Source organism: Paractinoplanes aksuensis (assembly GCF_024137025.1).
Classification (GTDB): Bacteria; Actinomycetota; Actinomycetes; order Mycobacteriales; family Micromonosporaceae; genus Actinoplanes; species Actinoplanes aksuensis.
This window is the reverse complement of record NZ_JAMYJR010000059.1, coordinates 1-57,671: the sequence shown is the minus strand read 5'-3', so window position 1 is coordinate 57,671 and position 57,671 is coordinate 1. Positions and strand designations below refer to the sequence as shown.

General features: G+C 70.8%; 36 protein-coding genes and 2 pseudogenes (1 of these 38 running past the window's edge). 10 read left to right on the top strand and 28 right to left on the bottom strand.

Translation table 11 applies throughout. The features are described from left to right. From M1L60_RS43685 to M1L60_RS43660, 6 genes are all read right to left on the bottom strand, one after another. On the bottom strand, positions 1–941 hold the 5' portion of the coding sequence (locus tag M1L60_RS43685; protein WP_253243516.1) for a toll/interleukin-1 receptor domain-containing protein. The gene continues 415 nt to the left of window position 1, outside the view; only the first 941 of its 1,356 coding nucleotides appear in the window; the start codon lies at positions 939–941; its stop codon lies beyond the left edge, outside the window. 2 nt (positions 942–943) lie between these two features. Further along, positions 944–1,210: a hypothetical protein gene (locus M1L60_RS43680; RefSeq protein ID WP_253243515.1), complete on the bottom strand. Its 267-nt coding sequence runs from the start codon at positions 1,208–1,210 to the stop codon at positions 944–946. A 79-nt stretch (positions 1,211–1,289) separates the two neighbouring features. Next, entirely contained in the window at positions 1,290–2,579 is a 1,290-nt protein-coding gene (locus M1L60_RS43675; RefSeq protein ID WP_253243514.1) for an FAD-binding oxidoreductase, read from the bottom strand. After that, a complete protein-coding gene (locus M1L60_RS43670; RefSeq protein WP_253243513.1) occupies positions 2,576–3,061 on the bottom strand; it encodes an RrF2 family transcriptional regulator in 486 nt (161 codons plus the stop codon). The genes M1L60_RS43675 and M1L60_RS43670 overlap by 4 nt, the downstream gene beginning before the upstream one ends. Before the next feature lie 135 nt (positions 3,062–3,196). Further along, on the bottom strand, positions 3,197–4,789 hold the full coding sequence (locus tag M1L60_RS43665; protein ID WP_253243512.1) for a serine/threonine-protein kinase: 1,593 nt from the start codon (positions 4,787–4,789) through the stop codon (positions 3,197–3,199). A 242-nt stretch (positions 4,790–5,031) separates the two neighbouring features. Beyond that, positions 5,032–5,313, bottom strand: coding sequence for a pyrophosphorylase (locus M1L60_RS43660; RefSeq protein ID WP_253243511.1), 282 nt, complete (start codon positions 5,311–5,313; stop codon positions 5,032–5,034). A gap of 168 nt (positions 5,314–5,481) precedes the next feature. Here M1L60_RS43660 and M1L60_RS43655 point away from each other — a divergent pair, with 168 nt between their 5' ends. Beyond that, entirely contained in the window at positions 5,482–5,979 is a 498-nt protein-coding gene (locus tag M1L60_RS43655; protein ID WP_253243510.1) for a hypothetical protein, read from the top strand. After that, complete coding sequence (locus tag M1L60_RS43650; protein ID WP_253243509.1) at positions 5,969–10,753, top strand: DUF6531 domain-containing protein; 4,785 nt, start codon at positions 5,969–5,971, stop codon at positions 10,751–10,753. The genes M1L60_RS43655 and M1L60_RS43650 overlap by 11 nt, the downstream gene beginning before the upstream one ends. Here M1L60_RS43650 and M1L60_RS43645 read toward each other — a convergent pair. Next, a complete protein-coding gene (locus M1L60_RS43645; protein WP_253243508.1) occupies positions 10,693–14,895 on the bottom strand; it encodes an FtsK/SpoIIIE domain-containing protein in 4,203 nt (1,400 codons plus the stop codon). The genes M1L60_RS43650 and M1L60_RS43645 overlap by 61 nt on opposite strands. Before the next feature lie 317 nt (positions 14,896–15,212). Between M1L60_RS43645 and M1L60_RS43640 the strand changes: the two genes are divergently transcribed. Together M1L60_RS43640 and M1L60_RS43635 are read left to right on the top strand one after the other, a co-directional pair. Beyond that, entirely contained in the window at positions 15,213–17,024 is a 1,812-nt protein-coding gene (locus M1L60_RS43640) for a serine/threonine-protein kinase (protein WP_253243507.1), read from the top strand. Positions 17,025–17,305: 281 nt separating this feature from the next. Further along, entirely contained in the window at positions 17,306–18,844 is a 1,539-nt protein-coding gene (locus M1L60_RS43635; RefSeq protein WP_253243506.1) for an FG-GAP repeat domain-containing protein, read from the top strand. 224 nt (positions 18,845–19,068) lie between these two features. Here M1L60_RS43635 and M1L60_RS43630 read toward each other — a convergent pair whose 3' ends face one another. From M1L60_RS43630 to M1L60_RS48140, 5 genes are all read right to left on the bottom strand, one after another. Further along, positions 19,069–20,175, bottom strand: coding sequence for a hypothetical protein (locus M1L60_RS43630; RefSeq protein ID WP_253243505.1), 1,107 nt, complete (start codon positions 20,173–20,175; stop codon positions 19,069–19,071). A gap of 133 nt (positions 20,176–20,308) precedes the next feature. Further along, the gene (locus M1L60_RS43625; RefSeq protein ID WP_253243504.1) at positions 20,309–22,993 is read right to left on the bottom strand and encodes an alpha/beta hydrolase; all 2,685 of its coding nucleotides are present in this window, start codon (positions 22,991–22,993) and stop codon (positions 20,309–20,311) included. A gap of 66 nt (positions 22,994–23,059) precedes the next feature. After that, positions 23,060–23,458: a hypothetical protein gene (locus tag M1L60_RS43620; RefSeq protein WP_253243503.1), complete on the bottom strand. Its 399-nt coding sequence runs from the start codon at positions 23,456–23,458 to the stop codon at positions 23,060–23,062. Positions 23,459–23,476: 18 nt separating this feature from the next. Beyond that, positions 23,477–29,752: an RHS repeat domain-containing protein gene (locus tag M1L60_RS43615; protein WP_253243502.1), complete on the bottom strand. Its 6,276-nt coding sequence runs from the start codon at positions 29,750–29,752 to the stop codon at positions 23,477–23,479. A 29-nt stretch (positions 29,753–29,781) separates the two neighbouring features. After that, positions 29,782–33,402, bottom strand: a complete 3,621-nt coding sequence (locus M1L60_RS48140; protein ID WP_253243501.1) for a LamG domain-containing protein — start codon at positions 33,400–33,402, stop codon at positions 29,782–29,784. A gap of 310 nt (positions 33,403–33,712) precedes the next feature. On the opposite strand from M1L60_RS48140, the gene M1L60_RS43605 reads away from it, so the two are divergent. Further along, on the top strand, positions 33,713–37,090 hold the full coding sequence (locus M1L60_RS43605; RefSeq protein WP_253243500.1) for an AMP-binding protein: 3,378 nt from the start codon (positions 33,713–33,715) through the stop codon (positions 37,088–37,090). Here M1L60_RS43605 and M1L60_RS43600 read toward each other — a convergent pair. Further along, positions 37,078–37,554, bottom strand: coding sequence for a hypothetical protein (locus M1L60_RS43600; RefSeq protein WP_253243499.1), 477 nt, complete (start codon positions 37,552–37,554; stop codon positions 37,078–37,080). The genes M1L60_RS43605 and M1L60_RS43600 overlap by 13 nt on opposite strands. A 253-nt stretch (positions 37,555–37,807) precedes the next feature. After that, complete coding sequence (locus tag M1L60_RS43595; protein WP_253243498.1) at positions 37,808–39,091, bottom strand: cation:proton antiporter; 1,284 nt, start codon at positions 39,089–39,091, stop codon at positions 37,808–37,810. A gap of 305 nt (positions 39,092–39,396) precedes the next feature. Here M1L60_RS43595 and M1L60_RS43590 point away from each other — a divergent pair, with 305 nt between their 5' ends. Next, positions 39,397–39,681, top strand: coding sequence for a hypothetical protein (locus M1L60_RS43590; protein WP_253243497.1), 285 nt, complete (start codon positions 39,397–39,399; stop codon positions 39,679–39,681). Positions 39,682–39,715: 34 nt separating this feature from the next. Here M1L60_RS43590 and M1L60_RS43585 read toward each other — a convergent pair whose 3' ends face one another. From M1L60_RS43585 to M1L60_RS43555, 7 genes are all read right to left on the bottom strand, one after another. Continuing rightward, complete coding sequence (locus tag M1L60_RS43585) at positions 39,716–40,393, bottom strand: response regulator (RefSeq protein ID WP_253243496.1); 678 nt, start codon at positions 40,391–40,393, stop codon at positions 39,716–39,718. After that, positions 40,390–42,873, bottom strand: a complete 2,484-nt coding sequence (locus tag M1L60_RS43580; RefSeq protein WP_253243495.1) for a DUF4118 domain-containing protein — start codon at positions 42,871–42,873, stop codon at positions 40,390–40,392. The genes M1L60_RS43585 and M1L60_RS43580 overlap by 4 nt, the downstream gene beginning before the upstream one ends. Positions 42,874–43,046: 173 nt before the next feature. Continuing rightward, positions 43,047–43,910: a potassium-transporting ATPase subunit C gene (locus tag M1L60_RS43575; protein WP_253243494.1), complete on the bottom strand. Its 864-nt coding sequence runs from the start codon at positions 43,908–43,910 to the stop codon at positions 43,047–43,049. Between the two features lies 1 nt (position 43,911). Then, complete coding sequence (gene kdpB, locus M1L60_RS43570; RefSeq protein WP_253243493.1) at positions 43,912–46,011, bottom strand: potassium-transporting ATPase subunit KdpB; 2,100 nt, start codon at positions 46,009–46,011, stop codon at positions 43,912–43,914. After that, positions 46,008–47,654, bottom strand: coding sequence for a potassium-transporting ATPase subunit KdpA (gene kdpA, locus M1L60_RS43565; protein ID WP_253243492.1), 1,647 nt, complete (start codon positions 47,652–47,654; stop codon positions 46,008–46,010). Before kdpA ends, kdpB begins: the two co-directional genes overlap by 4 nt. Continuing rightward, positions 47,654–47,743: a K(+)-transporting ATPase subunit F gene (gene kdpF, locus M1L60_RS48135; protein ID WP_244876026.1), complete on the bottom strand. Its 90-nt coding sequence runs from the start codon at positions 47,741–47,743 to the stop codon at positions 47,654–47,656. Before kdpF ends, kdpA begins: the two co-directional genes overlap by 1 nt. Further along, positions 47,740–47,889 (bottom strand): hypothetical protein, encoded by a 150-nt coding sequence (locus M1L60_RS43555; protein WP_253243491.1) that lies wholly within the window; start codon positions 47,887–47,889, stop codon positions 47,740–47,742. Before M1L60_RS43555 ends, kdpF begins: the two co-directional genes overlap by 4 nt. A gap of 204 nt (positions 47,890–48,093) precedes the next feature. On the opposite strand from M1L60_RS43555, the gene nhaA reads away from it, so the two are divergent. Beyond that, positions 48,094–49,374, top strand: a complete 1,281-nt coding sequence (nhaA, locus tag M1L60_RS43550; protein ID WP_253243490.1) for a Na+/H+ antiporter NhaA — start codon at positions 48,094–48,096, stop codon at positions 49,372–49,374. Between the two features lie 10 nt (positions 49,375–49,384). Here the strand turns inward: nhaA and M1L60_RS43545 are convergent, their stop codons facing one another. Beyond that, positions 49,385–49,825, bottom strand: coding sequence for a DUF1048 domain-containing protein (locus M1L60_RS43545; RefSeq protein WP_253243489.1), 441 nt, complete (start codon positions 49,823–49,825; stop codon positions 49,385–49,387). Between the two features lie 55 nt (positions 49,826–49,880). After that, positions 49,881–50,012 (bottom strand): annotated as a pseudogene (locus tag M1L60_RS48430) (hypothetical protein); the annotation flags it as partial. Positions 50,013–50,675: 663 nt separating this feature from the next. Here M1L60_RS48430 and M1L60_RS43540 point away from each other — a divergent pair. Then, on the top strand, positions 50,676–51,257 hold the full coding sequence (locus tag M1L60_RS43540) for a toll/interleukin-1 receptor domain-containing protein (RefSeq protein WP_253243488.1): 582 nt from the start codon (positions 50,676–50,678) through the stop codon (positions 51,255–51,257). Continuing rightward, complete coding sequence (locus M1L60_RS43535) at positions 51,250–51,846, top strand: hypothetical protein (RefSeq protein ID WP_253243487.1); 597 nt, start codon at positions 51,250–51,252, stop codon at positions 51,844–51,846. Before M1L60_RS43540 ends, M1L60_RS43535 begins: the two co-directional genes overlap by 8 nt. 11 nt (positions 51,847–51,857) lie before the next feature. Here the strand turns inward: M1L60_RS43535 and M1L60_RS43530 are convergent, their stop codons facing one another. Then, the gene (locus M1L60_RS43530; RefSeq protein WP_253243486.1) at positions 51,858–53,123 is read right to left on the bottom strand and encodes a cation:proton antiporter; all 1,266 of its coding nucleotides are present in this window, start codon (positions 53,121–53,123) and stop codon (positions 51,858–51,860) included. Positions 53,124–53,194: 71 nt separating this feature from the next. After that, entirely contained in the window at positions 53,195–53,611 is a 417-nt protein-coding gene (locus M1L60_RS43525) for a PRC-barrel domain-containing protein (RefSeq protein ID WP_253243485.1), read from the bottom strand. Positions 53,612–53,939: 328 nt separating this feature from the next. Here M1L60_RS43525 and M1L60_RS43520 point away from each other — a divergent pair, with 328 nt between their 5' ends. Then, positions 53,940–55,349 carry an NADP-dependent succinic semialdehyde dehydrogenase gene (locus M1L60_RS43520; protein WP_253243484.1) on the top strand — a complete coding sequence of 470 codons (1,410 nt, stop codon included), beginning with the start codon at positions 53,940–53,942 and terminating at the stop codon, positions 55,347–55,349. A gap of 300 nt (positions 55,350–55,649) precedes the next feature. Here M1L60_RS43520 and M1L60_RS43515 read toward each other — a convergent pair whose 3' ends face one another. The 3 genes and pseudogenes from M1L60_RS43515 to M1L60_RS43505 form a co-directional block, all read right to left on the bottom strand. Further along, positions 55,650–56,066 (bottom strand): PRC-barrel domain-containing protein, encoded by a 417-nt coding sequence (locus M1L60_RS43515; RefSeq protein WP_253243483.1) that lies wholly within the window; start codon positions 56,064–56,066, stop codon positions 55,650–55,652. A gap of 221 nt (positions 56,067–56,287) precedes the next feature. After that, positions 56,288–57,139, bottom strand: coding sequence for a hypothetical protein (locus M1L60_RS43510; protein WP_253243482.1), 852 nt, complete (start codon positions 57,137–57,139; stop codon positions 56,288–56,290). Positions 57,140–57,430: 291 nt separating this feature from the next. Next, a pseudogene (locus tag M1L60_RS43505) lies at positions 57,431–57,671 on the bottom strand (SPFH domain-containing protein); the annotation flags it as partial.

The window sequence follows — 57,671 nt, the reverse complement described above, 5'->3', positions numbered from 1 at the left end:
ATGCCGTGGTCGCGCAGCGCGGTGGCGAGGCGGTCGACGACGGCGGTGTCCTCACGCAGGTACGAGATGAAGACGTGCGGCGGGGGCATGGGCGGCGGCTCCTGATCGGTACGGGGCGGAAAGGCGATGCCGATCAGCGCCAGCGTCGAGCGGAACAGGTTGGGTTCTTCGGCGAGGGCGGGGCTGTGGACGAGCGCCGCCCGCGGCGGTTCGCCGACACGTCGTACCGCAATGTCTTCGGTCGCGGCCGGCAAGAGGTACGGCCGGCCGGCCGAGTTCTTCCAGCCTTCCGGTGTCGGGTAGGCGATCCGCAGCATCGGGTCCCCGGTGGCCCGGGCGATCATCGCCTCCAGATCGCCCGGGTCCATGTGCCGGGCCCGAGGCAGCACGTCGCCGAACGCGGCGAAGGCGAGCCACTGCCGGGCCAGCCCGGCCACGAAGAACAGGGGCAGGGCGCCGACCATGGCCGCGCCGATCAGCAGACTCAGCGTGGCGTCCCCCTCGGCCGGACGGCCGTCGTCCCGGTAGGCCGCCAGCAGGTTGATCACCGAACCGGACAGCAGGCAGACCGTCGCCCCGGCCACGACCGTCGTCACGGACGAACGGCGCCGTTCGCGTGGGCTGCTGATCGTCCGCCGGACCAGCAGGACCAGGCCGCAGAAGGCCAGACCGAGCATGATCACCAGCGCCGTCCCGCGCAGCCGCAGGTAGAGCGCCGCGTCATCGACCACCCGCACCGGACTGGGACCGCACCAGTCCGCGCACAGCGGGACCGGCGTCTTGGTGAACAGCAGCACGACCGACGCCGCGGCGGCGCCGGCGGCCATGACGGCCACCAGACGCCGCTCGCCGGAACGGCCGATCCGACCGGTGGGATAGGACAGGACCAGGTGGACGACGAGCGGCAGCTGCAACCAGAAAGCGGGCACGCCGATCAGCACGGTCAGTTCCCGGCCGGCATCGTGGCCGGCAGCTGCAGGCCGGTATTGATGTCGGACGCGACCGTGGCCAGACTCATGGCCGACAGACCGAGACCGATACGACTCTGCGGCCGGAGGAGTCGGGCCAGCGCGCCGGACACCGCGAAGAGCGTCCCGATGGCCAGCCACACGAAGGCCCGCGCATCAGGCATCCGGCCGTAGGACAGACCCAGCCACAACTCGACGCACTCGGCCGCGATGCAGACGGACAGCACGGCTAGGGTCCGCACCGAAGCAGCTTCGCACGACGCACGACGCGTCGAAAACGTGAAACCCGTTCGAGGGACTAACCCTGTCTCGCCCCTGCTATCAAGCGCGGACCGGGAAGTTCGACCGGAACACGCCGTACGGGTCGTGGTTCTGTTTGATGTTCCGCAGCCGGGTGACGACCTCGGGGGTGAAGGCGTCGGCCACGGATTCGGCCGGGCCGAGGAAGGTGTACGGCTTGCGGCCGCTCACCGGCAGCGCGGCGGCCAAGGCGGCCTGCCGGTCGGCGACGGCGCCGGCGGTGGCCGGGTCGAACGGGACGCCGAACAGGGACAGCGCGTGCGGCTCGGTGAGCGGGCCGTGCGGGCTGTCGGACGGCTGGGCGAACGCGCCACCGAGGTGGCGCAACTGCACGCTGATCAGCGGCGCGATCGGCTCGGCGAGCAGCGTTGCCGCCACGGTGTCGTCGAGGGTGGTGAGCAGTTCGCCGCGGGACAGGCCGGGGCTGGGGTCGGTCGGTTCGCCGGTGATGCCGCCGAGTTCGGCCACGGTCATGACGCGGCGGCTGTCGGACAGTGGCTGCGGCAGCCGGTCCAGCGGGGCCAGCAGGTCACGGGCCTCGGCCTCGCCGCCGAGGTGCGTGGCGTCGATCGCCACCACCGGTGCGCCGCCGGGGAAGTGCAGCAGGTCGAACCACACGGTCAGCTCGTCCGGCGCGGTGGCGGTGATTTCCCGATACGCCTCAAGCACCACGGCCGCGTGCTCCCCTGTCCACAAGACCCGCCCGCCGAACAGTTGCGGCGCCGGCGCCAAGGCGAGTTCGACAGCGGTGACGATGGCGTAGTCGCCGCCCCCGCCGCGCAGGGCCCAGAACAGGTCGCCGCCGGTGACGTGCTGCGAGGTGCCCTCGGCGTCCACGATGTCGAAGGCGGTGACGCGGTCGGAGACCCAGCCGTGGGCGCGGCCGAACCAGCTCAGCCCGCCACCGAGCGCGACACCGGTGACGCTGACGACCGGTGAGCTGCCGGGCAGGCCGGTCAGTCCGTGCTCGGCCGCCGCGGCCTGCAGGCGGCCGGACGCCACCCCGGCGCCGACCCGGGCCCGGCCGGCCGCCGGGTCGATCTCGATCGTGTCGAGCCGGCCGGTGCGCAACAGGATCGTGCCGCCGGTGTGCCCGGAGGCGCCGTGCCCGTTGGGCTGGGTGGTGATCGTCAGGCCTTCGGCCCGGGCGTACCGGACCAGAGCGGCGACGTCGTCGGCGTCGGCCGCCTCGACCACGGCGTCGACCGGCTGGTCGACCGCCCGGTTCCAGGGCTGCCGGGCGTCGTCGAAGGCGGCGTCGCCGGGCAGCAGGACCTGACCGCGTACGGCGGCGGTGAGTTTGCCGGTCATCGCTTTCCCTCCAGGAATCTGTTCGCCACGAGGGCCGGGGCGTCCGGGTGGGCGCGCTCCACATCGGCCTTCAGGGCGGCTAGAGTGCGGGCGGCCAGTTCGCGCCGCCACGCCAGGTCGGCCTGGCGCATCGACTGCGAGACCAGGCACGAATGGCGGTAGTCGGTGGCCGGGTCGGCGCCCGGCCCCCGCTGGAGCAGCTGCTCGCAGCGAAACGCCTCGTCCGGCCCCTCGATCGCCACGACCACGTCGAGCAGGGTGATCGACTCAGGATCGCGGGCCAGCCGGAAACCGCCGCGCGGCCCGGAAACGGACGACAGGATGCCCGCGCGGGACAGGGCCTGCAGCTGCTTGTTCAGGTACGCCGCGGGCAGCCCGTAGAACGCGGCCAGCCGGGCCGTCGAGATCGCCTCCCCACCGGGCAGCCAGGTCATGTTCAGGCAGGTGTGCACCGCCCACTCGACGCCCTCGCTCATCCGCATTCCTGGACACTACATATCCAGGATTAGCTCCGCAAGGATCCCCTGGTGAGGAACGGGACTCAGGAGGACTCTTGTCTCGGGCGTCGCCACCTGCGCTGACAAACCGAAACCGTACGCACAGAAACGCCGCCTCCGTCAGAAGCCGCTGCCGCTGTCGACGTCGACCTCGGTGACGGTCAAGGCTTCCCCGTCCACGCTCGCGGTCAGACCGTCAGCTTCCAGCGACGGCGCGGGCTGCGGCTGGTCGCCGACGGACAGCACACCGACCCGGCTGCCGTCGGGAAGGACGATCCAGCCGCCCTTGACCTCGGCGTTGCGTACCTTGCCGGCCGCCTTGTAGAGCCCGGAGGGCTTGTAGACCCGCGGGATGGTGAAGTCGGTCGAGATCCCCTTGGCGTCGACCGAACCGGTAGCCTCGTCGTCGGTGAAGCGGCCGGCCAGCGTGCCGCCCTTCTTGCCGGTCAAGTCGAACGTGCCGGCCGAAACAGTGCCGCTGAACCAGGCCTCGACCCGGTTCCCGTCGCACAGGTACGCGGTCGCGACGCCGTCGCGCAGGGCGAGATAGAGCGTGCCCTTCCCGCCGGGCAGGTGCGCGGCGAAGGTGACCCGCGTGGTGTCGCGGGCCTCGGTCGCCACCAGCTCGGTCGGCGTGACCGGGCCGGGGGCGGTGGTCGTCCCGGTGACCGCGGCCGCCGGGGTCGTGGTGGTGACACCGGGCGCCGGCGCGCCGTTGTGCTCGCCGGCCGCCGCGCTGACGGCGATGCCGGTGACGACCGCGGCGACCACGGCGAGCCCGCCCGCACCGGCGCCGATGGCGATACGGCGCCGGCGACGGTGGTGGTCGCGCCCGGAACCGACGGTGGCGAGAGGGGCGTCGGCCGGGTGGGCGTTCGAGCGGAGCCGGGTGTCGCCGGCCCAGGTGCCGCCCGGGTCGGCCCCGTACGGGAAGCCGGTCGGCGTTGGACGCTGCGCCGTGGCATCGGCGCCGGCGGATCGCAACGTGGCGGCCACGCTGCGGGCCGACGGCCTGTCCCGCGGGTCGGTGGCCAGGCAGCTGAGGACCAGCGCCCGGAGGCCGTCGGGAAGGGCAGCGGCCCGGCCACGGGAGCCGGTGGCCAATTCGGTCAGCAGCACGCCCAGCGCGTAGACGTCCGCGGCGGCGGTCGCCGCCCCGCCGCGGGCGATCTCCGGCGCGATGTAGCCGGGCGTGCCGCCGGCGGCTGCCGGATTCGCCTCGAACAGCAGGGCAGAGACGCCGAAGTCGCTGATCTTGACGCGTACGGGATCGGTGCCATGGGCCACCAGCACGTTCTCGGGCTTGAGGTCCAGGTGGACGACGCCCTGGGCGTGCGCCGCGGCGAGGCCCGCCGCCACCTGAGCGCCGATGCCGCTCACTTCGGCGGCGGGCAGCGCGCCGCCGCGTCCGGCCAGGTAGCCGCCCAGGTTCGGCCCGTCCACCAGCTCGGTCAGCAGCGCGATCCGGCTGTTCTCGACCACCAGGTCGCGCAGGCCCACGATGGACTCGTGGTGCAGGTCGCGCAGCGCGGCCTCCTCGCGCAGCAGGAGGTCGCGCACGCGCCGGTTCCCGGCGAACTGGGGACGCAGCAGCTTCGCCGCGACGTCCGGCCCGCCCGACCGGCGGCCGGCCCGCCGGACGATCGCGGAGGCGCCCCGGCCGATCTCCTCCCGCAGGAGGTATTCGCGCCCCAGCGGCTCCTCACCGGTCATGCCACTACTCCTACTCGATCCACCTACGGTCCGGACAAATTCGACTCGAAAGTACAGACCTTTTCCATACCCGAAAACGGGTGAACGGCGCACCACCGTCTGACTGAAAGGCCAGGGCAAGGGGCCGACGGGTGGTCGGAACGCCATCGACCGGCGCTCGCCGGACAGCGCCGGACAACCGAACGGATGAACCCGTCAGAATGACTGATTCACCCCTTCGGAAATACGATGTCGGTCGGCGTTCAGGCGCCGCCCGCGGCCATGATGTTCTGGGCGATGCTCTGCAGCTTCTGTTGCAGCTCGTCGAGCTCCTGCCGGGCCTTGTCCAGCGCGGCCTTCGTGGACGGCCAGATGTCACCCCGGAACTGCTCGGCCAGCGGCCCGTCCCACACCTCGGGCTGAGACAGCTTGGTTCCCTCATTGTTGAGCTGGGTGATCTGATCGGCCAGTCCAGTGTTGACAATGGACTGGATCCGTTGGATGGAGGCCTTCGCCTCGTCGGTCGAAAGTACCCGTCCCGGCATCTGTTCACGCTCCTTCGTGTCGACGTCCAAGCTCCATTCCCGAACGCATATCGCCCATCGGTCGGACGTATGAATTCGAAAGGCTGCCCGGTGTATTACCACCCCCACGCCGGATCCCTACGGTGACCGGTAAGTGGCACTCACCGATCTCCAACGAGAGGGCGGATCTTGGCTCGCACGCACGCGAACACCGACCCGGTCCGGTTCGACTTCGTAGCCGCTCAGCGGCTCATCGCGGAGTTGCTGAACGCGGCCGAGTCGCTCCGCGCCACCCAGGCGGCCCGGCGCACCCTGGCCAACCAGGCCCGCGAGGAGTGGCGGGGGGTCTTCGCGAAGCAGTTCATCGCCGATCTCGAGACGGGCGACGCCGACGCCCGGCGCCTGGCCGCATCCTTCGAGGAGGCGGCCGACGGAGTCCGGAAGCTGGTGCGCTCGGCCGAGCGTGAGCAGGAGCGGCGCGCTCGAGCCGCGAAATACGAGGAGCAGCAGGAACGGCGCAGCAACCTGGCCAAGGCGGGCGACTTCGTGCTGGACCAGCTCGGCCTGGGCGGCGACGATCTGCCCCCGCCACCACCGCCGGAGGACGAGCCGGAGTTTTACAGCGGGCCGGTACGGATCAACCCGGCCGTGCTGCACGCCGAAAGGGTGAACCTTCATGTCGACTAGCTCCGCCCGACCCGACGACCTGCGGAAATTCGCTGACGGAGTGGCGCCGTTGGACGGCGAGCTGACCGACCGCCAGCGCCGGCTGTCCGCCGCCCATACGGACTTCGTGAGCGGCCTCGGCTGGGGCCGCTTCGACGCGACGGGCGCGGTCCGGGCCCTGGACGACTTCGTGCGGAGCAACGAGCGCCAGGGTCAGCAGGTCGGCCTCATCGGCGCCCTGTTCGAGCGGGCCGGCGGACGCTCCTCGGTGAAGAAGCTGGACAACAGCGTGATCCAGGAGTACCTGGACGCGACACGGCTGGGCGGGCCACGCCAGCACGTCACCTACGACGAGCCCACGGCGTACGGTTTCCCACCGACCAGCGGCTACACGAACGACCCGGTCAACGCGGCGAGCGGGAACTTCGTCCACGCCGAGACCGACCTGGAGGCAGGCGGCCTGGTCCTGCGCCGCGTCTACAACAGCCGCTCGACCGCGGGCGGAGGACACGGCACCGGCTGGTCGTCGTGGGCCACGACCCGGCTGAGGGCCAGGGATGACGGCGCCCACTACGCCGGACCGGACGGGCAACGGGTCGTCTTCGGCCGTCAGGGGCCGGGTTACGGCCGCGCGACGGGGATCGACGCCCTCGTCGAGCCGACCGACACCGGACTCGAACTGCGCTGGTTCGACGGGCGGACCTGGGCTTTCGACCAGTCCGGCCGGCTCGTGACCACAGCCGCGGGACCGGGCACCCTGATCACACTGAGCTATGACGACGCCGGTCGCCTCGCCCGGTTGACCGATGAGAACGGCCGGTCGATCGAGCTGGCCTGGTCGGGCGAACGGATCGCGGCAGCCGCTCTGAGCACCGGCCGTACGGTCGCCTACCGGTACGACGGAGCAGACCGTCTCGTCGGCGCGGGAGCCGTGCGCTACGAGGTGGACGACGACGACCGGGTGAGCGCGATCGTCGACGCGGACGGTGTGGCCGAGGTGGTCAACACCTACGACGACGACGGCCGGGTGCTCACTCAGAAGACGCCGTTCGGCCGCGAGGTGCGCATCGCCTACCTACCCGGGGGCGTCACAGTGGTGACCGACGAAGCGGACGGACCCGCCAACGCCTTCGTGCACGACTCCCACGGCCGTCTGCTGAGCGTGATCGACGGCCACGGCGCTCGGCTGAGCCGCGCCTACGACCAATGGGGCAACCCGGTGTCCGTGACCGATCGCAACGGCGCGGTAACCACCATGGAGTGGGACGATCGCTCGCGACTGATCGCGGCCACCCGGCCCGGCGGGGTCACGCTGCGTTATCGGTACGACGATCGTGACCGTCTGGTCGAGGCGGCCGCCGGCGCCACCATCGTCGTCCGCTACGAGTACAGCGGCGCCGAACGTCAACCGAGCCTGGTCGTCAACCCCGATGGCGGCGTCACCTCGGCCGAGGTCGAGGGCGGCCGGGTGCGCCGAGTGACCGACCCGGACGGTGTCACGTTGTCCTTCGGCTACGACCAGCACGGTGATCTTGTCTCGGTGACCGACGCCGCCGGGGCGACCACCACCCTCGAACGCGACGAGGCGGGCCGGGTGACGGCGACCGTCACTCCGCTCGGCCGGCGCAGCGAGTTCGCCTACGACGGCGCCGATCGGCTCACGGGATGGAGTGATCCGGTCGGCGCGGGCTGGCAGTTCGCCTATACCGCAGCCGGACGCCTCAGCACTGTGAGCGATCCGCTCGGTGCTCGGCGGAACCTCACCTACGGCCCGCACGGCGGACTCGAGACGACCACCGACGCGTTGGGCCATTCCACCGGTCGCTACTACGACCTTATGGGCAACGTCGTTCGCCGGACAGAACCGGACGGCGCCAAGTGGGACTTCGGGTACGACGCCCTGTGCCGGTTGACCAGCACGACGGATCCGGCCGGTGCGACCTGGCTGCGCGAGTACGACGCGGTCGGCGACGTGGTGGCGACCGTCGACCCGGTGGGCGTCAGACGAACGATGTCGAGGGATGAGGCCGGCCGCGTCGTCGCCCGGAACGACGGTCTGGGCACCGCCGCGGTCGAATACGACTCGCTCGGCCGCGTCATCGCCGTGCGGCGAGCCGACGGCAGCGAGCTGCTCACGACGTACGACCGCTGTGGTCGCACGGTGTCGGTGACGGACGGCACGGGTGCTGTCACTCGGGCCGAGTACACCCTGGGGGGCCGGGTCTCGAAGGTGATCAGCCCCGAGGGCCGCGTCACGACCTTCACGTACGACACCTGTGGGCGACCGGCGAGCCGGGCCGACAACGCGGGACGCACCGTGGAGTACCGCTACGACGCCGACGGCGCGGTCATCGAGGCCGTCCAGCCGGACGGGCTGGTCGCGACCTATGCCTACGACGGCGCGGGACGTCTCGCAAAAGCCGAGGTGCCGGGGCTGGGCGCGGTCCGGTACCGCTGGGACAAGGTCGGGCGGCCGACCGAGGTCACCGACTCCGCGTACGGCACTCGTCGATTCCGATTCGATGCCGCGGGCCGGATGATCGAGGCGGTGGATCCGCTCGGGCACGCGACGGCCTACCAGTACGACCGACGAGGCTGGCTCGTCGCGGTCACCGATCCGCTGGGCGGCCGGTCCGTCCGCCGTCTCGACGAGGTCGGCCGGCTGACGGCGGTGACCGACCCGCTCGGCCGGACCGAATCGATGTCGTACGACCCCGCGGGCCGGCTCATCGAGCGGAGGGACGGCTCGGGCCGCAGCACCCGATGGGCCTACGACGCCGCCGGGCGGACGCGAGCGGTAGCCGCCGGCGACGTCGAGATCACCATCACGCGGGATGCCCTCGGGCGAGTGGTGGCGGTCGACGAAGCCGGCTCTGTCCGGCACGAGTTGTCCTGGGACGCGGCCGACCGCCTGGTCGCCCGCAGCCGCGACGGCAAGGTCGTGCGGTGGCGGTACACGGCGGACGGCAACCGGGCGGCGATGGCCTGTCCCGACGGCGCCGAAACCACCTACCGCTATGACGCCGCCGGGCTGATCGAGCGCATCAGCCAGCCCGGGCTCGGTGAGCTGCGCCTGCGCCGGGACGCGGCCGGACGAGTCGTCGTCGCCGAGGGCGAGGGCGTCCGGGCGGCCTGGCGATATGTGAACGGGTTGCTGATCGGCTACGACTACTCCGGAGCCGGGACGAGTTCCGCCACGCTGACCCGGAACGAGGCGGGCCAGATCACTGCCGCGACCGTGGACGGCGCCACGACGGTCAAGAGCTACGACGCCGCGGGTCAGCTGGTAGGCGACGGTGACCGCGCGTGGGAGTACGACGCGGGTGGGCGGCTCGTGCGGGACGGCGACATCCGGTACACGTACGACGCCGCGGGTCAGCTGCTCTCCGCCGGTGACACCGCCTTCGAGTACGACGCGGCCGGACGCCGCGTCGCCGAACGGCGCGCCGGTGGCGAACGCCGGTACGCATGGGACGCCTTCGGCCGGCTCAGCGGGGTGGAGGATGACGGTCAGCGGCTGACCGTCGTGGTGGACGCGCTCGGCGAGCTCGCCGCGGTCGGTAGGACCGACGTGGTCTGGGACACCGCCTCGGCACCGTCGGCTCCTCTGATGATCGGCGCGAGCGTGCTGGCCGGCTGGGGCGTTCCGTGGGCCTCCGTCACCGGTGGCACTGCTGACCGGCTGACGCCGGACTGGCGCGGCACACCGGGTGGCGGCCGAGACGCTTGGGGCGCACCCGCCGCGAGCTCGCCCGGGATCGGATTCCGCGGAGAGGTGGAGTTCGCCGGGCTGGTCTGGCTGCGCGACCGCGTCTACGACCCGCGCTCGCGCGGCTTCCTCTCCGTTGATCCGCTGGCGGCGGTGCCCGGCAGCGGCTGGGCCACGAATCCCTATCATTTCGCGGGCAACGACCCGTTCGGAAGAGTGGACCCACTGGGGCAACGGCCGATCTCCGACGCCGAGCTCCGCCGGATGCGCGACAACGCATGGGACCGGCTCGGAGCGTCGATCCGGGGAAAGGTCAGCGACGGCCTCGACAGTGTCAGTGACACGGTCGGTGACGCGTTCGGCGCGCTCAAGGACCTAGGCGGCGACGTGTTCGACTGGTTCGGTGACCACTGGGAATACCTGCTCGCCATCGGCGTCGGCGCCGCCGGTCTCGTTCTCATGTCGACCGGAGTGGGCAGCCCGCTGGGCGCCGCACTGCTGTACACCGCGGGATCGGGTCTGTTCAGCGCGGGAGTGAGCATCGGCGTGCAGGAGGCCGTCGACGGCGGGGTGAACCGGGACAAGGTCTTCCTCGACGGCGCGTTCGGCGCGGCCGGTGGTCTGGCCGGTCGCGGCGCGGGCGTGCTGGTCAACCGGGCCGCCTCCAACGCGGCGGGCCGGTTCGGCACCGAGTCGGCCGGGCGAGCGTCGGCATTCTTCGCCGGACCAGCCGGCGACGTACGCCGTCGCGTCGTGTCCTACCTCGCCGACTCGACCACAGAAGGAGTGGTCAACCGGACCAGTGAACTGGTCCAGAAGGACAAGCGCGTCGACATAGGCGGCGGCGCCGAGTGGCAGGATCTCGCCAAGATCGCGAATCCCATGAACATAGCGACCGACAGTCTCGGCGTCCCCGGTGTGAAGCACAGGTTCGGCATCGGTGTTGCGGAACATTCCTCCTTTTGGGCGACGTTCGGTGACAACACAGCGCTCAAGGCGGTTGAGAACGCCCCGAAGCTCGGTAATCACCTGGTGGACGAATTCGCGACCTGGACGATGTCCCAGTCGCCGTTGTGGACCAGGTAGCCGCGGCCGACGCCGAGGGTGACCGGGGAGCGGCGGGGCAGGGTGATGCCGACCAGGTCGCCGTCCAGGTCGATGCTGGGGCGTAGCAGGAGGCCCGTCTTCGAGCGGCGGATGGCCTGCGTCCAGTGGCCGTAAAGGCCGCGCAGTGTGTCGGCCCGCCCGGCGATGATGACGTGCAGGTCGGGCCGGGCGGCGGCGAGCAGGCCGGCCAGCGCGCCGTCGGCGTCGTCGAAGGTCTCGGCGTCGTCGACGAACAGCACGGTGCGGCCTGGCTGGGTGCGCAGCTGGACCAGCATCGCCGTCGCGGCACCGCCCGCGGCGGCGAAGAGATCCAGGTCGGGGCTGTCCTTGAGCGGTGACCGGCGGCTGCCGGTGGCGACCAGCCGCGTGTCGCCGGCTCGGCGCAGCACAGCCGCCAAGGTCAGCAGCGTCGTGCTCTTGCCGCTGCGGGCCGGGCCCGCCACCAGCGCGTGCTCGCCCTCGTAGAGGCTGAAGCCGGTCACGTCGAGATCGGACTCGCGCACGCCGAGCGGAATGTGCCACGGCTCGTCCGACAGGTCAGCCGGCCGCGCCAGCTCGTCGACCGTGACCGCGGCCGGCAGCACGCCGATGGGGCTGGCCCAGCGGGCCGCCCCGGGATGACGGGCCGCCACCGCCTCGGCGACCGCACCGGCGCTGGGCAGCGGCAGGCCGACCTGGGCCTGCAGTCCGTCCGGGGTCACCACCATCCGCCCGGGCACCGGCGCCGGGACGTCCTTGCGGTTCAGGCCGGCCTGAACGTAGTCGTAGGGGTCGGGCAGCCGGAACAGCCAGCGTTGGGTGGTGACCGCGACCCACGGCCCGGGCACGCCGGTCAGCCGGTCGGCCGACACCGCGAACGAGATGCCGGCCGCGGGGCCGTCGGCATAGAGTCTCGTCAGCACGTCCAGCACCGCGGTGCCCTCGGCGTCGTCGAACTCGGCCCGCAACGCCCCCAGATTGTCGATCAGCACCACGATCCGCCGGGCCGACCGGGCGCCGCGGCGCCGATCGAGCTCGGATCGCAGGTGGCGGATCAGTCGTACCTGGCGCTCCCGGTCGTCGGCGGCCACGACCGCGCCGGTGTGCGGCAGTGCCTCGAGCACACCGAGACCGCCGGTGCCGTGGTCCAGCGCGTACAGCTCGAGCTCCTCGGGACCATGGGTGGCGGCCAGGCTCAGCGCGATCGCCTGCAGGGTCGTCGTCGTGCCACTGCCGGGGATGCCGAACAGCAGCACGTTCCCGTCCGCGGGGTCCCACGCGTACGGGAACTGGATCTGTCGCGTCGGGTCGTCGGCCAGCGCGACCGCGGCCCGCCCGTCGACCGCCGGCAGTCGCGTGAGATCGACGCGGTCGCCCAGGGGCTCCGGCCAGGGGCGTCGCGGCGCGGGCAGGCCGGCCTCGCGGTACGCGTCGGCGATGGCGCCGACCAGCCGGGCCAGATCGGTCCGGGCCTCGTCGTCGCGCTCCGCCGGGGACGCGTCGTCCGCGGGATCGTGCCCGAACACGAACGGCCGTACGTCGACTGGGGCGTCCTGCTCGGCCGGGGTGACACAGGTGACCAGCGCGGTCTGGATCGGCACGACCTCGCCCGGGCCGAGCCGCACATACGCGCGGCCGGGGAGACGCCGGTTGATCTGCGCGGCGTCGGCCACGCCGAGCACGTCGGTCGAGTCGGCCTGGTCCTGCACCCGCAGGGCGATCCGCAGGTTCGTGTTGGTGCGGATGTTGTCGTTGACCGCGCCCGACGGCCGCTGCGTGGCCAGGATGAGGTGGACGCCGAGGGTGCGGCCGCGCTGGGCGATGCCGACCAGAGCGGACAGGAAGTCGGGCAGCTCGGCCGCCATTGTCGCGAACTCGTCGATCACCACGACGAGGCGGGGCATCGGCTCGGCGGGCCGCTGCCTGACGTACTCCACCAGGTTGTCCGCGCCCGCCGCGCGCAGCTGGCGCTCGCGGTGCCGCAGCTCGGCCTCCAGCGCGCGCAGGGCCCGCTCCCCCAGCTGCTCGTCCAGGTCGGTGACCATGCCGACGGTGTGGGGAAGCCGGGCGCACTCGTCGAACGCCGCGCCGCCCTTGTAGTCCATGAGCACGAAGGTCAGCTGCGTCGGGTCGTGCTGGGCCGCGAGCGCGGCCACGAGGCTGCGCAGCAGCTCGCTCTTGCCGGAGCCGGTGGTGCCGCCGATCAGGCCGTGCGGCCCGTCCTGCACGAGGTCGAGGCCGAAGACACCACGCTCGGTGACACCCAGCGGCGCCGCCGCCGACGCCGGCTCGGACCGTCTCCACCGGTCGAGGATCGACGCGGCGTCCACCTTGGCCAGGCCGAGCATCGGCAGCAGACGTACGCCGTCGGGCAGCCCGGCCCCGGCCAGCCGCAGCTCCGGGTCGTCGAAGCGGGCCAGGTCGCGGGCGCATCGCCGCGCGGTGCCCATCGACAAACCGCCCAGCAGCACGTCGTCGACCGCCGTGCCCAGGCCGGGCCGGCGCACGGTCGCGTCACCGTCGGCGCCGACGGCCTCGATGACCGTGTCACAGGCGGCCGGCAGCCGGTCGGCGGTGGCGGCCAGCACGATGCCGGCCACCGGCACTTGCGGGCTGGTGGACAGATAGTCCGGCCGGGCCGCGACGCGGGCCGCGTTGAGCAGGTCGCGGGCCGGTGAACGGTTGCCGTCGGTGAGCACGTCCGAGTCGAGCACCACCAGCACCGTGCCGTTCGCGGCGCCCTTGGCCAGCTGTTGCAGCATGGCTTCACTGCGTTCCCGGTACGCGGCGAGCCACTGCCCGGCGCCATCGGGCCGGCGGGTGTGCGGCAGCCACTTGCACCAGTCCCATTCCGGCTCGCGTCCGGGGTCGGCGAAGACGCCGACGGTGAGGTCGGCCGGTCCGTGCAGCACCGCGGCCTGGCAGATCAGCCCGCGTGCGACGGCCAGGGCGGCCCGGCGGTCGCCGACGACGCCGACCACACCTCCGTTGCTCAGGTCGACCTCGACGGGGGCGGCGATCAGCCGGGCCCGGGCCACCCGCTCCCGGACGACGGCCGGCAACCGGCCCTGCTCGGAACGCACCGGGGGCGTCCACGAGCAGTCGGCCAGACCGGCGTTCAGGGCGAGAAAGTCGGTGTGGCCGGGACGGCGTTCCCACAGCCGGGTGCTGGGCAGTTCAGCCCGGCGCAGCACTTCGGCCAGATCGGGCAGCCGCTCCCGCAGCCGGCGTCGCTCGACCTCACCGGACGCCACCAGCTTGTCGCTGAAATCCTCCAGCTCGGCTTCGTACTTGCGCCCGCCGGTGGCTTTCTCCTTGCGGGTACGCCGGCGTGACTCCACGTACGTGCCGATGCCGATCAGCGGCGAGAGCAGGGCGAACAGGGCAAACGTCAGGTTCTTGGTGACCACGACCAGCACCACGGCCAGGACCAGCGGGCCCACGGTGGACACGATGCTGAAGTGTGGCTTCGACGGTTCAGCCGGCTCGGCCGGGACGGTCACTTCGTCGGGCGGCGGCAGCGGGGCCGGGCGGGGCGGCCGGTTGAACGACACCGTGCCGTCCGCACCGGCGTGCCGCCGCAGGTCAAGGCTGCGCGGCCGGTCGGCCCGCCGGGCCGGCCGCACCTGCAGGGCCAGCGCGCCCACGGTGATCACGTCGTCGGCGTCGACGGTCCGCGGCAACCGAGCCTCGATCGCCTTTCCGTTGACGGCGACGCCGTTGGCCGCGCCGAGGTCGGTGACGGCGATGACATCGTCCTCCACCGTGACCGCTGCGTGCCGCCGCGACACGGTCGCGTGCCGCAGCGGCACGTCGGTGAGCTGATCGCGTCCGATCACCGCACGGGGGCCGGCCAGCGGAAACGTCCGGCCCGAGTCCAGACCGGCGAGCACGGCGATCTGGCGGTCCGGCTCACCGGCAGGGACCGGGTCCCGGCCGGAGAGGACGAGCCGGGATCCCTCGCGCAGGCCGGAATCCTCGATCGGGGCCGAGGAGTCGACCGGCCGCCCGTCGATCAGCACGGACACCGGGACGGGCCGGTCGTCGACCGCCCGGAGCAGATCGGCCAGCCGCGCGTCCCGGCTGCGCAACCGGACCTCGAGTTCTCGCTCGTCCCCGGCCGCCGAGAAGATGATGTGCACGCCTACCCCGCATCGTCGACCACGCTCAGGTTAACCATTGCCACGCTGTGCGGTTAAACGACCAGGACGTCGAGCCGGGCACAAGCCACCGAACGGCGCGGAGTCACCGGCGACCGGACCACGGCCGAACACCCCCGCCGATCGGACCGAACGACCGACCCTGCGCGAGACCGGGCCGACGTTATGGTCGCCCGGCGGCACGTACCGTCGGAGGTGACCGCTTCATCCGGTTTCTCGAAACGTCGGTCATCGATGGCCGGCGAGCCCCGTCGAGCCGGACCCGACCCGCACATCCCGCGCTGTCAGGAGATCGCTGCATGCTTCCGCTCATCCCGGCCGATCCGGACACCGTAGGCGGCTTCGAACTGCTCGCGCGGCTCGGTGCGGGCGGAATGGGCCAGGTCTACCTCGGCCGGCGACCCGACGGCACGGCCGCCGCCATCAAACTGATCCGGCCCGAGCTGGCGCATCAAACCGACTTCCGCGCGCGGTTCCGCCGGGAGATCGCCGTCGTCCGGCGGGCCGACAGCCCGTACACCGCCCGGGTGATCGACGCCGGCCCGGACGACACCCCACCCTGGTTCGCCGCGGAGTACGTTCCCGGCCCCTCGCTGGCCGAGCTCGTCGGTGAACACGGAAAGCTCCCGGAACAGTCCGCCCGCGTCCTGATGGCCCAGCTGTGCGCCGGCCTGGCCCACGTACACGATCTCGGTCTGGTCCATCGCGACCTCAAGCCGGCCAACGTCCTGGTCACCGGGGCGGGGCCGCGCATCGTCGACTTCGGCGTGTCCCGGGTGCTCGACTCGAGCACCATCACGCTGACCGGGCAGGTGCTCGGCAGTCCCGGCTTCATGTCGCCCGAGCAGGCGCTCGGCACCGGCTCGGCCGGCGCGGCGACGGACGTCTTCTCGCTCGGCGCGCTGATGACCTTCGTGCTGACCGGCGCCTCACCGTTCGGCGCCGGCCAGACCGCGGCAATCGTGTACCGCGTCGTGCACGAGCCGCCCAACCTCGACGGCGTACCGGACTCGTTGCGCGCCCTGCTCGCCGACTGCCTGGTCAAGGACCCGGCCGATCGGCCCACCGCCGCCGAGCTGCTCGACCAGCTCTCACCCGGCCCCACGCCGGACGGCTGGCTGCCGGAGCCTGTCATGGCCGACATCAGCCGGCGCGTCGCCGAACTCGACGCGCTCGAAACGCCCCGGCGCTCGGAGCCCGACGAAACTGTCCTGCGGCCCAAGCGCCCGGCGGAGCCGGCGCCTCCTCTCGCGCCGGCGCCGGCCCGGGCGAGCTCGCGGGGCCGCGTCCTGGTCCTCACCGGGGCCGGCGTCGCCGCCGCGCTGCTGGCGGCCGGGGGCACAGCATTTGCCGTACGCGGTGATTCGCCCGACAAGGCGGCCGTGCTCGGTGAGACCAGGCGCGAGGTCGTCGCACAACACGATCCGCCCAGCACGCCGGCCAGCACCCGGCCCGCGGTGTCGTCCTCCCCGGCCACTGCACCCCCGCCGGCCTCATCTCCCACCGCTGTGCTTCCGGTGGTGACCGCTCCAGCGGCGCCCCCGCACCTCGATGACCCCGCACCGAGCACTTCGAAGCCGACCGGCGCCCGGCCGCCCACACCGGACGCTCCCGCCCGGACCCCCACCGAACGAGCGGCTCAGCGGCCGGTCCCGATCGAGAAAAATGTCCAGCCGACCCCGGCCGGTTGTGTCCGGGTCACCATCCGGAACCCCGGTCCGAGCGGTTCCGTGCCGGAACAGATGCTGGAGGTGAGCGCGTCGAGCGGCCAGCTGCTGCCGAGAATGCGGAGCGAGGTCGTGGGCGCCGCCCGGCAGGTCTGGTTCGCCTGTGGCTCGGGAAACGTCACCACCATCCGGTCCGCAGCGATCAAGGAGGGCTACTGCCTGACGGAGCTCGGCGGCTCGTCCGTCGGAGTCCGTCCCTGCGCCGGCAGCGCCGGCCAATCGTGGAACCACCGCTACCACGGCAAGGATCAGCACGACCGAGACCATTGGACGATGGTCAGTTCGGCTAGCTCACGCGCCCTGGAGTTCAACGCCGGAACGGTGCGCGTCGCCCCCGAGGCGAACCTCTCGTACCGCCAGCTGTTCTGGTACTGGCAAGCCTAGGCCTGATCCTGCTCAGCTCGAACAGCAACAACGAGGCGGCGTCATGGAGGAACCTGGGACAAAGCCAGGACCACCGCATCGGAGGAACGCCCGCATGCTGGTCCGGCTCATCCGTGCGAGTCGGACCAGGCACCTTCTCAGGTAGCTGACAGCTGAGCAGACCTTCCCGCGAGGTGCGCTGTCTGGCAAGTTCATAGACGGGCCGGTGGGCATAGCAATGGTTCAATGCTCGCCCCCGAGTCCAAGATGGTGGCAGTGGCACGAGCGGCGGGGGCCCGGGTATGAGACTTGCACGGCCGTCCTCGGTCATCATGACCGTCGCCCTCGGGGTCGGGGTGCTGATGGCCCCGGGGTCAGCCGGTTCAGCAGCCCTGGCCCGGGCCTCGGCGGTGATTCCGTCGGCGCCGTGTCAGCCTGACGGTGTGTCGGCCGCTGATGACACGGTCGCCCGGCAGCTGCGGCCGGTGTTGAACGGGCGTCGGCTCGGCGACTCGGTGTCCGGTTACTCCATCTCGTGCGCCCGGGCCATCATCGCGAGCGTCCGGGCCCGTGGCCTGAACGAGCGGGCGGCGGTGATCTCGGTGACCGGCGCGATCGCCGAGAGCTCCCTGCGCAACTACACCGTCGCCGTCGACCACGACAGTCTCGGGCTCTTCCAGCAACGGCCCTCACAAGGCTGGGGACAGCAGGGCCAGCTCACCGATCCCCGGTTCGCCACGCACGCCTTCCTCAACAAGATGTTGCGCAAACACCCGGCCGGCAGCTGGCAGTCCGGCGATGTCGGTCAGATCTGTCAGCGCGTGCAAGGCTCGGCGCTGCCGCTGGCGTACGCGCCCGAGGAGCACGACGCGAGACTCGTCGTGGCCGCGCTGTGGCCGCGGGCTCTGCCACCGGCTCTGCCGCCGGTCGAAAAGCCGGCCGAAAAGCCGACCGAAAAGCCGAAGCCGTCCGGGCCATTTCACCGTTCTCTGATGAGCACGACGACCAGTCAAGGTCTGGCCGACGCCCGCCACGACTTCATCGTGGCCGACTGGAACGCCGACCGCCGCCCCGACCTGATCGTCGTCGAAAGATCAACCGCGGCCGGCGCGCCGGCCAAGCTGACGATCCTGGACGGCAAGCCGACCCTTCCCGGTACGACCGCGAGCTTCCAGCGTCTGCTCCTGACGACCATCATCCCCCTCGGGCCGGCCGGCGAGCGCTCGACCTTCTCGATGACCGACTGGAACGGCGACGGCCAACTGGACCTCGCGGCGCTGCAGAACTCGGGCACGGCCAGCGGCCGGGCCGAACTGCGGGTCCTCGACGGGGCCTCGTTCTATCAGCGGGACATTCTGGCCACTGCCACCTCGCTCGCCGCCGGCGATGATCGCCGCACCTTCAGCGCGACGGACTGGAACAACGACGGCCGACTCGACCTCGCTGTGGTGCAGAAGTCCGACGCGAACGGTGCAGAGATGCGGATCCTGGACGGAGCGTCGAACTTCGCGCAAGACCTGCAGCCACCGGCCACCGTTCCCGGCCCCGTCGACGACCGCCACGACCTGACCATCACCGACTGGAACGGCGACGGCAAGGTCGACCTGGTGGCGATCCAGAAAACGGGCACCACCAGCAAGAGGACCGAAGTCAGAGTCCTGGACGGCGCATCGAACTTCACCCGCGACCGGCAACGAACCGTCACCGCCCTCGGCCCCACCGACGATCGACGCCACGTGACGGTCAGCGACTGGAACGGCGACGCCAAACTCGACCTCGTCGTCATCCAGAAGACAGGCACCACCAGCGGGCGCACCGAGGCGAACATCCTCGCCGGCTGACCGCTACGCCGGTAGACCGCGGTGGCGTCGGAGGCGAGAATCCCGGCCATGCTGCACCGAGACGAGGCCACGCGGGTCAGCGCGGCGATCCCGGCCGCCCTCGACGCCAGCGGAGTGTCCGGCCGCCTGGAGCCTTTTCCGCCCACCCGCGCCGCCCTACGAATACGACGCGAACGCCCACATCCTGACCGACGTGACATTCCTGGAATTGCTCGACGAGGCCGTCAGCTGAGGTTTTCGCGGTTCAAGCACGCGCAGCGGGGACGCTGACGCCGCCACGGGTAGCGCGACTCGAATGAGGACCTTTCGAGTTCCCTGATCTGTATGTCGAGAAGCTGCTGCAGCGCCTGCGCGTACCCGTTGGCCACCGGACTTCTCGTCCATCGCGCCTTGGGCATGATCATGCAGTTGAAGGGCTTCGGCTCGACGCTCGACAGCTTCACCATAACGGTGGCGGGCGGCAGGGCCGCACTCTGCACCCTGACGTCCTCGGGCCGCACCTCGTCGAACGTGCCGCAGAACTTCACCAGGAGGGCCATGATGCGGGCCGCGGCGTCCCGGCCGGCCGCGTAGAAGCCGTTCGCCCTGTTGCTCCACGGGTGCGGCAGGATGAGCACCGTCCGGCTGTTCATCTCGTGGTGCGTGATCTGCTCCAGCTCCCACTCGAACGATCGCCTGATGTCCTGCCCGGGCGGAAGAACCAGGAAGATCGTGTAGGCGTTCCGGATGAGCTCACCCACCTGGCATTTCCAGTGCTCGTCCGGGCAGGCCAGGTAGCTCGGGCCGACCGGCGTCAATCGAGCGCCCTGGTTGACCACGGCCAACGTCTCCATGCCGAGTTTCCCGCGCACCGTCCAGTCCACGACCTGCTCCAGGGTCGGAGTGGGATGGTAGAGCAACGAGTACCGCTTCTTACCCGGGTCCCCGACGCACAGGGTCGAACCATCACTGCCGAAAGGACGCAACAACAAGCAGTACTCGCCGTCCCGGAGTGCGGAGGTGGGCAGTCCGATCTCGGCGGACAGAACGGGTGCGGCCACGCTCCGGAAGTCACCGACCTCCGCTGTCGGGCTCCACCTGCGGTTCGCGTCGCCCGATCGTCGGATCAACACGATCACCGCGATGGCCAGGAACGTCGCGAGCACAAGGTAGACGCCAAGATTGAACCCGCTGAAGTAGCCGCCGCCCGGATTCAGCGCCAGCCCGGTGAACAACGCCAGCGCGACGATGCCGATGACGATCAGAAAAACGCGAAGAGCGAGTTTCCTGACCGGCCGGAACCGGCGGGCTTCCTGGAGCCGATAGCCCCTGGGCGGTGGTGAGCTTCGCACGGCCTACCTCCACGGCATCCAGGGATCCCGACGACGTCTCCGAGCACGGTAGCCGACCAGGGCGACGCCCCTCCGCAGAGTCGCTACTCGACTCCGCGGAGGCCGCCACTGTGCAGTCCGGTGGACCGCCTGATCAGTCGGTGACCGTGCCGGTCACGGTCGTGAACGGTGTCTCGTCAGTCATTCCGTACACCTCCAGCCGCACCTGCTCGTCCGGCTCGTCGAGCGAGTCGGTGACGGTGGGGATGATCAGTTGGCCGTTCGTCTCCCCGGCCGGGATCACGCCGAACGCGCCGACGAACGTCTCGGACAGCGGCCGGGACGGTTCCGGGTCCTCGCCGCTCATGTCGGTGAACCACAGCGGGTCGACGTCCGTGCTGGACAACTCCGGGCCGTCGGGCGGCGTGGGCTGGCCGTACACGTAGAGCTCCACGCCGGCCGGCTGGTCGATCGTGGCCTGCCAGATCAGCGCGCGCCCTTCGGTCACCCGGTCCGCGACCGGGGTGATGGTCACGACCGGCGCCGGATCGTCCTCGATCACGGGCAGCTCGCCCCGGTAGTCGCCGACCACCAGCCCGCGCACCGCCTTCGCGCTGACGTCGAACTGCCGGTCGCCGGAGTAGACGGTGTCGCCCGGCACGCGGACCGGCACCCGGACCGAGCGGTCACCCGGCCGCACCGACGCCACCCAGGACCGGGTGTCGCCGGTGACGCTGTCCGCCACGAAAATGCGAATCTGCCCGCTGCCGCGGCCGCTGACCCGCACCGGCATCTGGAGGGTCTGCACGCCCGAGTCGCCTTCCGTCACCGGCTGGGCCGCGAGGGTTCCCACGTCGATGCGCGGGAGCCCGACCGGCCGGGGCGCCGGCGTCCCGGGCTGCCAGCCCCACGCGTCGATCAGCCAGGCCTGCCCGGCCTCGCCGCGCGGGACGAGGTCGAGCCGGGCGATCCGCTGCGGCCGCTTCACGGGTACGCGGACCTCCTGCGCCCAGTACCGCGGGAGCAGGTCGGTGCTCGGCAGCCCGTCCAGCCGCACCTCGCCCAGATCCGTTCGCCGGCCCCGGTCGTCGGTCGCCACCACGCCGAACCGGTTGTCCGACGTGTTCGGTGGCACGGCGATCCGCAGCGCCACCGCGCCGGCCACCGGCGTCGCGCTCGGCGGATCGAGTGACACTTTCTGGCCCGTACGCGACCAGTTCAGCTCCACCGAGTAGCGGCCGGCCTCCTCGGGCACACTTCGCATGTCGGCGAAGTGCGGCGACTGGGGCAATCCGACCTCCGAGAAGGGCAGGCACGCCCGGTCGTCGTCGCGGCTGACCTCGGCGCACAGCTCGCCGGCGCCGGTCACCCGCACCTTCCGGTCGGGGTCGATCAGCGGGGTCCGCGCGCCGCCGACCGCGTGGCTCAGCACCCGGACCGGATCGGCCGACGGCGCCCGCACACCGGTGCCGTCGAGCAGCGGACGCGCCCGGTCGTCGCCCCCGACGAACAGCCGCGCGGCCGCGGCGATGTACGTGGCTCCGGCCCGCTGCTGCTGCGCCGCGGTGATCCGGGTCGGCATGCCGGGCGAGCACACCGCGTCCTCGATGTCCTCCGGGAAGTCGTCGAAGGCGGGCGCGACCGCTTGCCCGGGCGTCCACTCGGTGTTGAAGTAGTTGTGGTTCGCGCCGACCATGAACAGCGCGCTGTGCATGGCCCGCCCGCGGCTGACACCGACCGTGCCGTCCACGAACACCTGGCCCTGCAGGTCGGCGACGTCGCCGTCGCAGCCGGGCAGGACGGTGGCCGACGGGACGTCCGGCACCACGTTCTGTCCGAAGATCGTCGGACCGATCAGCAGCAGACCGCGGATGTTCCAACGGACCTGGCCGTGGTATCCGTCCTGGTCCGCCGGCGGTGGGGTCAGGCTGTCCATGGCCGCCCGGCTCACGCCCTCGCCGCCGCGCGAGTGTCCCATCAGGAACACCCGGGACAGATCGGCCCGCGGCGCCGCCCGGACCACGTCCGGCGCCGACGCCCGGCCGCTGCCGGACCAGTCCGCCCAGCGGGCCAGGTGCAGCCGGACCAGCGACGACCGGGCCTGGGCGCCGAGATCCTCGACGTCGTTGTCCTGCGCGTTGATGCCGTTGGCCGAGATCGACACCGTGACGTAGCCCTGCGAGGCGAGCAGCCGCTGCGCCTCGAGATAGCCGCGGTGGCTCGGGACCGCCGTCTTGCCCGCCGGGCACGGCCACTCCAGGCTGATCTGTTCCAGATCGTCACCGGCGAAGCAGGTGAAGTGCCGCCCGTGCAGGAACAGGGCCAGCGGCCGCGGGCCCGGGGCGCCCTGGGGCGCGACGACCACGGCCTCCATCTCGATCGCCTGCGGGTAATCCGGAAGCGTCACCCCCGGCAGTGTGTACTCCCCGGTGACCGTCGCGTAAGGCCCCGGCCGTCCGGGGTCGACCGCACCGGCCCGGCCGAGCGCCGGCAGCTTCGCGCCGCCCGAGGACCGGCGCTGCGCCTGTGGCGGCGGCCCGTCGATACGCCGGCCACCCGCCCGGACCTGCAGCTCGGCCGGCTTCGGCCGCCGGTCCACCTCGAGCCGGAAGGTACGGTGGTCGGTGGTCTTCGGTCTTCCCAGCAGCCGGTCGCCGGCGTAGAACTCGACGACCGCGTCGCCGGCCATCAACCGCGGCGCCGTCCAGGTCAGCGTGTGCCCGTCGCTCACCCGCCAGCCCGAGCCGGGTAACGGGTCGGACGGTTCCGCCGACGCCTGGACGGCTGTTCCCAACACCATCGCCGCGGTCATCACCGCGGCTGCGATCACTCTGCGCATCAGCGCCTCCCCATCGATCGACATCACCGTGTCTAGCCGACGGGAGCAAACGGGCCGTCGCGGTCGTCAGTCCGGCCAGCGGTGCGGGAACCTCTGCCGCACCACCGCGACCAGTCCGGGGTCGGCGGCCCGGAGGACACGGACGTCCGCCGGGTCGTCGACGCTGTCGAGCACGTAGTCGTCGAAGTCGCTCAGCTCGGCCGGCCCCATCCGATCGAGCGCCTCCCGGCAGAAGGCGCAGAAGCGCCGCACCAGGTCGGGCTCCTGATCGAGCTTGCCCAGCCGGTCGTAGAACAGTGGCACCACGCCGAGCATGAGGTACTGGAACTGCTCGGGCGCCTCCGGGAACTCGTCGTCGTAGACGGCGCTGTCCAGGCTGTCCTTGATCAGGCCGCGGACAGCCTCCCGCGACTCGGGGAACCACCGCCACACCAGGTTGCCGAAGAACCCGAGGTCGAGCTTCATTGTCAGCCTTCCGTGCCGTCAGATCATGGGTGAGTACGAATAGTTTCCGTCCTCGTCCCGGAACCACCAGCCGTTTCCGTTCTTCATCTGACCGGCGTGCTGACAGAGCGCATAGATCATCTGACACTGCAGCTCGTTGAGTTCGGCGGCCGGCTCGTCCGACGTCAGCGCCTTGCCGAACTGGTAGAGGAACCAGGCGTCGCCGACGACGCTGAGCATCTTCGCCACCCCGGTCAGGCGCGGCCCGGCGGTCCGGTCGACCCCGACGACCCTGCCGTTGTACGTCCGTGGCCGGAACTGCGCGCCGGTGATCTCCTTGACGGCTTGGTACTTACCGGCGTCGGCGATGCGCACCTTGGCGTTCCGCAGTGATTCGCGCCCCTGGGCCGTCGACTTGATGGCCCTCTCGAACTTGTTGCCCTTGTCCTCCTCGTTCAGGCTGCTCCACAGCTCGCGCGCCTCGTCCATGGCGATCTGCCGGTCCCGCGGGCTCAGGAGCGGGGGGCGTCCGTTCATCGTCGCCTTGCGATCCTCGTCGAGCAGCTCGGCCAGGCCCTTGAAGACGTTGGCGCCCTTCTCGTAGTGCCACTTCTGATAGGTCGGTCGCCCCGACAGGATCTCCAGCCGGATCGCGATGCCCAGCTTTCCGTTGCCGCGCCACCGCTGCGTGCCCGGACGCAGATAGATGCTCCGGAGGTAGCCGCCGAGCTTGGTGTTCTTGACCCGGGGCGCCTTGCGGGCGGGCTCCTTGTTCAGGTTCTCGAAATAGTTCTCGAGGCGCTCGCGCGCGTATTCCTCGCCCGACATGTCCTCGGGAATCTGGCCGGTCGGGTCGGCCTTGGTGACCGGGTTGTTGCCGGCGTAGGCGTAGGCGTTCCACTGCTGCGGATCGTCCATGTCCTGCACCGGGTCGACCGAGATGAACCGGCCCAGCCCGGCGTCGTACTCCCGGGCGCCCAGGCGGACCAGCCCGGTGGGATCGTTGGTGCCGCCGACGAAGCCGCGCGCGTTGGGCCACGGCTGCGCCGGGCCGCGGTTGCCGCCGTACGGTAGTTGCCGCCGCACCGTCACCGCCTGCGTGTCCGCCTTGATCGCCGCGAGCTGGGTGCCCTGATGGTCGGAGAAGAGCCAGGACAGCCCGCTCCCGTCGCGGGATCCGACGACCTTGCCGCCGAACGTGTAGTAACGGGTGCCGGAGAGAACGCCCGAGGTGGTGCGGCGGATTTCCTGACCGGGCAGGTAGAGCGTGCTGCCCGAGCTGTCGCGGCGCACGAGCCGGGTGCCGTCCGGGTCGTACACGCTGGACTCGACCACGGCGCCGGCGGCGGTCACGGTGGCCAGCCGTCCCTCGGCGTCCCATTCCAGGCGCTGGGAGCCGGCGCCGGTCGCGCAGTCGTTGGCGGCGGCGCCACCCGGGCGGCAGACGGTGTTGCCCGAGTTGTCGTACCGGTAGGCGTTGACCACGGCGGGCCGGCCATCGGTGGCGCCGGTGGTGACGGTGTCCACGGCGTGCGGCCGGACCGACTGCGGGCCGGAGGCCGGGACCGCGTAGGTGCGGGTCACGTCGGCCGACGCGGTGTGGTCGACCTGCTCGGTGCGGTTGCCGATCGGGTCGATCGTCCAGCCGAGCCAGTAGGGTGCCGGACCGCCCAGGTTGCCGGCCACCGGGTCGGGCTCGCACCCGACCTCGGCCTTCGGCGTCCAGGCCGAGGTCAGCCGGCGCAGCGCGTCGTACCGGAAGCACTGCGTGTCGGCCGGCCCGGCCTGCGGCTTGTCGGTGATCGACTCGATGGTGCCGTCCGCGTCGTACTCGAACGACCGGTCGGCCACCGTCCCGGTCGCCGAGGCGGGCTTGACGGACTGGTGCTCGACCCGGCGGGTGGTCAGGTCGTAGTAGGTGCCCTCCTCGACGGCGAGACCACCGGTGGTGAGCCGGGTGGTGATGGTCGGCTCACCGTAGGCGGTGTACTGCTGGCTCGTCACGTAGGTGCCGACGCCGACCGCCGTGGTCTTCAGCTGGGACGGAAGGCCGGTGACGGCGTCGTACGTCGTGGTGACCGTCTCGGCCGGCAGTGAGCCCGCCGCCGGGTAGAGGACGCTGGTGGGGCTGCCCTCGTACGGCGAGTAGCCGAACCCGAGGCTCCACGTCGTCGAGGCACCGGAGCCGTCCGGGACGACGTAGTTGACATTGGTCGGCTGGTTCCGCTCGGTGAACCCGCCGGCCTGCCACTTGTGGATGTCGGTGCCACCGTCGGCGCGGCGCTCGTACCGGTAGGACTCGGTGAGCTGGCCCGCCGCTCCGGCCGACCCGCCGGTGTAGAGCGTGTCGTACTTCCACTTGGCCCGGAGCTCCCCGGTCGCCGAGTCGTCGCGCAGCTCGGACCGGCGGCCGATGGCGTCGTAGACGTACCAGATCGCCTCGCCGCGGGCGTCGGTCGTCTTCTCGAGCTCGTCGAATTGGTTGTACCAGCTGGTCGATCTGCCCTTGTCCGGGTCGGTCACGCCGACGGTGCGGCCCCGGGCGTCGTAGTCGTACGTCCACTCGTTGTTCCTGTGGTCGACCACGCTGGTCATCGCGCCACGGGCGTTGTACCGGTACTTGGTCGACCAGTACGGCCCGTCGACACCGTCCGGCCCGGTGTGCTGCCGCAGTTCGGAGGTGCGGCCCAGGGCGTCGACCAGCGTGGTGGTGGGCGTGCCCCCGCCGGGTGGGGTCGTGCGGACCAGATCGCCCTCGTCGCGAGTGACGGTCCGCCACTTCTCGACCAGGTTCTCGGTGCCGTCGGTGGCCAGGAAGATCTGGTCGGTGGCGCGGTTCGCGTTGTCGTAGACGGTGCGGTTGATCGCCGGTACCGACCACTCGGGCTCCCACCACAGTTCGCCGCTGGGGGCGCCCGGCTCGGCGTGGGCCGGATACGTGGTGGCGACGCGGCCCAGCTTGTCGTACACGGTGTCGGTGACGACGCGGTTGCCGCCGACACCGGCCCGCTGGGTCTGCCGCTCGCGCATCAGCGAGTCGAGGATGCTGAGCGACTCCAGGTAGCCGCCCCCGGCGTTCAGCGTCCGGGTCCGGGTGTACGGGTAGGCGTCTCGCTCCGGTGCGAAGTGATACGTGTACTCGACGGACGGGCTCTCCTCGTGCCCGGCGTACGACCAGCCCGGGCTCCACACCCGCCACGTCCGGCCGAGGGCGTCCATGGCGACCTGGGTGACCCGGCCGTTCTGGTCCGAAACCTTGATCGGGTTGCCCCAGTACGGTTCCAGGGTCGAGGTCGTCGTCCAGTTGAGCGGACTGGTGACCACCTTGGCCGTCACCGGCCCGCCGTTGTCGGGCTGGTAGTCGGTCTTGGTGACGTTGCCCTTGAGATCGGTGGCGGTGCGGGCCCGGCCGAACTTGTCGTAGGAGGCGCGCTGGGCGGTTCGCCACGACGTGCCGGTCGTGACGGACCAGTCGGCCAGTTCCTCGGTGCGGGTGACCGCTCCGGTGACCGGCACCGCGTTGAGGTTGTCGGAGCCGTAGTAGGAACGGACGTCGCCGACGACGTCGTCCGGGTCCGTCGCCTTGGCGCCGCAGGGCAGCGCTGTCGTCGTGGCCTGCTTGACCAGCTCGACCAGGTTGCGGTCGAGGTTGCGGTGATACGTGTTGACGACGCACTTCTCGTCGCCCGCCTTGCCGTACTCGCCGTCGTCCTGCTGCTTCTCCAGCGTGCCGTAGTCGTCGGAGAACCAGGCCTGCTGACGGGTGGTGCGCCAGCCGCGCTTGCCGTCGACGCCGAGGGCGGTGGACGCGTACGTCACCTGCGTCTCGACGAACCGGGCGGTGACCGTGTCACCGTTGATGGTCCGCGCGGCCGTGGCCTCGGACCGCCAGGGCACCGTGACCGTCCGCGAGACGGGTTTGGTCTCGTCGCCGTTGTAGACGGTCTGCTCCCGCGGCATGCCCGCGAACTGGTCCTCGTCGTACACGGTCTCGGAGCCGATCGAGGCCGGCGCTTCCACCTCACGGGTGCCGCCGGACGGCCGCAGCCGGTCACCGTGCATGCCGCGCAGGTAGTCGGTCACGGTCAGCGTCTGCCGGCCGGGGTCCTCACCGACGCGGGTCTTGACCGTGGCGTACCCCCGGAACTGGCTCCAGGTCTTCCGGTTCTTCTTCGTCAGGCCGTCGTCGTCGGCGTAGTGCCAGGCGGGCGCGCCGACGTACTCGAACGTCGTGAACTTCGGCGGCGCCTGGTGCCCGGCGGACCAAGTCGGCAGGTCGGACTCGGAGATCGACTTGACCCGGTGCTTGTGCCACCACTCGGGGACGACCTTCTTCTCGGTCGGGTCGTCCGGGTCGGTGACCATGATCGGGTAGCACCGCATGGTGTTGGACCACTCGTCCGCCGGCAGGTTGGAGGCCTTGCACTGCGGCTGGTCCCACTCGATGTCGATCTTGGCACCGGCCTCGGTGACGATCTGGTCGATCCGATGCCAGTTACTGGTCGTGGTGTTCTGCGTCAGCACCCGGTTGGGCAGCGAGACGGGCAGGAACGACACCGGCGGCATCGTCACCTTCGTGCCGACCAGGCCGGCGTGCACGATCCGGTCCAGCCACAGCCCCGCGTGGTTCGAGTCGTCGCCGAGGCTGGGGAACGAGTGGGTGAACGTCCACGACTCGACGTCCTGCCAGCCCGGGGTCTTGCGGGTGGTGTCCCAGACCTTGGTGGTGACGACGCTGAGCCGCTTCTTCGACCAGAAGGTCGGCGAGAACCTGGTGCCGCAGCTGTCGCCGGAACACTCCTGGTCCCAGGGGATGTCCGGCCAGTTCGTCGCGTCGTGCTTGTCGCACGAGGAGGTGACACAGCGGTCAGCAGTGGTGAAGACGACCTGGGCGGTCGGGGTGACCGACCGGTCGGCGGCACCGCGGTCCCAGGTGCCGTAGTCGATCCGGACCGGGTAGCCGCCGCGTACGTACGGGACGTCGCCCGACTCGGTCACGTTCTGCGCGTACTTGTTGGTCTCTTTCTCGTACCAGTACGACATGGTGTTGCCGAACGGGTCGACGACGTAGTCGAGGTTCCACCGCCAGCCCTGGTCGCAGAACGACGAGAGGAACGTGTCGTCCCGGCACGGCTCGCCGGTGTTGTTGCCGGCCACCGGCACGGTCCAGGTCGAGTCGGTGGTGCCGGAGCGGCCTGGGATGGTGTGCTTGCCGAAGAAGTACTGGATGCCGTCGGTGCCGGTCACCTTCCAGTACTCGCCGTTGTCGTCACCGTTGCCGGCGCCGCCGGCCTTCTCGATCTTGGAGCCGTCCTCCGAGCGGCCGTGCCAGCCCTTGTCCTTCTGCCACACCAACTCGGTGGACCGGCCGTTGAGGGACAAGGTCGCGTTGTCGGAACGCCAGCAGAGGTCGGCGGTCTTCTTGGTGTTGATCGCGCCGTCACCCATGTCGTCGACGCACGGCACGTACCGGCGCTCGATGAAGCCGGGTGACAGGTCGAAGCCCTCGCCCACCCAGGACGGCTGGTTGTTGGTCGCCTCGGAGCGGCCGTCGACCGAGCCGGACGCGTAGGACACCTCGAGGTCGGGCGAGGGACCGGCGATCGCGGGCGGGGTGCGCATCGGGTACGACCACGAGAAGTCGCCCGACGAGTCGCCGGCCGACCAGGTCGACGACGGCCCCAGCGGGCTGGCGGCGAAGTCGCCGGACTTGCCGCTCGGACCGGCCGCCAGAGCCACCAGGCCCGCCGCGGTCCCGGTGACCTTCCCGGCCCGCGTGTCGTTCGCGGACCTCAGCGGGGTCGCGGCGCAGCCGGCCGCGTCCGGGGTGGTCAGATTGCATTCCGGAACCTGCCACAGCCGCAGACGCGAGGCCCAGTCGCCGCCGTAGGCCGACCGGAAGCCGCGATAGTCCACCGACACCGTCGCCCGGGCCGGCGCCCGGGCCGCGGTCCGGGCCGGCGCGCCGCCGACCCGCATCAGCAGGCCGTCCCGCCAGGCGGCGGGAACCGTCTGCCGGTCCAGCACCTCGACCGGGACGGTCGCGGCGACCGGGGCGGTCACGGAGGTCGCCGACCGGGCACCGACGGTCCCGGCCGCCGGCCAGATCGGGGCGGGCAGCGCGCCCGGCTCCACCCGCTCTATCGGCCACGCCCTGGTGCGGACCGCCTCGCCGTCACGGTCGAGCGGCTCGGCCTGGGCGGCCAGTCGCGCCGCGGGCGCGGCCGGCTCGGCCCGGGCCGGGGCGGCCGGAGCGGAGGCCAGACCGACGACCAGCGTCATCGCCAGCGCACCGCGAACCAGGACGTGGGACATGCGCGTCTCCTCCGGAGCGGCGGGGCGGATCACAGCTCGTCCGACACGACGGCCTGGCTCGCGTACAGGGCGTGCACCTGGGCGTCGGTCAGGACTCCGGCGAAGGCGCTGAGGTCGTCGACACCGCCCTGCAGATATCCGCCGGGCGCGCCGGCGGTGACCGACCGGCCGACGGTCACCGGGCCGTTGAACGACTGCGGCGTCCAGGGGACCGCGACCGTCGCCTCCGGCTCACCGTCGACGTACAGCGTGGCGGTGCGGTCGGCGGTGTCGTAGACGGCCACCAGGTGGGTCCACACGTCCGCGTCGGCCTCCGTCGTCGAGCGGGCGGTCACCCGGGCCGACCCGGCGGCATCGCGCTCGGTCAGGGCGAACTCCCAGCGCCGCGTGCCCGCGTCGTACCCGATGCGCAGGCCGGACTCGGCACTGCCGACCTGGGCCACCACGCTCTGGCTGCGGGCCAGATCCTCCGTGAAGGCCCAGGCCGCGAGCGTGTAGGACTGGCCGGTCAGCAGCACCGGCGCGTCGGACCAGACGGTCGTCTGATTGCCGTCGTCGTCCGGCGGGGTCAGCCCGGTCTTGTACGCCGACCGCGCCCACTCCGTGGTCGGCTCCCCGGCCGTGGCGATCTCGTCCGGGAAGAACTGCGAGTCCAGGCGGAGGGCGCTGCCCCGCTGGCCATGGCCGATCTCGGAACCCCGGCTCAGGGCCAGCCAGCGGCCGAACGGGGTGCCGTCCGCGGCGTCGCAGGTGTCCGCCCGGTCGGCGAGATAGCAGGACCGGGCCAGCTCGAACTCCCAGCGACCGACCTCGATCGGGTTCATCACCCCGGGCTCGTCCTCGCCGCCGGTGAACTCGTCGGCCACCCGGCCGGTGAAGTCGTCGGCGACCAGCGCCCGGTCGAAGACCTGCACGTCGGCCAGCGAGCCGTTCCACCAGTTGCCCGGCGAGCCCGCGTTCATGCTGCGGCCGACCACCAGCCGGCCGGTCGCGGACCACGGCGTGGCGGTGCGGGCGGTCTCGGCCGCGAGCTTCCCGTCGACGAAGAGCCGGACCGTCCCGGACGGCTTGTCGTAGACGCCGGCCAGGTGAACCCACCGGCCCACGTCGGCCGCGGTGATCGCCCGGGTGCCCAGCGCCGCCCGGGTGGTTGACGTCTGGGCCGAGGTGTCCTTGATGACGAACGACCAGTACGGCACGAGCGGCGAGCCCGAGCGCCGGACGCCGAGCTCGAACCCGGACGCGTCCGTGTGGTCCTGGGTGACCGCCTTCATGTCGGTGGCGCTGGGCATCGCGCCGAGCCGGACCCAGGTGGCCACGCTGAACGACTGGGTCGTGTCCGCGATCGGGCCGGCGGTCGTGGCGGATGACGAGGTGCCGTTGAAGGTGGCGGTGCGGCCGCCGCGGAACCGGTTGCTGTCGGTCCAGGTCACGTTGGTCGCGGTCAGCGGGGTCGACCCGCCCGGCAGCGGCTGGGCGTCGGTCATCGCCTCCGCCTCGGTGCGGCCCGGGTACGATTCCAGACCCCACTGCGCCACCGCCGGGGACGGCCGCGTGACCTGCACCTCGGTGGTGCCGTAGCCCTCGTTGAGCGTCTTGTCGACGGCCGAGACATACAGGATGTTGGTGCCGTAGCGCGGCACCGTGGCGGTGATCGTGGCGCTGCGTGGGCTGGTACCGGTGGCGGCCACCGGGGTGGTCGGGGCGGTCCAGCCGTACTTGAAGGTGGCGACGTCACCCGCGGTCGACTCGATCCGGAAGGTGGCCGCCCGGCCCGGACCGGTCGGCGGGGAGGTCATCACGACGCTCACCGGCGGTACCGAGGTGTCCACGGAGAACTGGCACCAGGCGCCCCAGCCGCTCCACCGCGCGTACGGATCGGGGTCGCGGGCGGTGACCCGGAATGCGTACTTCTTGTCCTTCGCGACACTGACCGCCGCGGTGGTGCCGCGACCGTTCGCGGTGGCCGAGGCGACCGCCGGTCGTGGCTTGCGCGCCGGGACCGTGTCGGTCACCGCGCCCATGCCGGCCGCCGGCACCTCGATCCACTCGTACGTGCCGGCGAGCGTCTGCCCGGTGTCCGCGTCCGGGTAGACGGCGGAGAACGTCGGGCTCAGCGTGCCGATCGTCACCGCGGTCGAGGCCGGGCAGGCGATGCCGGCCACTTGCAGGTTGGTCGGCTTGCCCGGCGGGGAGTCGTAGTCGACCACGAGCTTCGCTTCGTTCGGGAAGAACTTCTTCCACCGGTCCCGCTCGGACTCGTAGTCCAGGTTCTCGTTGCAGGCGCAGAAGCCCATGGTGAGGCTGGTCCACCCGCTGGTCGCGGCGCTCTGCACCAGGGACGTCACGTCACCGCCGATGAAGTTCATGTCCATGTCCCGCTGCGGCGAGTCGGAGCAGCCGCTGCCCTCGTTGGCGTGGCCGGACGCGGCCGCCACTCGCTTGATCATCCGGATGCCGAAGGACGCCCGCATGGTCGCGTTGATGGTCGCGGTGTGGAACATGTGGGCCCAGGTGCTGTCGCAAGACCACGAGTGGTCGAGCTTCATGTGCACGTAGGCGGACTCGATGTGCTTGGCCCTGAGCGAGATCTTGCCGGCGGTGGTCGGGAACTCGAAGTACGACCGGAAGCGCACGCCGGTGCACGGCCCCTCGGGACTCAGGCCGACCCGCGCGACCGTGTAGTCGGTGTTGGTGCAGCCGTTGCTGGTCGCGTACGCCCACTTCGACTTCTTCACCGACCAGGCCGGGTCGATGAAGATCGGGAAGGTGGCGCCGGGCGCGTCGAGCAGCCGGGCGTCCGGGGTCAACGTCAGATCGCCGTCGGGCGTCACCGTCGTCGCCACAGCCGCCCGCCGGGCCGTGTCACCGGCCACGGCCGCGGTGGACCGGGCGGTGGCCGAGCGGGTGGCCGGCGCCGGCGCCGCCGAGTCCCACATGACCGCCCGGCCGGCCGTCGCCACCGTCGCGCCACCGGCCAGCGCGACCAGCGAGCCGTCCGGATTGCGGGACAGCGCCGCGTCACCGCTGACGCCGAGGGTGAATCGGCGGACCGCCGGGTCGGTCGCCGCCACGGCTGACTTGACCACGAGGACGTGGGTGAAGCCGGTGCGGGTGGCCCGCAGGACCAGGTCGACGTCCGGTCGGACCTCCCGGTAGGTGGCCGTGTCGGCTGTCGTCTCCGGCGCGGGCAGAGGCGTCGGCCAGGACATCTCGATCCGCTTGCCCTCGGAGACCAGGGTGACCAGCGGACCGCTGCCGCCGGCCGAGAACGCGACGTCGGCCACCGACACCGCGGGCCGCAGGGCGCCGCCGTCAGGCCGCAGGGTCAGGTCGACGTCGGCCCACGAGCCGTCCGCCTGCGGAGCGCGTTGCGGCACCACCGCGGACTCGAACGTCAGCCGGCCGTCCGGCTGGGCCAGCACCTGGCTGTACGCGGACTGCGATCCGGCGACCGGGACCGGGTGACCGCAGGCGGAGGCGGCCCGCCGCGCCGACTCCTCGTTCACGGCTGCCCGGCCGCACACCGGCGCGGCCGCGGCCGCCTGGGCCTCGACGGGCGACACCACGACGGCGGACCCGGCGGGCACCAGGGCCAGCGCCAGCGCCGCGGAGGCACCACGGATCCAGGACCTTTTCGAGCTCGGCACAGGAACCCCCGTCAGCGGCCGTCATCGATATCGACAGCACGCTATCCGTACGTGGCACGCGACGGGGCCCCGGTCGGAGCCCGCGTCACCCGGCTGACGGGATCGTTACCGAATCGCTACCGGAGGCCGGCCACCTTCGCAGGAACTTCCCCTGATCCGCTCGGCCCTGTGAACGGGCGGAGGATGGCGTCGAGCGACTCCGGCCGGTAGGAACAAGGGCACCGTGGGCTGCAGTCCACACCGGGACCGGCCCTTCCACGATGCCGGTGTAACGTCCGAACGAGTCACTGCCCATCCATCGGAGTTCCGGATGTCCGCGAGCCTGCTGACCACGATGGCCGACCGCGTGAACGCCGCTCCCGGGGCACCCCTCTACACGTTTCTCGATCGCCACGGGAAAGAGATCGACGCGACCGACCACCAGGAGATCGTGCGGCGGGCGGCCGGCACCGCGGACTTCCTGCAAGCAGCCGGGGTCGAGCCCGGCGACCGTGTGCTGCTCGTCTTCCCGCCCGATGGCCTGGAGTTCGTCGCGAGCTTCTTCGGGTGCATGCTTCTCGGCGCGATCGCGGTGCCGGTGGCCAGCCCCGACCCGCGGCGTCTCGATCGGGAGCTGCCCACGCTCCGGCACATCGCCGAGGACAGCGGCGCCCGCGTCGCCCTCACCCATACGAAGTACCGCAGGCTCACCACGCTGGCGTCGATCCGCGACGGCGTGGCGGGCCGCGGGACGCCGAGATGGCCCGAACTCACCTGGTTGCCGGCCAATCGGGTGAAACGCGCCGATCCGGCGGCGGCCGCGGACCGGCTGGCCCGCGCGGCCGCCCGGTTCGGCCCGGACGACATCGTCTACCTGCAGTACACCTCCGGCTCGACGTCGGAGCCCCGGGGCGTCGTCGTGCGGCACCGGAACCTGTCGCACAATCTCGAGCTGATCGCGCGCAACACCCGGGTCGACAGCGAGTCGGTGCTCGTCGGCTGGGTGCCGTTGTTCCACGACATGGGGCTGGCCGGCGGAATCCTCAACGCCATGCACACGGGGGCCCATTGCGTCGCCTTCTCCTCGATGACCTTCCTGGCCGCCCCGCGCCTCTGGCTCGAGGCGATCGATCGCTACCGCGGCACGCACATCGCCGGGCCTAACGTCGGCTACGACTACGTGCTCCGCGGTCTGCGTGACGACGACTCGTTCGATCTCTCGTCGGTCCGCGCCACCCTGCAGGGCGGTGAGCCGATGCTGGCGGCCACGATGGACCGCTTCGAAGCCGCGCTCGGCCCGATGGGCTTCGATCCGGCGTCGTTCGGCAACGTCTACGGCATAGCCGAGGCCGTGCTGTTCGTCTGCGGCCGGGTCGGCCGGAAGCCCACGCTGCTGCACGGGGATCGGGCCCTGCTCGACCGCGACGGCGTGATCGTCGCGCCGGCCCCGGGCGCACCCGCGGTGGCGTTCGTGGGCAGCGGCGTCCCGGACGAGGAGTGGGGCGTTTCGGTGATCGCCGTCGACCCCGTGACCCGGCGGCCGCGGCCACCCCACGTCGTCGGCGAGCTCTGGATCTCCAGTCCCAGCGTGTCGAGCGGTTACTGGGGACGGACCGAGGAGGAGAACGCGGCCGTCTTCGCCGCGCGCCTGGCGGCCGGCCCGGACGGACGACGTTTCCTGCGTACCGGTGATCTCGGAGTGATCGGCGATGACGGCGAGGTGTTCGTGTGCGGCCGCCTCAAGGACATCATCATCGTCGGGGGCCGCAATATTCATCCGCAGGATCTGGAAGCGGCGGTCGTGGCGGCTGATCCGATTCTGCGGCCGGGCAACGCAGTCGCCTTCGGGGTGCGGGTCGACGGCGTCGAGCGGGTCGTGGTGGCGGCCGAGCTGCGCAAGAAGGTCCTGCGGAACGGCGAGCCGATCCCGCTGGACCGCGCCGCCTCGGCGATCCGGGCCGCGGTGACCTCACACTCCGGGGTGCAGTGTCATGAGGTCCTGCTGATGAGGCCGGACAGCATTCCGAAGACGACCAGCGGAAAGCTGCGGCGCGCCCAGTGCAAGCGCCAGTGGACGGTCGGCTCGCTGCGTTCGTCGGCGATCTCGCGGCAACGCAGGCCGGCGCTCCGGACGGGCCCGGCGGGAGAACCGGAGTACGTGCTCCGGCTGTTGCAGACCGAAACCGCAGCGGTGTTGCACTTGACCGACCCGAACGACGTACCGGTGGATCGGCCACTCCTCGACGTCGGCCTCGACTCGCTCGGGTTGATCGATCTGGCCCACCGCGTCGAGGACCGGACCGGCGTACGCCTGCCGCCCGCCTGCTTCGGCAACGACTCGACGCTGCGGGCGATGGCAATCCTGCTGGTACGGCACTTCGAGTCGGCGCTTCCCGAGCCGGGAGCGGCTCCGGACACCGGTGACGTCCCGTTCAGCGCCGCGCAACGGCGCGCCCTGGAGCTGGGGCAATGGGACGGGGGAATCCGTACGGTCATGCTCGACGTCCATCGGCGGCTCACCCCGGAGAGCCTCCGCCGAGCCGCGTCAGCACTGGTCGCCCGGCACGAGGCGCTGCGCCTGCGGTTCCGTCGCGACGGCGACCGGTTCGCACAGCGCTACGGCGACATCGAGGGCAGTTACGCCGTCGAATCGGTCACCCTGGACCGGCCCGACGCGCTCCCGCCACTGCTCAGCGAGCAGCACCGCCGGATCAGCGTCGAGCACGGCCCGCTGCTGCGCCTGCTTCTGATCGGGACCGGCTCCCGGCAACGCCTGTTCCTGGCGGTCAACCATCTGGTCATGGACAGGGTCACGCTGCGCGTCCTGCTGGATGACCTCGACCAGCTCTGCCGGTTGGACGAACAGGGCGAGCCGGTGCGGCTGGCCCGGACATCGGCGCCCTTCGAGATGTTCTCCGGCTGGATGAACGACTTCGCCCGCCGGGGCGCGCAAGCGGATCGGGAGTTCTGGCGCACTCAGCTCGGACTGCCGGCGCCGGCCACCTACGACCCGCTGAAACACCCCGGCGTACGGACGGACGACCTGCTCACCGCCCGCCACAGCCTGCCGCCCGAGGAGACACGCGCGCTCCGCACCATACGGACGACCGAGCCGGGCGCAGGCCGCGCACCACTTGCCACCACCCTGCTCACGGCGCTCGTGCGGACCGCACAGCGCCAGTGGAGCTGCGGGCGTCTGGTGGTCGAGCTCACCGGCTCGGGCCGGCAGACAGCGGTGCACGGCCTCGATCTCTCACGGACGGCCGGCGATCTGCACTGCACCTTTCCCCTCGTGTTCGAGGACAGCCGGTCCCAGAGCCCGGCCGAGACGCTGACCGCAGTGGGCGAACGGCTGGCCGGTGTCCCGTCCGCGGGTCTGTCGTTCGAAGCTCTCAAGTATCTGAGCGACGATCCGGACCTGCGGCAGGCCCCGGCTCCGACGCTCGCGTTCAACTTCCAGGGCGAGATGCCGACGCGGAGCCGTAGCGGCCTCTTCTCCCTGAGCGCGGCCGCCATCAGCGACGTCCGGGATTCCGGGGCCGGCGTGCGGCAACCGCCCCTGTACGTCGAATGCGCGGTCGTCGGCGGCACGACCCGCATCGCCTGGGAGTACTCGCCCCAGCGGCTGTGGTGGACCGGAACCGAGATCGATCAGTGGACGAGCCGGTTCCGGACCGAGCTCGACCACCTGGCCCGTCACACCGGGTAAACGCGATACTGAAGCTTCTCGTCGTACCGGAGACCGGTGACCGCCGTGACGATCGACCAGAGAAAGTCCTCGTCCGGCCCCCAGGACGGCAGGGCGACCTCAGCCTCGACCGGCAGTGGCGTCCCCTCGTCCTCGACGGCCACACCATCGGCGTAGACGTAGTGCCGAGTGCGTTCGCCGTTCGTGAAGAGCGTGAAGCCATAGGTGCTCGAGACACTGCTGAAGAAGACCACCAGAGCGTCGCCCGGCTCGGTCGGTTCCCAGCCCATGACCACATCCATCATCGGATTCCAGACCTGCACCCAGCCACCGGACTCGGCCGCATAGAGCGCGTCAGGTTTGAGGGCACTCGTAGCCTGGTCAGCCCCGACCAGCTCACCGCTGAACTCAGTGATGGCAAGATCGTCCACCGCCTCATCCACCGTCACGTCCTGACGGAAAAGCACCGAGGTGTTCCAACCCATGATCAAACCTTTCCTGGTACGACGGGAGCACCACCATTGTCCGGGCCGGCACCGACAGGACGACGTCGCCTGTCGCGAGACCCGGGCCCGGCCCGCCGGCGCGATCACCACTCATCACATCACCGACGTGATCCTGCGCGCCGTCCGCACCGGACTTGTGCCGCGTCGGCCTCATGATTCCCCGGCGCGCCACGAGCATTGATCTCGCACCGGAGGGCGGTCACGCTGCGGGCGCGGCGCTCAACGCCACGACTCACCGAGTTGTCCCCGCCGCTTCCGCAGCCGGCGATCCGCTGCCGCGACCGGAGCGTTCGTTGGCCCGGTCCAGCAGTTGCATGACCGGGGTGACGGCGATGCCGTGGATGACGACCGAGACGACGACCACGAACCCGATCGTGGCCCAGATCAGGTCGGCGCCGGGGAACGCGGCGTGGGTGAGGGCGTAGGACAGGTAGTAGAAGGATCCGATCCCACGGATGCCGAACGAGGCGATGACCCAGTGCTCGGCGCGGTGGCCGGGCGCTCCCCGCAGGGACAGGAACGCGGACAGCGGCCGGATCGCGAAGATGAGGCACAGACCGACGAGCGCGGTCGGCCCGGTGAGGGGGCCGAGCAGGCCACCGACCAGCGCGCCCCCGAACAGCAGGAGCAGCAGGACGGTCAGCAGGCGTTCGGTCTGCTCGGCGAAGTCGTGCAGCACCTGGTGATAGTCGTGGGAGCGCTCGGCCGCGCGGATGGCCCGGGCGGCGACGAACACGGCCAGGAACCCGTACCCGCCGGCCACTTCGACCACCCCGTACGCCAGAAAGGTCGCCGCCAGAGCCAGGAAGCCCTCCGAGTGGCGGGCCAGCCGCAACGCCTCCGCCCGCGGACGGAAGAACAACCAGCCCAAAACCTTGCCGACGAGGATGCCACCGATCACCCCGGCCGCGATCTTGTAAGTCAGGTCCCGCCAGGCCCACTCCCCCAGCCAGCCCAGACCGGCTGACCCGGCCATCGCGATGGCGGCGTACACGAAAGGAAACGCCAGCCCGTCGTTGAGCCCGGCCTCCGAGGTCAGCGCGAACCGGACCTCGTCCTCGGAGTCCTCCTGGCCGGTCGGCTCACCGACCTGCACGTCGGACGCCAGAACCGGGTCGGTCGGCGCCAGCGCCGCGCCCAGCAGCAGGGCGGCGGCCGGCACCAGACCGGCCCACCACCAGCCCAGCAGCGCGACCCCGGCGATGGTCACCGGCATGGCGACCGCCAGCAACCGCCAGGTGGACGACCAGCCCCGCAGGCTGAGCGGGCGGTCGATCTTCAGGCCGGCGCCCATGAGAGCGACGATCACACCGAGCTCGGTCAGGTGCTCGGTCACCTTCGGGTGGGCCAGCGGGTCGGCGTCCGGCAGACCGATCGGCAGGCCGAAGACGAGCATGCCCAGCCCGAGGAAGGCGATCGGCATCGACAGCGGCCGGCGTTCCAGCAAGCGCGGGAGGATGCCGGCGAGCAGCGCACCGAACCCGATGACCGCGAAGAGCACGTCGGATGTCTGCACGGCGGCTCCAGGTCACAGGCACGGATGGGGAAAGCGCCGACCAGATTTCCGCCAAGGCAGGTGGCTAAACAGGCTTTCTCCCCGGACGGGAGTACGGTGCGCGACAGGTGGGCCGGGAACCCTGGTCGGCAATGGGTTGATGCTGTCTGGCGGGGCGTCACGACGATGAGTGACGCCGGGTTGGTGCGTCGCATCTCCGAGGGCGGGCGCTGCCCCGCACGGAGAGGACCCTGCGCCTCGACCACCGGATCCGGACCGCCCTGGTCACCGAGCCCCGCGGCGCGGCGGCGTTACTGGTCGCGACCGTGCTGGCTCTCGTCTGGGCCAACCTGCCGGGCGGCAGCTACGAGGCGGTGTGGCGGGCCGATTTCACCGTGGGCGTGGTGCTCGGCCTGCTCACGCCCACCTTCCGGGCCCGTACGGCCGATCTGGACCGGCTCGAACGCATTCTGCAGCGGTTCCGCCGCGAACCTGGCCCGGAGGCCGCCCGGACGCTGTCCATCGCGGCCCAGGGCGCGGTGTCGTCCAGTCGGACGAGGACGTGCTTCTCTACGACACCGGGCACATTCCCGGCGGAGGTGGCCCGCTGATCCGGTCCGAGCCCGCCCGCGCCGGATCTGTGGATCAGGGGCGGAAGCGGTAGCCCATACCGGGTTCGGTGAGCAGGTGCCGGGGGTGGGCGGGGTCGGCCTCGAGTTTGCGGCGCAGCCGGGCCATGTACTGGCGCAGGTAGTTCGTCTCGGTGGCGTACTGCGGCCCCCACACCTCCTTGAGCAGGGCGGTGCGGCCGAGCAACTTGTCCGGATGACGCAGCAGGTGGTCGAGCAGCTGCCACTCGGTCGGGCTCAGGTGCACCTCGCTGTCGCCGCCGGTGACGCTGCGCGCGGCCAGGTCGATCGTGTGCTCGCCGATCCGGGCCACCACCGGCGCGTCGTCGCCGGCCCGGACCCGGCGGGTGACGGCCCGGATGCGGGCCACCAGCTCGTCGATGCCGAACGGCTTGGTGATGTAGTCGTCGGCCCCGGCGTCCAGGGCGGTGACCTTGTCGTGGTTGCCGGACCGGCCGGACACGACGATGATCGGCACGGTGGTCCAGCCGCGCAGGCCGCGGATGACCTCGTCGCCGTCCATGTCGGGCAGGCCCAGGTCGAGCACGACCAGGTCGGGCCGCTGCCGGGCGGCGGCACGCAGTGCGCTCACGCCGTCGGGGGCCGCATCCACCTCGTACTGCCGGGCCCGCAGGTTGATGCTGAGCGCGCGCACGATCTGGGGTTCGTCGTCGACGACCAGGATGCGGGTCACGACGGGTCCGCGGCGGGGAGCGAGATGATCATGGTGAGGCCGCCTCCGGCGGTCTCGTCGGGGGTCAGGGTGCCGCCCATCGCCTCGGTCAGCCCGCGCGACAGGGCCAGGCCGAGGCCGACGCCGGTGTGGTTGTCGCGGTCGCCGAGCCGCTGGAACGGCAGGAAGACGTCGTCCCGGCGGTCCTCGGGGATGCCCGGGCCGTGGTCGACCACGCGGATCTCGACCAGCCCGCCCAGCGTGCTGGCCGTGATGACCGGCGGCCGACCGGGCGGGCTGTGCCGCAAAGCGTTGGCGGTCAGGTTGACGATGACGCGTTCCAGCAGGCCGGGGTCGGCCCGCAGGTCGGGCAGGTCGTCGGGGATGTGCAGGCGGACGTCGTGCCCGGCCGGGCCGAGGTCGTCCAGGGCGTGCGGCACGATCTCGTCGGCGCCGATGTCGATGGGCGCCACGCCGAGCGCGCCGGCCTGCAGGCGGCTCATGTCGAGCAGGTTGGTGACCAGGCGGGTGAGCCGGTCGAGCGACTCGTCGGCCGTCTCGAGCAGGGCCGCCCGGTCCTCGTCGTCGAAGTGGACGTCGGCGCTGCGCAGGCTGGCCACCGAGGCCTTGGCCGACGCGAGCGGGGTGCGCAGGTCGTGGCTGACCGCCGCCAGCAACGCGGTGCGCATGCGGTCGGCCTCGGCCAGCGGTTTGGCGGTGGCGGCCTCAGCCGTCAGACGCTCCTGCCGCAGGGCGAGGGTGGCCTGGGCCGCGAACGCCTCGACGATGCGCCGGTCGCTGGCTTCCAGCGGCCGCCCCTTGAGGAGCATCGTGATGTCGTCGTCCCCCTTGACCTCCGCGTCCGCCTCGGCGGGCCGGGTGCAGACCGGCTGCCCGACCTCGGCCACGACCACACCCTGGTCCAGCAGTGTCACCGAGTCGAGGGTGAAGGTCTCGCGCAGCCGTTCCAGCAGCGCCATCAGCGGGCGTTCACCGCGCAGCACGCTGCCCGCGACGGCGGACAACGTCTGCGCATCGGCCCCGGCCTCGGCCGCCTGCCGGGTCGTGCGGGCGGCGGTGTCGACCACCCAGCTGACGGCCAGGGCGACCACCACGAAGATGCCGAGCGCGAGCAGATTCTCGCCCTCGGCGATGGTGAACCGGCCCACGGGCGGGGTGAAGAACCAGTTCAGCAGCAGGGAACTGCCCACCGCGGCCAGCAGCGCGGGCCACAGCCCGCCGATCAGCGCGACGCCGACCACTGCGGCCAGGAACAACAGGATGTCGTTGGTCAGCGACAACCCCCGGCCGATGGCCAGCAGCCCGGTGAGGACCGGGAAGCCCAGCAGCACAGTGAGGAAACCGGCCACCCGCCGGCCCCGGGACAACGCCGCCCCGCTCCGGCGGGCGCGGCGGCCCTGTCCGGCCAGTTCGTGCGTGACCAGGTGCACGTCGATCGACCCGGACAGGGCGGTGGTGGTGACGCCGACCCCGGCCGAGAAGAGCTGCGCGAAGCGGCCGCGGCTGGACGCGCCGAGCACGATCTGGGTCGCGTTGACGGCGCGGGCGAAGTCGAGCAGGGCGCGCGGCACATCGGAGCCGACAACCTGGTGGTACGAGCCACCGAGACTCTCCACGAGCACGCGTTGCCGGGCCAGGGTGGCCGGGTCGGCCCCGGCCAGCCCGTCGTTGCGGGCGACGTGCACGGCCATCAGGTCGGCCCCCTTGGTGCGGGCCGCGATCCGGGCCGCGCGGCGGATCAGGGTGTCACCCTCGGGGCCGCCGGTCAGCGCCACGACGACCCGCTCGCGGGTCTCCCAGGTGGCGTCGATCTTGTGGTCGGCGCGGTACTTGTCGAGTTGATCCTCGACCTTGTCGGCCAGCCAGAGCAGCGCCAGCTCGCGCAGGGCAGTCAGGTTTCCCGTACGGAAGTAGTTGCCGAGCGCGGCGTCGATCTTCTCCGGGCGGTAGATGTTGCCGTGGGCCATCCGGCGGCGTAACGCCTCGGGGGTCATGTCCACCAGCTCGACCTGCTCGGCCGCCCGCACCACGGCGTCGGGCACGGTCTCGCGCTGCTGAGCCCCGGTGATCTGGGCGACCACATCGTTGAGCGACTCCAGATGCTGCACGTTCACGGTGGTCAGCACCGAGATGCCGGCGTCCAGCAGCTCCCGCACGTCCTGCCAGCGTTTGGCGTTGCGGGCCCCCGGCACGTTGGTGTGCGCGAACTCGTCGACCACGGCCAGTTCCGGCTTGCGGGCCAGCACCGCGTCGAGGTCCATCTCGGTGAAGCCGGCGCCGCGGTAGCGCAGCTCGGTGCGGGGCAGCACCTCGAGGTCGCCGACCATCGCCTCGGTGTGCCGGCGGCCGTGCGTCTCGACGAAGGCGACCACCACGTCGGTGCCGCGTTCGGCCCGCCGGTGCGCCTCCTCCAACATGGTGTAGGTCTTGCCGACACCGGGGGCGGCACCGAGATAGATCCGCAATTCGCCGCGTGCCATGGGTTCCGCTCTCTTCGACCAGGATCAAAATCAGGATGTCCCGGCGGGGTGGTGGGTACAGACCGTCGCTCCCGCGGGGGCCCGGGCGGGCTTCGCTGGCCGCTGACGCGTCCAGAACGCGAAACCCACCCGGGCGACCTGCGGGAGTGGTGACGCTCGACCCACCATCGCCGTCATCGACCGTCGAGGGCCATATTCAGCTCGAGCACGTTCACCGCCGGCTCCCCGAGGAAGCCCAGCGCCCGCCCGTCAGTGTGCTCCTCGATGAGCCGGCGCACCTGATCCTCGGTCAGCCCCCGCTCCCGGGCGATCCGCGGCGCCTGCAAGTCGGCGTACGCGGGACTGATGTGCGGGTCGAGACCGCTCGCACTGGCCGTCACCGCATCCGCCGGCACCACCGGATCGGCCGGGGCGTCGCCGCGGATCGGCGTGATCACCGCGCCCATCGCCCGGTAGTCCTCGCCGTTCCGGGCGGACTCGACGGTCACCCCCTGGTAGGTCGCGACGAACGGGGTGCCGGTCTGGTTGACCGACACGACCCGGGTGACCGGCCCGGTGAACCCGTCGCGGTGGAACACCGCGAGGACAGCCCCGACGCCATCGGCCGTGCAGAAGGGCCGCCGGCCGTCGACCTTCTCGAGCTCGCCCACCGCCACGCTGCGGGCACAGACCTGGGTGAGCAGGCTCTGGGCCGCGTCGTCGGGGTTGTCGGACAGGGTGTCGACGATGCTCTCGGGCCCCAGGTTGCCGGCCGAGGTGGACGTGGGGTCGTAGCCGTCACCGGCTGCGGAGGGCCGGCTCTGGAAATAGCGCGGGACGGGGTTGCCGTCGGCGTCGGTGAAGGACTGGCCGATCAGGCGGCTGCCGACCGTCTTGTCGGCCACGGTGATCAGCGAGCCGTCGGCCCGGTCGGACAGGCCGGGGAGGCGGCCGACCGCGACCATCGCGAGCGGGTAGGCCAGACCGAGCAGGACGGTGAGGACCAGCAGGGCGCGCAGCGCCGCGATGTGCTGGGCCAGCCAGGAGGGAAGTCTCATTTTAGATCCCGGGGATGAACTGAACGAGCAGGTCGATGAGTTTGATGCCGAGGAACGGCGCGATGACGCCGCCCAGGCCGTAGATGAGCAGGTTGCGCCGCAGCAGCGAGCTGGCCCCGGCCGGTGTGTAGCGCACGCCGCGCAATGCCAGCGGGATCAGCGCCACGATGACCAGCGCGTTGAAGATCACCGCGGACAGGATCGCCGAGCCCGGCGAGTGCAGCCGCATGACGTTCAGCGTGTCCAGGCCCGGGTACACCGCCGCGAACATGGCCGGGATGATCGCGAAGTACTTGGCGATGTCGTTGGTGATCGAGAACGTGGTCAGCGCACCGCGCGTGATGAGCAGCTGCTTGCCGATCTCGACGATCTCGATCAGCTTGGTCGGGTCGGAGTCGAGGTCGACCATGTTGCCGGCCTCTTTCGCGGCCGACGTGCCGGTGTTCATGGCCACGCCGACGTCCGCCTGAGCCAGCGCGGGCGCGTCGTTCGTGCCGTCGCCGGTCATCGCGACCAGGCGGCCGCCCTCCTGCTCTCGTCTGATGTACGCGAGCTTGTCCTCGGGCGTGGCCTCGGCCAGAAAATCGTCCACCCCGGCCTCGTCCGCGATCGCTTTCGCCGTACGCGGGTTGTCGCCCGTGATCATCACGGTGCGGATGCCCATCCGGCGCATCTCGTCGAACCGCTCGCGCATGCCGGCCTTCACCACGTCCTTGAGGTGGATGACGCCCAGCGCGCGGGCCGGCTGCCCGTCGAGCTGCTCGGCGACGACCAGCGGGGTGCCGCCGGTGCCGCTGACGGTGTCGACGATCTCGCCGGCCTCCTCGGTCGGGTGCCCGCCGTTCTGCCGCACCCACTTCATGACCGCCGAGGCGGCGCCCTTGCGGATCTGCCGCCCGGGCAGGTCCACGCCGCTCATCCGGGTCTGGGCCGTGAACGGCACGAAAGTGACGTTGGGCATCAGCCCCGGCTCGCTCTCGCGCAGCCCGAAGTCGTTCTTGGCCAGCACGACCACCGACCGGCCCTCGGGCGTCTCGTCGGCCAGGCTCGAGAGCTGGGCCGCCTCGGCCAGGGTGGCCGCGGTGACACCGTCGACGGGGACGAACTCGGCCGCCTGCCGGTTGCCCAGCGTGATCGTGCCGGTCTTGTCGAGCAGCAGCGTGTTGACGTCACCGGCGGCCTCGACCGCGCGGCCCGACATCGCGAGAACGTTGCGCTGCACCAGCCGGTCCATGCCGGCGATGCCGATCGCGGACAGCAGCGCGCCGATCGTGGTCGGGATCAGGCAGACGATCAGCGACACCAGCACGATGCCGGTGACACCGTTCGCGTCCAGGGCCACGGTGTCGGGCGCGGCCGCCTGGAACGCCTTGGAGAAGATGGCCAGCGGCTGCAGCGTGACGACCGACAGCAGGAAGATGATCGTGAGCGCGGCCAGCAGGATGTTGAGCGCGATCTCGTTCGGCGTCTTCTGCCGGTTGGCCCCCTCGACCAGCGCGATCATGCGGTCGACGAAGCTCTCCCCCGGCTTCTGCGTGATCCGCACGACGATCCGGTCGCTGAGCACCCGGGTGCCGCCGGTGACGGCCGACCGGTCGCCACCCGACTCGCGGATCACCGGGGCCGACTCGCCGGTGATGGCCGACTCGTCGACGCTGGCGATGCCCTCGATGACATCGCCGTCACCCGGGATGATCTGGCCGGCCTCGACCACGACCACGTCGCCCAGCTTGAGCTGGGTGGCCGGGATCTCGCGGCCGTCCCGCAGATAGGCCGTCATGTCCTGCTTGGCCTGGCGCAGGGTGGCGGCCTGGGCCTTGCCGCGGCCCTCGGCGACGGCCTCGGCCAGGTTGGCGAACAGGACGGTGAGCCACAGCCAGACGGTGATGATCCAGGCGAACACGCTGGGGTCGGTGACGGCCAGCACGGTGGTGAAGACCGCGCCGACCTCGACGATCAGCATGACCGGGTTGCGCCACAGCGTGCGCGGGTCGAGCTTGGCCAGGGCCTGCGGCAACGAGTGGCGCAGCTGGTGGGGGTCGAGCGTTCCGGCCCGTACGGGGGAGGGGGTTGTGGGTTTTTCCAGAGTGGGGGTGGTCATGACAGGCCCTCCGCGATGGGTCCGAGAGCAAGGGCGGGCAGGAAGGTCAGCGCGACGAGAACGACGGTGACGCCGACGACCATGCCGACGAACAGAGGTTGGTGGGTGGGCAGCGTGCCCTCGGATTCGGGCGTGACCTTCTGCCGGGCCAGCGAGCCGGCCAGGGCCAGCACCAGCACGATGGGCAGGAAGCGGCCCAGGAGCATGGCCAGGCCGAGCGCGGTGTCCCACCACGGGGTGTTGACCGTGATGCCCGCGAAGGCCGAGCCGTTGTTGTTGGAGGCGCTGGTGAAGGCGTACAGGACCTCGGAGAGGCCGTGCGGGCCCACGTTGAGCGCCGTGGCGTTGTTGCCGGTGGCGAACGCGGCCGCCGTGCCGATCAGCACCAGGGCCGGCGTGATCAGGAAGTACGACGACGCGATCTTCATCTCCCGGGCGCCGATCTTCTTGCCCAGGTACTCCGGCGTCCGGCCGACCATGAGCCCGGCCACGAAGACCGTGATCACCGCGAGGATGAGCAGGCCGTACAGGCCGGCGCCGACACCACCGGGCGCGACCTCGCCGAGCATCATGTTGATCATCGGCATCATGCCGCCCAGGGCGGTGTACGAGTCGTGGAACGAGTTCACCGAGCCGGTCGAGGTCAGCGTCGTGATCGCGGCGTAGGCGGCCGAGTTCGGGATGCCGAACCGGGTCTCCTTGCCCTCCATCGCGGCCCCGACCGCCTGCGGCACCGTGCCGGCGCCGTGCACCTCGAGGCCGATCGTCAGCGCGACGCTCGCGACGGCCAGGATCGCCATGACGGCGGCGATGGCGTACCCCTGCCGGTTCTGCCCGACCATGCGGCCGAACACCCGGGGCAGGCTGAACGGGATGAGCAGAATGAGGAACAGCTGGATCCAGTTGGTCCAGGTGGCCGGGTTCTCGAACGGGTGCGCGGCGTTGACGTTGTAGAAGCCGCCGCCGTTGGTGCCGAGCTCCTTGATCACCTCTTGCGAGGCCACCGGGCCACCGGTGATGTGCTGGGTGGCGCCGGTCAGCGTGGTGACGTCGACGCCGCCGGACAGGTTCTGCACCATTCCCGCGGCCATGAAGATCACCGCGAAGACGACCGCGACGGGCAGCAGCACCCGCAGCGTGATGCGGGTCAGGTCGACCCAGAAGTTGCCCAGCGTCGCCGACTTGCGGGCCGCGAAGCCACGCACCAGGGCGACCGCGACCGCGATGCCGACCGAGGCCGAGACGAAGTTCTGCACCGCCAGACCGGCCATCTGCACCAGGTGGCCCATGGTCGACTCACCGGAGTAGGCCTGCCAGTTGGTGTTGGTGGTGAAGCTGACAGCGGTGTTCCACGCGAGGTGGCCGGGCAGCGGGTCGAAGCCGAGCGAGAGCCACAGCTTGTCCTGCAGCCGCAGGAACGCGTACAGAAAGAGGATCGAGACCGCGGAGAAGGCGAGCACGCTGCGGGCGTAGACGCCCCAGGTCTGCGCGGCGTTGCGGTCGACGCCGACGAGCCGGTAGACGCCGCGCTCGACAACGTTGTCGCGAGTACCGCTCACGACCCGGTACAGGTAATCACCGAACGGCTTGTAGACCGCGACGAGCGCGAGCACCAGCGTGATGACGAAGAGCCAACCGGCCATCAGAACTTCTCCGGGAACAGCAGGGCGGCGACCATGAAGACGCCGAGCAGCACGGCCACGATCAGGCCGATGAGGTTGACCGCGCTCACCGGCGTTCGACCGCCCGGATCAGCACGGCCAGCGCTGCGAACAGCGCCACCGTGAGCCCGACGAACACGAGATCAGCCACTTCAGGACTCCTAGACGAGGGGTTGCGATTCTTGCCGGGAGCAAGCACACCTCGGTCGGAGACCATTCGTAACCACCTTTAACGCGTTGACTACGCGGCCCGGCCCAACGTTGACGCGCCTTTAACGGCCGCCGCCGTGTACCCCCGGGTGAGCAGGTGAGGCGCATCGCTGCACAGGGCGGCCGGACCCGGTAGGTTGGGCTCAGGTGTGCCGGGAAGTCTGGTCGGCGATGTCTTTGCCGACCCCTCTTCGCGACACCAGGAGCCGCCGTGACCGACCCCCACAAGCCTGCCCAGCCGCTTTTCGGCCGTGGTACTTGGCCCGAGGCCCGCCGCATCGCCGAGATCCTGCGGGCCGAGACCACCGGCGGCATCCTGCTGCTGGTCGCGGCCGTGGTGGCGCTCGTGTGGGCGAACACCCCGTGGTCGGACCTCTATCACGACCTGGCCGGCATCACGATCGGCCCGCACGCCCTGCACCTCGATCTGAGCCTGGCCGGGTGGGCCGCCGACGGCCTGCTGGCCATCTTCTTCTTCGTCGCCGGCCTGGAACTCAAACGCGAGTTCGTCGCCGGCGACCTGCGCGACCCGCGCCGGGCCGCGCTGCCGGTGGCGGCCGCGGTCGGCGGCATGGCACTCCCCGCGCTCGTCTACGTGCTGGTCAACACCACCATGAGCGGCGGCGCGCCGGTCGGCTGGGCCATCCCGACGGCCACCGACATCGCGTTCGCGCTGGCCGTGCTGGCCGTGGTCAGCACCAGCCTGCCCTCGGCCATGCGCACCTTCCTGCTCACCCTGGCCGTCGTCGACGACCTGCTCGCCATCACGATCATCGCCGTCTTCTACACCCAGTCGCTGCAGCTCGTGCCGCTGCTGCTCGCCCTGGTGCCGCTGGCGCTGTTCGGCTTCCTCGTGCAGCGGCACGTCCGCTCGTGGTGGCTGCTGCTCCCGCTCGCGGCCGTCACCTGGGCGCTGGTGCACGCCTCCGGCGTCCACGCCACCGTCGCCGGGGTGCTGCTCGCCTTCACCGTTCCGGTGGGCCGCGGCCTCGCCGAGCATTTCGAGCACCGGCTACGCCCGATCTCGGCCGGCATCGCCGTCCCCATCTTCGCGTTCTTCGCCGCCGGTGTCACCGTCTCGGGCGGGCTGGGCGCCAGCCTCGGCGACGCGGTGACCATCGGCATCATCGCCGGGCTGGTGGCGGGCAAGGCCATCGGCATCACCGGCGCCACCTGGCTGGTCCAGCGGTTCACCCGGGCCCAGCTCGCGGCCGGGCTGAGCTGGTGGGACGTGCTCGGCCTGGCCCTGCTGGGCGGCATCGGCTTCACCGTGTCGCTGTTGATCGGCGACCTCGCCTTCGGCGTCGGCAGCGAACGCGACCAGCACGCCAAACTCGGTGTCCTGCTCGGCTCCCTGCTCGCCGCCCTGCTCGCGACAGTGCTGCTGCGCATCCGCGACCGGCACTACCGGCGCATCCAGGCCGAGGAGTCCGTCGACGCCGACGCCGACGGCATCCCCGACGTCTACCAGCAGGACGCCGACCGCATCTGATCCGGCCTGCTCACCCGTCGTAGCCGTTAGCGTGACCGGGATTCCTGAGGCAGGTGCGCGGGTCTTTGATCAGGTCGTCGCACGCGGCCACGTCGGTGCCGGTCACCCCCAGAACGCCCTGGCCATTCGCGACCCCTTCAGCATCTCGGTCAGATCTTCCACCGCGACCTCCTCCGGTACCTCGTACCGCCGAGTACCGCCACAGTTCGAGGGGCCACCCCCACCCGCTGACTCGCGCGGCGCAGCAGGTCTCGAGAGTCTCCCGCCGTACGAGGGTCCGGGTCAGACCGCCGGCGACACCCAGCACCGGGGGCCGGCCGAGGAAGACATCGCCGCGATGGTGGTAGGCACCGGTTCCGGCCACCGCGGTCAGGTCGCCGACGGCGACCTCGGCCCGCAGCAGCACCGACGCGACCGGCGAACGCGGCCACTGCGAAGCCGTCGACGCCACCGGCACAGGCCACCGCGTGACCACCCCCGAGATTGAGGGCCGGCACGGTCACGCCGTGCCGCGCCCGGCTCACCGCGCAGAAACCCATCGCCTCGCGCAGCAACGACTCGAAAGCGCCGAACCGGCTGAGCTGATGCCCGATCGAGCAGTCCAACCCGGCCAGAACCAGGTTCGGCGACGCCAGCACCTGTTTGATCGCGGCCAGGGCGGTGCTGGAGCCCAGAGGCAGCCCGTACTGATAGCGGCCGCCCGGCCGACTCTCGAGGGCACCACCCGGACGAGAACCCGCTGGCCGATCGACGCCCGCGCGGTCAGCGCCTCGACCTCGGCGAGGGACCCCAGCGACGATCGCGGCGCCGCAGGCGTGTGCCGCCTCGAAGTCGCCGACGGACTTTTTCCAGCCGCACAGCACCAGTTCTGTCGACGTGAAGCCGGCCAGCAACGCGGTTCTCAGCTCGCCCGCCGAGCCGACATAGCAGCCCAGCCCGGCGCTGGCGATCCACCGTCCGAAGCCGGTCGTCAGCCCGGCCCTGGCGCTGTAGGCGACCGCGCCGGCGCCGAACGCGGCCAGGTACTTCGCGCACCGGGCACGGACATCGGCCTCGTCGACCACGGGAAGAGCCGGTGACGTGATGTTCACGCCGGCCCCGCCGATCTTGACGTCCCGGCCACACACCTCACCGACCGATGCGCGAAGGCCCGATGTCCCAGGACGCGAGCCCCTCACGCAGCATCCGGCCGCGACGTCGCGGCCGCCCCCGCTCGGAGCACGGCAGGTCGCTCAGTCACACGCTGCGTGCGAGACCAAGGGCCCAAGCGATGTAATATCAGTAACGCTCCAGTGCGGACGGTGCGCGCCACAGCCGAGCACGGAACAACGGCTGGAAGGATTTCGATGCCGGGACACAGACGCCCAAGCGAAGCGGCACGAATACTCGCCCGGATCGCCGAGACCGACGGATTCAGAAATCCTTCCAGCGATTCCCGTGGAGAGCCCGGACCCCACGACACATCCGGGCCGGCAGTAAAAGCCTTCGTCTCCTACGCCCGAGGCGACCGCGACACAGCAAGGCGACTGTGGAGCAGCCTGCATGCCATCGGATACGACGTCTGGTTCGACGAGGAAAGCCTTCTCCCGGGCCAGGACTGGGAGTACGAGATTGAGCTGGCACTCGAAGCTTGCGACGCTTTCATCGTGCTGCTCTCCCGCGACTCGGTGGACAAGGTCGGCTACGTGCAGCGTGAAATAGTCCTCGCCCTCAATCACGCGGATCGACGCCCGGAGGGTCAGGTCTTCATCATTCCCGTCCTCTTGGAGGGCGCCGCCCTGCCTCGCCGGCTCTCCCGCTGGCACGCGATAGATGTCCGGGACGGGAATTGGTTCGATCGCCTGACACAAGCACTGGCAAGAACGGAGCGGACGAGTGAGTGACCTCAGCGCACTGGTCGACGCCACAGGCAGCTTGGCGGCGTTGCGAAATTTCATGGCCGGTGGGGATCTCAGAAGGACCCTGAATATTGTGGGCGATGTTCATTTCATAGCGGCCGAGGAAGCCCTTTCAGGCGCGGGTACGCGCGAGATTCGCGCCGACATCAGAGAAGCCCGCGCGCATCTTCGCGCGGCCCATGTGGCCTACCGGCAGATATACGACTTTCGGTTCCGGCCAATTTTCTACCTCGCCACCCTGGGAATTCGAGAAGTTCCGATGCTGATTGCCGGGCTCAAGGACCACATCGCCTGCTCGCTCATCGCCGCGACGTACAGCTATTTCGGCGACACCCAGAACACGGAAATCTACCTCAGCCACGCGGAACGGGCAAGAAAACTGATATCTCATCACACACTCTACCCATTCATCAACAGGTGGCAGCTCAGCTTGGGGACTCCATTCGGAATCCCCAAGCTGAGCGCGTACACCCATCCGCGCAGTTTGACCGAGGTGGAGAGTCTGATCAATACTGTGGGCCAGTTCGATTTCGAAAAATTCAGCGCCGGGCTCAAGCATCTCGGGCAGAGCTGACTTCCTGACGGTCACACGTCGCCTGTGACCGCCTGCTTCTGCCTGGTCCGTTCATTGGCGCGGTCAAGCCTGCGCATGACCGGTGTGGCGGCCACCCCGTGCAACACCACCGACACCAGCACCACGAAGCCGATCGTCGCCCACACCAGGTCCGCGCCGGGGAACTCGGCCTGAGTCAGCGCGTACGACAGGTAGTAGAACGATCCGATCCCGCGAATGCCGAATGCCGCGATGACCCAGTGCTCGGTCCGGCACCCCGGTGCGCCCCGCAACGACAGGAAGCCCGACACGGGGCGTACGACGAAGATCAGGGCCAGCCCGGCCAGGGCGGCCGGCCAGGTCAGCGGCTCCAGCAGGCCGCCCACGACCGCACCACCGAACAACAGAAGCAACAACACGGTCAGCAGCCGCTCGCTCTGCTCGGCGAAGTCGTGCAGAACCTGGTGGTATTCGTGCGAGCGTTCGGCGGCGCGGATCGCCCGAGCCGCCACGAACACGGCCAGGAATCCGTAACCTTGGGCCACCTCGGCCAGGCCGTAAGCCAGGAAGGTGGCGGCAAGGGCGAGAAAGCCTTCCGAGTGGCGCGCCAGGCGCAGCGCATCCAGTCGGGCCCGGAAGAACAACCGCCCGAGCAGCTTGCCGGCGATCAGACCGGCGGCGACACCCACCACGATCTTGAAGATCAGGTCCTTCCAGGCCCATTCGCCGAGCCAGCCGAGCCCGGCGGCACCGGCCATCGCGATCGCCGCGTAGACGAACGGAAAGGCCAGGCCGTCGTTGAGCCCGGCCTCCGACGTGAGCGCGAATCGAACCTCGTCCTCCGAGTCCTCCTCGTCGGTCGGCTCCCCCACCTGCACGTCGGACGCCAGCACCGGGTCGGTCGGGGCCAGCGCCGCCCCGAGCAGCAGCGCGGTCGCCGGCACCAGCCCTACCCACCACCAGCCCAGCAACGCCATCGCCGCGATGGTCACCGGCATCGCCACCACGAGCAGCCGCCACGTCGACCGCCAGCCGGCCCGGCTCAGCGGCCGGTCGATCTTCAGCCCGGCCCCCATCAACGCGACGATGACCCCGACCTCGGTCAGGTGTTCAGTCACCTTGGGATGCGCCAGCGGGTCGGCATCAGGCAGACCGATCGGCAGCCCGAAGGTCACCATCCCGAGGCCGACGAAGATGATCGGCATCGACAGCGGCCGGCGCTCCAGCACCCGCGGCAGGATCCCGGCCAGCAGCACGCCTACACCGACAACTGCGAAAATGACGTCCGAGATCTGCACACACCCTGTTTTCCCGAGGCAGCGCAATGCATGCGCGGGTGGGGCTGACGTGACGCCGGCCGGGCTGATTGTCAGCGGAAGAAGCCTCGCGTCGGTGGCACGTATCCCGGGCTCCAGTACGGCGGATAGCCGTAGTAGCCGTACAACTCGGCGAAGCTCTCCTGCTTGTCGACCAGTTCCGGGTCGTACTCGGGCGCACTCGCCACCTCGACCCGCGTGCGGTCGATGCCGACTTCGTCGTCGGTGATCCGCTCGACCGCCTCCACCGGGATGAACAAGCGCGTCGCCCCGATGCCGAACAGGCCGCCGTGCTCGACGCGAATCATCCGCGCTTTCTGATGCTCGGTGTCGATCAGCAGGTCGTCGACCTTGCCGAGTTCATTGCCGTCGCGGTCGACCACTGTGCGTCCGCGAATGTCCTGAGCCGGATCGGCCAGCATCTGGCCGCTGTCGCCCAGGCCCATCATGGTGCCGGACTCGGTGCTCATCTTCGCCTCCTCCCCCGGCCGCCGGGCCGGCAGATTCATCGATGTACGTACCGTCCGGGCCAACGCTAGAAAGCCTGCTTCGCGAGCCTTCGACGAAATGCGGACGGTTCGATGACAAACGGGGAGGGCATGGCGCGAGACTCGGTCACACCGGCTTGGTGAGATCCGCATAGTCCGCTGCCAGCGGAGGATCCGCCATCAGCGCACCGTCGGCCGGCGAAACCTGCAGCCGCCGTCCCTCAACTATGGCGACAGCCCCGCGGCGGCGTCACTGGTTAGCCGGTGAGGCAGTGGGTAGGCCGGGTGAGACGAACCAGAGGGAGGCGCCATGCCGATCACGTCAACCAACCCGGCCACAGGCGAGGTTCTCAAGACCTTCGACCCGCTGACCGATCAGCAGATCGACGAGGCGATCGGCCGCGCCGCGTCGGCGTTCCGCAAGCTGCACGGCACGTCGTTCGAGCAGCGCGCCGCCTGGATGCGGGCGGCCGCCGACCTGCTCGAGGCCGAACAGGACGACATCAGCGCCCTGATGACACAAGAGATGGGCAAGACATTCGCGGCCGCCAAGGCCGAGGTCACCAAGTGCGCGAACGCGTGCCGCTTCTATGCCGGTCACGCCGAAGGGTTTCTGGCCGACGAACCGGTGGAGCCCTCCACCGTCGGGGCCGCGACGGCGTACGCCCGCTATCAGCCGCTCGGCCCGGTGCTGGCGGTGATGCCGTGGAACTTTCCACTCTGGCAGGCCATGCGGTTCGCCGCGCCGGCGCTGATGGCCGGCAACACCGGCCTGCTCAAACACGCCTCGAACGTCCCGCAGACCGCCCTCTACCTGGGCGAGCTGTTCCGCCGGGCCGGCTTCCCAGCCGGGGCGTTCCAAACCTTGCTGGTCGGCTCCGACGCGGTCGAGACAATCCTGTCCGACCCCCGCGTACAAGCCGCGACGCTCACCGGCAGCGAGAACGCCGGCCGGTCGATCGCCACCATCGCCGGCCGGGAGCTCAAGAAGACCGTGCTCGAACTCGGCGGCAGCGACCCGTTCGTGGTCCTGCCGACCGCCGACCTCGACCGCGCGGCCCAGGTCGCGACCACGTCGCGCTGCCAGAACAACGGCCAGTCCTGTATTGCCGCGAAACGCTTCATCGCGCACACCGACGTCTACGACCAGTTCGTCGACACGTTCGTCGCGCATATGTCCGCGCTGACCGTAGGCGACCCGATGATGGACAGCACCGACATCGGGCCCCTGGCCACGCAGCAGGGCCGCAAGGACGTGGAGGCCCAGGTCGCGGACGCCGTCAGCCGAGGCGCCACGGTGCGGTGCGGCGGCCAGGCACCGGAGGGTGACGGCTGGTGGTACCCGCCGACCGTGATCACCGACATCACCCGCGACATGCGGATGTTCGCCGAGGAAGTGTTCGGGCCGGTCGCCGGCGTCTACCGGATCGCCTCGATCGACGAGGCGATCGACCTGGCCAACGCCACCTCGTACGGTCTCGGCGCCAATGCCTGGACCGATGACCCCGAGGAGCAGCGACAGCTCGTCGACGAATTGGACGCCGGGGCCGTGTTCATCAACGGCATGGTCACCTCGTATCCGCCGCTGCCGTTCGGCGGGGTCAAGAACTCCGGGTACGGGCGAGAGCTCTCCGCTGCTGGGATCCGCGAGTTCTGCAACCTTAAATCCGTCTGGATCGGCGACGCCAGCCGGGCTGATGTCGACTCAGCCACCGAGTAAGTTGCCGCTCTGATAGCCACATCGTCGGCTGTTGGTCGGTCATCTTTCTGCCCGGGCTGCGGTCGGCGGCGGTTTCGCGGGGACGAGAGGCTAGAGCGGTTCGGAGGGGCGCGGATTCGAGAGCTTTCGCACCACGAATCTTGCCGGCTGAACGGCCCATGACGTGAGGGCAAGCGTCCGACGGTGTTATCGGACGCTTGCCCGCCAGCCGGCCCGTCGGCGACGCCGCTGAACAAGGTGCCCGCGCTGACCGCGAGCAGGGTCACCACCGGGTGCGGCGTCCACCCGCAGCTGTCAGCCTCAGAGCAGATAGGGGCCAGTGGGATACGCGTACCCAGGCGTCCAATATGGCGTGTACCCGTAATGACGGTAGACGTCTGAGTAGTAGCTGGTCTGGTCGACCAGATCAGGATCGTACCGCGGAGCGTCGGCGACCTGCTGCGTGGCCAGATCGACGCGCACCTCGTCGTCGGAGATGTCGCGGACGGCGTCGACCGGGATGAACGACGCGGTCGCCCCGATACCCAGGATGCCGCCGTGCTCCACGCGCAGGAACCGCACCTTGTCCTCGTCGGTGTCGATCAGCAGGTCGTCGACCTTGCCGAGGTCGTCGCCGCCGCGGTCGACGACCCTACGGCCCCGGATGTCGCGGTCGGGGTCGGCCACGTCCTTGGTGGTGTCGCTCAGTCGCGTCAGCATGTGTGTCTTGTCAGTCATGGCTAATCCTTTCTGCGCCGGTTGACGGTCCGGCCGCGTACCCGGAAGGCACGCGGGCAAACCACTTCGGCGCGTCGGTCAACGCGCTGCCTCGCGGTCTGTGAAGAGGGTCTGGGGCGTCACCCGCGCCATCGTTCGATTCGATCGCGACGAGCTGTCCTTCCTGCACGACGAGAAAGATTGCGGCGTCCTCCGGTATGACCGGACAGATGTCGGCAGCCTCACGTCGATAGGTCACCGCACTGCGACTCGTCCGGCAGCAGCGGGCGAATCCTCAGCTGCCACGTCTGACCCTGCGAGGTCCAAGCCGTCATGGTGCTGGCGTCCTCCGCGGCCGAGCGGATCCGTTCCACGTCGGATCCGCCAGCGATGACGCAACCGGTCCAGTTCTCTCCGGGCAGCTCGGAACCGGGTAGCGGAGGACCGGGCCAGGCTTTCACCGGTGCCGGACTTGCCGGGTCGGGGCTGCCGGGCGTATGAGGACGGACGAGAACGGCGATCGTGCCCGCCCGGTACGGCTCGGGCCCCGGGAGGCTCTCCGCCGTCGAAAGTCCTTCGAGTTCACGAACCAGCGCCTTCACGTCTCGCCGAGCTGCCCGCTGGGCCGCCGTGAGGTCGGCATCGTCGTCGCCCGCTTCTCGGAGGCCGACGATCGCGACGGACGCCCGCGCGCCTGAGTCGTTCACCGTGATCCAGGTGGTCGTGGCGTCGGGTATCCGCGGATCGCCGAAATCGGCGCCCGGCCGCACCCCGGCGGCCACGGCTTGCTCCGCGAGCTCTTGGGCCCGGCTGACGCCGATCCGTTGCAGCTGCACGCTGGGCAGGGCGGGAGGCGGGTAGATGAGAATCTGCGGACCCGGCGTGATCAAGCGCCCATCGGCGTACAGGCTGACGGCCGGCATCTCGGCGACGGGCGGCTCCAGCCCGGCGAGGCCACCGCCGCGCCGCACTTGCAGCAACGCGGGCGTCGCGGCAACCTCCGACGACGCGTCAGCACCGGAAACCTCGCCGCCGGACACGGCACAACCAGTGAGCATCAAGAGTGTCGAACAGGTTGCGAGCAGACGATTCATGATGTGCCACCTCCTCCTGAGTCGTAACGGAGCAGGGCCTTTCGCCGGCCCCATCCCGTTCCCTCCGGATACGACGGCCTGACAGCCATCGCGCGTTCCGATAGGCGCCGTCTGTCATCGGACTGTCACCACCTCGACCTACGGCCGACCGGGTCTAGGGATGATCCGGAGTTCACACGAAGCGTTGACTACGTCGACCAGAGGGATCCGGAGCGGGATTTCGGCATATTGAAAATGGAAGGGACCACCGATGGGAAGCTTTCGCCGGCACCACGGGCGGCGTCGAACCGGTCACGACATTGTCGTCGGTCGCTTCCGGCCGTCAGCGGACGGCGACACCTGAGCCTCGGCCTCCCGGACGGCGTCGTTGACCTTGTCGGCCTCGTCCGCCGCCGCCTGCGCCGCGGCCACGGCTTCACGCTCGACAGCGGCCGAGTTGACGCTGACCGAGGGCTTGTCGCCGGCCATGTTGGCCAGGCCGCCCAGCGCGCCGCCCATGCCCTCGAGGGCCTTGGTCAGCTCGGTCGGCACG

What these genes read in the sequence shown, in the direction of transcription:
- M1L60_RS43675 (WP_253243514.1), bottom strand. Translation starts at nt 2,579, where the DNA reads ATGACCGGCAAACTCACCGCCGCCGTACGCGGTCAGGTCCTGCTGCCC.
- M1L60_RS43670 (WP_253243513.1), bottom strand. Translation starts at nt 3,061, where the DNA reads ATGCGGATGAGCGAGGGCGTCGAGTGGGCGGTGCACACCTGCCTGAAC.
- M1L60_RS43665 (WP_253243512.1), bottom strand. Translation starts at nt 4,789, where the DNA reads ATGACCGGTGAGGAGCCGCTGGGGCGCGAATACCTCCTGCGGGAGGAG.
- M1L60_RS43660 (WP_253243511.1), bottom strand. Translation starts at nt 5,313, where the DNA reads ATGCCGGGACGGGTACTTTCGACCGACGAGGCGAAGGCCTCCATCCAA.
- M1L60_RS43650 (WP_253243509.1), top strand. Translation starts at nt 5,969, where the DNA reads ATGTCGACTAGCTCCGCCCGACCCGACGACCTGCGGAAATTCGCTGAC.
- M1L60_RS43640 (WP_253243507.1), top strand. Translation starts at nt 15,213, where the DNA reads ATGCTTCCGCTCATCCCGGCCGATCCGGACACCGTAGGCGGCTTCGAA.
- M1L60_RS43635 (WP_253243506.1), top strand. Translation starts at nt 17,306, where the DNA reads ATGAGACTTGCACGGCCGTCCTCGGTCATCATGACCGTCGCCCTCGGG.
- M1L60_RS43625 (WP_253243504.1), bottom strand. Translation starts at nt 22,993, where the DNA reads ATGCGCAGAGTGATCGCAGCCGCGGTGATGACCGCGGCGATGGTGTTG.
- M1L60_RS43620 (WP_253243503.1), bottom strand. Translation starts at nt 23,458, where the DNA reads ATGAAGCTCGACCTCGGGTTCTTCGGCAACCTGGTGTGGCGGTGGTTC.
- M1L60_RS43615 (WP_253243502.1), bottom strand. Translation starts at nt 29,752, where the DNA reads ATGTCCCACGTCCTGGTTCGCGGTGCGCTGGCGATGACGCTGGTCGTC.
- M1L60_RS43605 (WP_253243500.1), top strand. Translation starts at nt 33,713, where the DNA reads ATGTCCGCGAGCCTGCTGACCACGATGGCCGACCGCGTGAACGCCGCT.
- M1L60_RS43600 (WP_253243499.1), bottom strand. Translation starts at nt 37,554, where the DNA reads ATGGGTTGGAACACCTCGGTGCTTTTCCGTCAGGACGTGACGGTGGAT.
- M1L60_RS43580 (WP_253243495.1), bottom strand. Translation starts at nt 42,873, where the DNA reads ATGGCACGCGGCGAATTGCGGATCTATCTCGGTGCCGCCCCCGGTGTC.
- M1L60_RS43575 (WP_253243494.1), bottom strand. Translation starts at nt 43,910, where the DNA reads ATGAGACTTCCCTCCTGGCTGGCCCAGCACATCGCGGCGCTGCGCGCC.
- kdpB (WP_253243493.1), bottom strand. Translation starts at nt 46,011, where the DNA reads ATGACCACCCCCACTCTGGAAAAACCCACAACCCCCTCCCCCGTACGG.
- kdpA (WP_253243492.1), bottom strand. Translation starts at nt 47,654, where the DNA reads ATGGCCGGTTGGCTCTTCGTCATCACGCTGGTGCTCGCGCTCGTCGCG.
- M1L60_RS43555 (WP_253243491.1), bottom strand. Translation starts at nt 47,889, where the DNA reads ATGGTCTCCGACCGAGGTGTGCTTGCTCCCGGCAAGAATCGCAACCCC.
- M1L60_RS43525 (WP_253243485.1), bottom strand. Translation starts at nt 53,611, where the DNA reads ATGAGCACCGAGTCCGGCACCATGATGGGCCTGGGCGACAGCGGCCAG.
- M1L60_RS43520 (WP_253243484.1), top strand. Translation starts at nt 53,940, where the DNA reads ATGCCGATCACGTCAACCAACCCGGCCACAGGCGAGGTTCTCAAGACC.
- M1L60_RS43515 (WP_253243483.1), bottom strand. Translation starts at nt 56,066, where the DNA reads ATGACTGACAAGACACACATGCTGACGCGACTGAGCGACACCACCAAG.
- M1L60_RS43510 (WP_253243482.1), bottom strand. Translation starts at nt 57,139, where the DNA reads ATGAATCGTCTGCTCGCAACCTGTTCGACACTCTTGATGCTCACTGGT.